The organism is Mucilaginibacter sp. UR6-11 (assembly GCF_020880695.1).
Classification (GTDB): Bacteria; Bacteroidota; Bacteroidia; order Sphingobacteriales; family Sphingobacteriaceae; genus Mucilaginibacter.
On record NZ_JAJIWO010000007.1, the window covers coordinates 1 to 57671 of the forward strand.

Consider the following 57671-nt stretch of genomic DNA (forward strand, 5'->3'; position numbering starts at 1 on the left):
TGTTGGGCAAGCTCCAATATGCCCATCTTGTTTTTGATGATCTTTGCTTGGGTTGTCATAATACTAATCTCTGTTACGTGTTTTAAATTATCGTAACTGTCAGATTAAATTGTGACTATCTCATATTAAAAGTATAGTCGCTATTCTTGACTGAAAAAAGATTGACCGAAGCCTGATCGGTTTCAGTCAGGTATTGCTTAATGATCATACTGCGGACACTTTGTCCGGGTTCGAAAGCGAAATAGCCAAATTTCCAGAGGTTATGGAATGTTTCAGATGACTGGCGCGTTCGATTTTATTTTACGTATTGCAACTCCGGATATGGACGCTTACCACGACTTTTATCGCTATAAACTAGCTATGTTACCAAATATAAAAACGGTTGAAAGTTTCTTGTGCTTTCACAAACTAAAAGCGATACCGCTTACCCGCTGTAACAAGATTAAACGTCAACAAATGGAGAAGTTATGCTTCCTTCCTTTGTTGACGTTCACTCATCGTTGATTTCGATAAGTTTTATTCTTACAGCGCTATTTTACGTTTCCGTCCGTATCCAACTCAACAATATGGTAGCCTAACTTTGACAGGCCCGGCATGATTGACTCCTTGTCACCAACTACCAGTATTACCATTTCCTTGGGGTCCAGGTATTTTTTTGCCAATCCATTGATATCTTCTTCTGTAGCCTGTGAAAGGATCTGGTTCTGTTCTGCGACAAATGACGGCTTTAAGTTATAGCGTTGCATCAGTGATAAAAAACCAGCCTTCTGACCATTAGTTTCATACTTAAGCGCATCACTTTGGCCTATGGATTTTTTTGTAAACTTTAACTCCGCCGGCGAAATACCATTTTTTGAATAATTACCGATCACTTTTATAAATTCGGCGACCGCACTATCGGTAGCAGCCGCACGGACCCCTGAGGCGGCGGTAAAACTGCCACCGTAGTTATTGGAAGCAAAACCAGAATTGGCGCCATAAGTCCATCCTTTTTCTTCACGCAAGTCGGTATTTAATCGACTGTTAAAACCACCGCCTAAAGTGTAATTTGCCAAGCCTAATTTATAATATGTACCGGTAGCATCATAATTAACTCCGGTAAGATAACCTACGCGTATCTCTGACTGTGCAGCGTGTGGTACATCAACAAGGTATAAGGTATTGTTATCAATTGGCTTGATCGAAGTAACAGGTTCTGATATACTAACTTCCTTGTTTTTCCAGTTATTTAAAAACGCCAATTTAGTTTTAGCCACTGCTTCTGAAACGTCGCCTACAACCACTACTGATACCAGGTTAGAACTGAAATAATTTGTATAAAGATCATTGACATCAGCCAGTGTGATAGCAGGGATTGTTTTTTCATTACCTCCAAGGCTATACGTACGTACATTGTCTTTTCCATATAAAATCTTTGAATATACGCTGCCTGCAATACTCGTTGGCTGTGTTTTAGCCGTTTGGAAACCTTGCATGATCTGCTTTTTCACTCGGTCCAAAGCCTCTTGTGTAAACTTAGGGTGATTGAGACGCTCTTGTAACAACGCTAAGGTAGCATCCAGATTTTTAGTCAAAGCCGACACACTAAAGATAATTTCATCGGTATTAGCATACACCTGTATATTGCTACCTAATTTTTGAAGCTTTGCACTAATCTCTTCAGCAGTATGCTGCTCGGTATCATCATTTAATAATTGCGCAGTAACACTGGCGAGGCCTGCTTTTGATGGGTCTTTTAATGAAATATAACCACCGCCTTTGATGGAGATCGTTAACGCTACAGTAGGGATCTCATTAGTAAAGGTCCCTATCATCTTTATACCGTTATCTGTTTTGTACGACCAGAAAGGTGGCACTTTTATTACCGGGTTATTTCCTGCAGGCGGGGCAATATTACGATCGAACTTATCTTTTGCAGGGTGATAGCTCAACCCGGCATAACCATAGTCCGGAGCCTTATAACCATTTTTATTAACAATATAATTATCAGGAGTTACAGGTTTTATGGTGCTGCCCTTAGGTAGAACGCTTAATATAACAGCCGATTTCCCTTTGATATATTGGTTATATACCCGCATCACGTCGGCCTTGGTAACTTTTCTTATGTCAGCAAGTTCCTTGCCGATCATATTTGGGTTACCTGTAAACGTTTGAGCTGCGGCCAAAGAACTCACCTTACCTGAAATACTTGCTAATGAATTGATTGCGCTTGCTTCTGATCCTGCTTTAAACCGCTCCAAATCCTCATCAGTAACTCCTCTTTTTTCAAATTCGGCAAATGATTCATCTACCACTTTCTTCATATCATCCAATGTTTGCCCGGGGAAAGGAATGGCAATAATATTGATTTCACCTGCTAACTCAGAATTAGATGACCCCATCCCCGCCTGTGCAGCTTTTTTACTTTTCACCAGGTTCTTGTACAAAATCGAGTTTTTGCCTTGTCCGATGATCATAGTTAATGCATCCAAAGCGGCCTGATCCGGGGCATAAATTTTCACACCCGGGTAGTCTATATATAGTAATGGTAACTTAGCATAATTATCCGTGTAGGAAATATAACGATCTGACGTTAATACAGGGGCGGGCAATATGGTAGGTTTAACTTCAGGACAACGTGGTATAGTACCAAAATATTTCTCCACCCAGGAAAGTGTTTGTTTAGTGTCTATATCACCGCCAATAGTTAGCGTTGCGTTATTGGGCCCATACCAACGTAAGAAAAAGCGCTTAAGGTCATTAACATCAACCGAATTTAGATCTTCGATATATCCAATAGTTAACCACGAATAAGGGTGTCCGTAAGGATATAAAGCTTTTGAAGCAGCTTCACTAACTAATCCATAAGGACGGTTGTCGTAATTTTGACCGCGCTCGTTCTTAACTGTTGAACGTTGGATCTCAAATTTCTTTTGTGTAACCGCATTCATTAAAAAACCCATCCTGTCAGATTCTAACCAAAGCATTTTTTGCAATTGATTACTCGGTACCGTTTCAAAGTAATTGGTACGATCCTGATTAGTTGAGCCGTTTAGATTCCCTCCTGCTTCAGTAATTGTTTTAAAATGGTCGCCACTTTTTACGTGATCTGATCCCTCAAACATCATATGTTCAAAAAAATGGGCGAAGCCTGACTTACCGATCTCTTCTCGTGCAGAACCAACATGGTAAGTTACGTCTACATGTACGATAGGATCTGAATGATCTTCTGTCATGATCAATGTCAAGCCATTTGACAGTATATATTTTTGATATGGGATAACAACCTCGTTACCTTTTTTTGTTACTGTCTGTACCAATTTAGCTTGTTGGCCCAATACAGGTTGTATGAATGTGGCGCAGCAAAACAGGCCCAGCAGTATAGTGACATTTTTCTTCATGATGATTATCAAAGTATTCGGTAAATATGAGCAATGCGGTTTTTATAAGCAACGTTTTAAAAGAAATCCATATTTTTTATGGGCTTTGGGCTTTAAAACTAATTTATTTTCGAAATAAGATGTCCAACACCAACATTAATAGCTTTTTATTCAGCATTCTCGTAAGCATTAAAAAGTCTGTTGCTCCCACAACAGACTTTTCTTATTTAATTAACTGTCTTCTCATAAACGATATGAAAAACTAAAAGAACGAGGGAGAGTATTTAACAGGTATTAATCAGGAAAAATTTGCGCCAGTTTTTTTGCCAGATCATCTCCTCTTAAATTGATGGCAACAATCTTTCCTTGCGGATCGATCAGGAAATTTTGTGGTATAGAACGTATATCATAAAGTTTAGCTACGTCATTACTCCAATACTTAAGATCAGAAACTTGTGTCCAGGTTAACCCATCAGCCTTAATTGCAGCAAGCCATGCAGCATGTGCATCAGGCCTGTCTAATGAAACGCCAAGCATTTCAAAACCTTTGGCTTTGTATTGTGCATATGCCTTTACATAATTGGGGTTTTCTGCCCGGCAAGGCCCGCACCAGGAGGCCCAAAAGTCAAGCAATACATATTTTCCGCGAAAATCGCTCAGTTTAATGGCCTTGCCAATGGTGTCATTTTGCGTAAACAACGGTGCCGAACTGCCAATCGTTGTTGATCGTGCGCTATTCATTCTGTTTAAAAGATCCTGTGCGGCTTTGGTATTTCGCACTTCAGCAGCAAGGTTTTTATACAAAGGCTCAACCAAGGTGACATCTACCTTTGATCCGGCCCATTCATTTAAAGCAATTACACTGGAAAAAGAATGCGGGTTTGCTTTGATATATGCCAATTGCTTGTTTTTATAAATTTCAACACCTTTTTGATACCGGGTCCTGTAATCTACTTCAACCGCAGGGCTTTTCTTAGCCATCATTGTTGTAATGCCTTCCTTATTCAATTCCATGATGTTGTTTAATGGCCCTGTCATAAAACTTCGGTAGCGGTTATAATCTTCATTATTTTTTGTGCCGGTTACAACCGCATATTTAAGTGAATCTTTGACGTTGATGTTTATTACACCTTTCTCCAGGAAAAAATTCAGTTGATCCGGCAAATGACCGTTTTGATAGCCTGCGGCTGCGTTGTGTCCCCATAGCCGGGCCATTACAGGGTACGGCGGTATGGAGCCTTTAAAGGTAAAAATACCGTTGACCATCCGTGCAGAATCAACAATAGGTTTCCCGTCAATTTCATATAATAACAGTGCCTTTTCTGATACCGGGGCGCTTTTATCTTTAAGTTTTACAACAAATTCAACGCTTTGTGCCCATCCCATAAATGGCAAGATCACTAAAGCTATTATGATTATATTTTTCATGATTATATTTTTCTAAATAGATATTTAATTTTGAGTTTTTAACACTTCATCAAGTTTCTGGATCAGGTCATCCCCACGAAGATTTTTGGCAATGATCACGCCATTGGGATCGATCAAAAAACTTTGAGGTATTGCGCTAACACCGTAGGCACGAGCCACCACATTTTGACGGCCCTTTAGATCACAGACCTCCACCCATGGGAATTTATTATCGGCGATAGAATTGATCCAAAGGTCTTTTTTATCATCAAGCGATACGCCAATGATGTCAAAATTCCTGTCTTTAAACTTATCGTATGCCTTATGCAGAAAGGGATACTCCGTACGGCAAGGGCCACACCAACTTGCCCAAAAATCTATCAGCACATATTTTCCTTTTAAAGAGGATAAGGAAATTGGTTTCCCGTCGACACCTGCTTGCGTAAATTCAATTGCGTGCTGACCAATCGCGAGTAGTTTTACCAATCTAAGGTCCTCTGCTATGACTTTACCCTCGGGGCTATTCCTGAATTTTGGTGACAACCCGTTCAGCATTTCGCCGAAGATTTCAGGCTCGGTAATAACTATTGCATTGTTTCTGACAATATCGAAAGAGACGTAGGAATTTGGGTGGGTTTTGATAAACTCGACATCAAGCTGAGCATATTGTTTATATAGTTCTTCTCTTTTTTTCTTTATCAGCTCAATGCTATCTTTATCTTTTACCGTAAAGATTTTAAAGTTGGTCGCATAAATCTGCGTTAACACCGGTTTTAAAGCTAGCTGTTCTTCTAACCAGTCATCCTCTGCCGGATTATGGATCACCGCTTCAGCCAGGCTATTTGCCTCTATTTTGGTTAGGCCAGCGGTAAGATAAAATTGCCTTGAATCAGTACCGTGTACAACATCACCAATTTTTGGTGGGGGCGGCGGAATCAACGACCCGAGATATAAAGAAACGCGGTAAGGGCGTGCTATCTTCCCCGTAAAATAAAACTTACCATCTTTTACCAAGGTTGAATCTCTAACATATTCGCCCTTTTTTATAGTATAAAAAAGAAAGATCTTCATGGGCTTTTTCAGCCCGGTGATATCCCCTTTGATGACATATTTTTGCTGTGCATTTGCTGTAGAAAACAAGCAAGCAATAGCTGATAGCAGTGTTACATTAAAAATGATCTTTTTCATCTGAAGTGTTTTAATAGAAAATCAAGAAAATAACGGGCAGATTTTGGAAGGCTGCCCGTTATCTATTAATTATACCCAGGGTTTTGTGTCAGACTGGAATTAAGCGTAATCTGTGAAGCCGGGATAGGATATAAAGTCGCGGTTGGTTTCCAGAATGTCGGTTTCAAGGCGCCGATAACCGCATTAACAGTTCCGGCTCGTTTCAAATCGAACCAACGATGCCCCCATTCGCAATTAAACTCAATTCTGCGCTCCTGGGCAATGGCTGCTAATAACGTTGTAGTGGTAGCCGCTGTTGTTGCCGTTAAGCCTGCCCTTTGCCTGATTGTGGTTATATCTGCTTGTGCGCCGGTAATATTATTTTGCTGCGCGCGTGCTTCAGCCCTGATCAGGTATTGCTCAGCGAGCCTTAGCATAGTGTAATACTCCGCGTTACCTCCAGATACTATACTTTTATACTTATAAGGATAGGTATAGGTAATACCATTATATAACAATGTATTTGTCCAATTAGCTTTACGTGTATCACCCGCTTCAAAGGCACTGATCAGTGAGGGCGTTAATACATAAGTAGGAATTCTGGATACAGCACCCGGTAATACGGTATTGGCGTACGCGGTATAGCCGTTGTTATCATTATATAATTGCCATATAGCCTCGGTATTTCCAGGCGTAAACACCTTGGTTAAATCAGTCTGTAAACTAAATAATGTAGTATTGCCAATCACCGCAGTTGCTTGGGCTTCGGCATTTACCCAATCGGAATTGTAGAGATAAACCCTGGCCAGCATAGCGGTAGCTATCCATTTATTGATCCTGGTACGGGTACCACCGGAAATAGAATAATCAGCCGGTAAGGTGCTTTGCGCAAATTTAAGATCGGCAATAATCTGGGTATAAATCTCAGCTGTTGGAGTCCTGCCCAATGTAGAATTTTTGTTGATATCAGTGGTTAATACTAAGGGTACATCACCGTACAAGTTGATCAAATAGAAATAGCAGAAAGCACGAATGAAACGAGCTTCGGCAACTGCCTGATTTTGAAACTTTACCGATATGTTTTTTGAGGCGGCCATTCCTTCAATGATCGCGTTAGCATTATAAATAGCGCTGTAATTATTACCCCAAATACTGCTGATACTACCCTCAGTGGATAATATGGAGTTATTAATAAAAGGGTCGAACGAATTGCCGACATACTGCAACTCGTCGGCGCTAAAACCCGGCAAGGTAGACATGGTAAGGCGGTAAGCACCACTTTGCGGGGCAAATACATTATACATCCCAGCCAATGCAGATTGCGTAGTAACAGAATCTGTAAACACACTAGTGGTAAGTAATTTAGAACCGGATGGCTCTATCGCTATCAGTTTTTTACAACTATTTAAAAAGCTTAATGCAAGCACTACGGTAAATAACATTAACAGCTTAAGAACGCCCCTGTTTACTTTAGGAAAGCGGTATATATTTTTTATATCTTTTTTCATGATCGAACGTTAAAAAGTAGTTTTAATTCCTGCTACCATCATTCTTAAGGTAGGTATAGTGCCCGCCAGTGTTTCGGGGTCAATACCTTTGTATTTGGTAATCGTCAACAAATTTTGTGCATGTACATAAACCTGAAAGGATGCCATCTTTAAATTCTTAGCCCAGACAGCGGGAAAATTATAAGCCAGCGATACATTTTTTAAACGGATAAACGAGGCGTCTTCAAAAACGGCATCCGATCCGACATAATAGCCATAAGCATTTGTAGCCGGTGTGCCGAACGCTGAAGAATATTTTAACGGAACATCTAACCTTGACTCCGGCAAGTTATAGTTCAGGCCGGGGTAAGAAGAAAAGTTAAGATCTCCGCGGGTAGCTTTTCTTTTTACAAACTGGAACAAGAAATCTAACTGTAGTCCTTTATAAGAAAATGTGTTGTCCAAACCACCATAAAATTTCGGGTCGGCATTACCAAGGATAATATAATCGCTTTTTCCTGTTGCCGAATAACCGCTGGTCAATACGCCGTCACCGTTAACATCCTGGGCTGTAGCGATCCCATTTACGACACCTGTGGAATGGTAACCCGTAACTAAGTTAAGCGACTGGCCAACTACGTAGGTATTAGCATAAGTGGAGGTCAAAATACCCGGGAATGAAAGCAATTTATTTTCTGGAAGCGTGAAGTTGAAAGATGTGTTCCAGGTAAATCCTTTGCTCTTTATGTTAACTGTGGACAACTCCAACTCTAAACCCGTGTTTTGCACCACAGCGCCATCAGGTAAGTTGGAGCTATAACTGCCAAAACCGGTTTGTAACGGTATAGCTGTATTGGCCAGTAAATGACTGGTACGATTACGGTAATAAGCTGCAGATAAAAATATTCGGTTATTGATAAAGCCCAGGTCAACAGCAACATCTAATTTGGTGGTCTGCTCCCATTGCAAATATGGATTAAGAATACCTGCCGGTGATAAACTGGATATTGGACCATAAGCTGTACTGGCCTGGTAGGTACTTAAATAAGCATAGTCCTGAAGCGTTTTATCATTACCTACCGAACCGTAACTTGCTTTTAATTTACCAAAACTTAGCCAGGGCGTCTTATTTTTCACCAAATCTTCCCGCGAGAAGATCCAGGCAGCAGCGGCACTGCCAAAGGTACCGAAAGGATGCTCTGAACCGAAACGCGAAGAGCCGTCGCGACGAATATTACCGCTGAAAAGGTATTTTCCGTCCCATTCATACTCCAAGCGGCCAAAGCCTGAATCGTATTTATAATCGGTATAGCCTGATGTTTTAATTAACAGCGTTAAGGCTGCTAAACTGTTAGCTAATTGTATATTGGTAAAACTGCCTAACAGGTAATAAGGCTGTACATATTGCGTTTCCTGCCAGGTACCGCCCACCAATGCTGTTAACTTGCCTTTGCCCCAGGTATGGGTATAATTTATTTGAGGCTCAACAATATAAGTTTTGATATAATTGTTGCCAAGCGTAGATGTTGGCGAAAAATTATTTAACGGATTATTAGCTGAGGCGGGCTGTATAGTGCTGCTATACACATTATCATAATTATAGCCGGCATTAACCTTTAAATCAAGCCCAGGTATAACCATATAATGTAAGCTGATATTGGATATCAGGTTGTTGGATTTAAGATTATAAATGGTGTTAAGGCCTGCCAGCGGGCTGCTAAAGCTGGTTCCGAAATACAAACTACCATCCTTATTATACAACGGGTAATTTGGTGGCAGGTTATAATTCCCAACATTCAACGAATAGCTGGGGAGCGAATTATTATCTATATTATAACTTACCGAAGTGGTTACGCCAAATTTATTATCGTGGCTGCGGTGTTGCGCGCTCAAGTGGAACTGTACCGCATCATCTGCTGTGTTAGTGGGCAATACAGAAGATTCATGGCGATAGTTACCGCCCAAAATGAACTGAGTAAACAGGTCGCCTCCTGATAAGGAAAAAGTAGCTTTGCTTTGATGCTGTTTATTACCAAGCAAAAGTTTAGGAAAGTTTGTATAAGCATGCTGGTCCCATAAAGTAAGTTCCGGTGCATTAACGGTAGTCGGGGTTACATTATCATTGGCGAAAGCCTGGCGCCTGACGGCCAGGTACTGGTCAGTATTTAATAATTTCACCAGGTTAGTCACCTCGCCATAACCACTGCTAACGTCAACAGATACTTTAGTATTTCCCGGTTTACCTTTTTTTGTCGTGATCAATACTACGCCATTAGCTCCCCTTGAGCCATAGATAGCGGTCGCGTCCGCGTCTTTTAACACATCAATACTTTCAATCTGGGTGGGATCAATCGTATTTAGCGGACTAAGCGCCACCAGTACCCCAAAGCCACCTACAGATTGCTCTACCGGCCCGCCGCCAAAAGGCACACCGTCAACAATATATAAAGGCGCTGCAAAGTTGTTGGTAGAACCCGCGAAGCTGTTTTGCCCTCTAACCAATATATTGAACTGGGCACCCGCGTAACCGGCCGTTTGCGTAATAAATGCACCAGGAACCCGGCCCTCCAAACCCAGAATAGGGTTAGATATCGGTTGCTGATCCAGTTCTTCACCTTTAACATGGCTTATGGCCCCGGTACTTAGCCGCTGAGTTGTAGTGCCATAGGCAATGACCATGACCTGGTCTAATTTGGAAATACTTGCTTCCAAAGTAATAATCCCCATATCAGGCTTAACATTCAATTCTTTAGTTAAATACCCAATAGAACTAATGACCACTACAGATTGCACACCCACATTTTGCAAATAAAAATTCCCGTTAACATCGGTGGTCGTTACTTTACCGTCGTCTTTTATACGAACTGTTGCGCCGACTATAGGCGAACCTTTTTCATCAACTACTTTGCCCATTACATTGATCGCTTTTATGGCGGCAATTAGTTTTTCTAATAAAGAAGGCTGTTTGGGTGATATGATTACAGAGCGATTATCGATCTTGTAATCATATTGCTGGTCTTTAAACAACTGTTTTAACACATCGGCTAATTCAGCATTCTTAACCCGGATAGTCACAGGTTTGATATTAGATAACATAGTAGTAGTGACAAGGAAATCATACCCTGTTTGCAGCCTTATATGGTTAAACACATCTACCAATGGCGCGTTTTTTTCAGACAAAGTAATTTTTTGGGCGAATGAAGTTGCACTGACCTGCAGGATAGCTATTAGGAGGATCAACGTCGTTAGCTTCATCGTCAATAGTATTTTACTCATACAGCCAGGAGGATGTATGAAAATTTTAGGATAAAATTTGTACATTTGTGTAGCATGGGTTATGCGTTGCGCCTTGTTGTTTTGCGATAGGGAGGCACATCGCGGTTTACTGATAGTTTAATTGATTATTAGGTCCAGGCATTTGCCATCGCGGGTACGAACCGGGATGGCTTTTTTTTGGACCGTATAGAACACCTTATTATTCCAGTACGGTTACCCTCCTTCCTTCTATTTTAAAATGAACGCCTTCTGTTTGTTGCAGCATGGTCAATACCTCACTGATATTTTTGTCGCGCGATATCGTCCCATAAAATCCTATAGTTGATATCGTTCCATCATATTGCACATCTATATCATACCAACGGGCCAGTTTGGGCATTATACTTTGGATGGTCTCATTTTTAAAGCGGAAATAGCCGTTCTTCCAGGCGATCGCTTCCTCTAGGTCGCCATTGCTTACCTTTAATACATTATTGCTTAACAAAGCCTGTTCCCCAGGAACCAATACCTGCCTATCATTTATTTTGATACTTCCCTCAAAAAGTGTTGTTTTGATAGCCGGGTCATACGCGTTAACATTGAAATGTGTACCAATGTCCTCCACGGTTTGTCTGTCGGTAACTACTTTAAACGGCAAGGCACTATTATGGATCACTTCGAAATAAGCCTCCCCTTTAAGTTCTACACGGCGTTCTTTTAAATTTGTAAATGACGCGGGATATTTTAATGATGAAGCGGAGTTTAGCCAAACTTTGGTACCATCGGGTAGCGTTACCTGGTATTGTCCTCCGTTTGGAGTATTAAGGCTATTAAAACCAGCGCTTGCAGAAGCGTTCGAGTAAGCCAACTGTCCGTCACCTGTCTTAGTAACCTGTTCAGTTAGCTTTCCATTTTTGGCGTTGGTCAATATGATATGCCTGCCGTTCGCTAAGATTAGCACTGCCTTATTAGAACCGGGTAAAATGTCAGGGCCATGATATTGTGCGGTAAATTGCCCGGGAACCGGCTTTAAATAAAAGTATACAGAAACAGATATTAACAACAAGATACTTGCGGCAGCCGCGATGCGCGGCCACAGTTTGACCACACGGGCAGGTCTTATTCCTTTTAGAAGATTAGCAAGACTTTCTTCTTTATCTGATAAAATTTGTTCATCAGCTATTTTACCGGCGTATGGCTCTTTTTTTAGATACCATGTCTCTATCAGCGCTTTTTCTTCCGATGTGGCTGAACCTGCGTGGTAACATTTTAATAGTTGCTCAAGATCTTTTTCCTGCATATAGTTTTAGGACATGTTTATCCTAATTATACTATAGACAATCAACAAAACGGTAGGGAGTAGATTATTAAAAAAAAAATTAAAGCAGCATATAAAAGTAAGCCCCTAATTTTAATCGAAGTATTTTTAAGGAGTTATTGACCTGCTTTCGTACAGTAAACGGACTGATGTTTAGTTGGTCCGCGATCTGGCGGTGACTCAAATACTGATTACGGCTTAATTCAAAAATCAGTCTCATTTGCGGCGGTAAAGCGGCTACTTCTTTCTCTACTAATGCGATAAGTTCTTTTTCACGCAACAGTTCGTCAGCGATGGGCTCATCATGTTTAAGAAATTGTTGAAATGACTCCACATAATCTAACTTTACCTTTTGATGTTTGTAGATATTAAAGATCCGGTTTCTTGTTGCCGTATATAAATAAGCGGCTAAACTGGTATTGAAAACAAGTTTTTCGCGATTGTTCCATACATAAGAGAACAAATCTTGCAACAAGTCCTTTATTTCTTCACGCTGGGGCAACCTTTTACCGGCATGACGATATAAAACGCCATAATAACGGTGATGAATTTCCGTAAAAGCACCGATATCTCCTTTTCTAAGCAGAATCAGCAATTCATTATCCGTTAGCGTGCTTTTATCAGTCAATTTTTTTAAATAAAAACGAATTTAACAAAAAATTTAAAGTAAAATTAAGATTATTTTAACCTATTGACTTGTTATTACATTATTACAGCGTAGATCTTAGACCTGAAAAAAGATTTTATTTATGCTAAAGAAGTTGGAGAGCTATCGGAGGTAAAAGATCCCCAAGAGATTTTTTATTATTTAAACAAAGAGCAGGATAATTTTTATGATGAAATTATTGGGAAGTATTTTGCGGAAGAGGGGCTTTTTAAAGGAGCCATTTACCAACCCTTTAGTTATGAAAAGGAGGTAGAATCAGATAGCCTAGATGAGTTCGGAAACCGTCAATATAATCAACAACGAAACTTATATGAATTTATGCGCCGATTGCTTGCTGGTTAAGCGTTTTGAATCTTCATTTAGTTCATTTTCCAAATCCATCGATAGATGTTTGGCGGTACATGAAATGGTTAAAACCTTTATTGATAAAACGGGTAAATTTATTTTAGATCGGAACTTTATTGATAGAATCAGGGATTTTGAGCTGGATGAAATTGAAGCAAAACTGGAAGAATACGCCACGGGTGATTTAAAAGGAAAGACGCCCAAAAATACAGAGGTATACGATATCGATAAATTTCAACGGCGGGAAGATTTCCTAAACGATATTGAATCGGATATACTTGTTTTTCACGCAACAGCCCGTAGATTAAAGGAGCTTAAATTGGTAGATAATGATACCAAACAAACTGAAATTATTAAACAGGTTAAATCACAACTGGAAAATGAGCCTGATCGTAAAATCATACTTTTTCAGAATATGTTGACACCATCAAGCATTTGGAGATGCAGTTACGTAAGGAATTTGGCAATACCTTACTTGTCTGCGATGGCAGGGTATCCAAAGAATATACTGTTCGGTATACATTCTTAAATTTTTTGACATAACATACTGATAATAATATCTTTATCTCATAAAAACAGAGCCCCAGCGGGATCACAGAAGGCGAACAGAATACCAGAGTTCGCATCCGGTTTTGAAGTAGGAGTCGCTGCCCTGTAATATCATCGTACAGGAAAAAAAGCCTGGTAAAATAGAAGTATCAGCTGTAAATCCGGTAGCATCCATGGAAGCAATCCTAAACAAAGATCTACACAAAATCGCATTTGAAGTGAAGGCTAAGTTGAAAAAAGTCATTGCGCAATTATGAGGTCAAATACGCCAAATATTTCAATTATAACGATGTGAGTAAAGGGGCAGTTAGCATGCTGATCTGTGCGTTAGATCAAATGCTTACCTGATCTCCCGCATTTTTTCCGGTAAGCGAAGTGTTTAATTTTGACGGGGATCAAATATATCCCGGGCAGTGTGCTATTCTGCAAACAAGCCCGGCCTTATAGCGTTGCATAGATATGAAAACAGCACTGGAACAATTGCCGCCGCAGATAACGGGGCGACAGACCGATTTTATCCATGAACATAAATATGACACGCTGGAAGCCGCTCACCAAGCGTTCCAGGCGGCGGCCGGAAGGATGCTTTCGGTGAATAATTGGCATGACTACGCCGGAGCAGGTTCCGCCAGATTTACGCTGTGCAATAACCAGGGCGAGGCACTGGCAGTAATGGCCGAAGAGGGCTTTTTTATCAGCATCGATGTGCCTGGGCCGGGACCGGACGCCGGCAGTGGTGTGGAATGGGTGCTGGTGGAAAAACTCGCCTCCGAAGGCGGCGCGCATACGGCCGAAGAATACGTGCTGATGACGGTGCGGCCGGTAGCAGACCCACGCAAGACAAATGCGGAGATCGCGCATTTTTATACCGATGAATCAACCAGCACGTTTATCGTGCGGCGTGACGGCATGGTGGCCAGCGCAGGCGCCCACGGGCGGAATGAAACACCCAATAACGAGGGTGTCGACCTGCATGACAAGATCCGCAACACCGCCGTTGCGCTGATGGCCAGGATTGGCTTATCCGGTGGTCAGTGGCAAAAACTGGTCAACGGTTTGATCGAATATCAGGAAACAAACATTAAAAGCTTCTAGAATCTATTGTGGGATCGCTGAAAATTCTTTGTTTACTTTGTTGATCCATCATCAGGCTGAAGATCATTTTTTTAGGTATTATGAGTTTAATTAAACTGTAAAAAACAGGGCGTAAGGGTGAGATTCACTTTAAGTAATGGTTGCCGCATACAAGTGCACCAACGGAAATTACTTTGTGTTTTCTATACTTCAAGTACAATTTTAAACTCACTGCCTGCATTTTGTGTGCTCTTCAAGCCTATCCGTCCGCCAAGTGCTTCTACCTGTGTTTTTACCATAAACAATCCCATTCCCTTTCCTTCAATATTATTATGGAAACGCTTATATAAGCCAAAAATATCTTTCCCATTTCTTTCCAGGTCAATACCGGTGCCGTTATCCCTGAAAATCAATTCAAGCTTATTATTTTCAAGTCGGCTCTCTATTTCGATCAGCGTGTTTGTGTCCACCCGACGGTATTTAATACTGTTTAAAATAAGATTGTAAAAAATACTGTATAAATATGGTTTTAACGTTAACACTTTATTGATAGCTTGAAATTCATACTTAATTTCAATAGGATAGTTATTAATTAAATTTTGAATACTGATCTTTATTTCTTCTACCAATTCAGACAAATCAACTATTTCTTTATACTTATTAACATCAGCTTTTACTTCTAAAATATCGTTTAGGTCCTGTACTACATTATCAAGTTTTATTACACATTTACTTATCCCACTGTTAAGCATTTCTTTTTCATCTATAGTTAGGTCTGGATCAGTTAATGCATTTGATGCACCAATTATATTGGCCAGCGGTGCGCGCAGGTTATGCGAAATAATGTAGGCAAATTGCTCAAGGTCGTTATTCCTTAACATCAAGTCATTTAGCATTTTGGTACGCTCTATTTCAGCCAGTTTGCTTTCCGTAACATCCTGTATTATTCCGTAAATACGGGTAAGAACGTTGTTTTTATCTGCTTCAAACCTGGCTTCGGCATAGCCATATCTTAAAACCCCATCCCGGCGGATGAATCTGAAATTGTTTGACCAATTTTCGAATGTCCGGATCGAGTTTTCCATTGATTCGATCATATATGCTAAGTCATCCGGGTGGATAAGCGATAAAAACAACTCCTTCGACGGCACAACTTCTCCCTTGGTTAGGCCATATATCCTATACATTTCATCCGACCAGACTTCGGAGTAATTTTTTGCGTCAATTTCAAAATTACCAATATGGGCGATAGCCTGTGCTTCTTTTAACCGCGATTCGCTATGCGCTAAATTATCTTCAGCTATTTTTGCTGCAGTAACGTCACGTGCTATACCATATATTCCAATCGGTTTTCCGTTCGTATCAAGTTCAAACCTGCTGGTGGATATGAGATGCTTTACAGTGCCGTCCTTTAAAACAATGCGGTGTTTTAATACCTGGTCGCTAAATGATTGGTTGGCTTTAATTGCATCCAAAACATAGTCTGTATCTTCAGGATGTATGTACGACAGCCAATTTTCATAAGTATGCTTATTTTCTTCAATCGGAAATCCGTATATTTTACAAGCCTCCTCTGACCAGGTGGCGATCCCAGTTGTAAAATCTAATATCCAATGACCCAGATTTGCTATTGATTGCGCGTCTTTTAATCTTTTTTCACTTTGTTTCAGTGTTGTCTCGGCAATTTTCCTTTCCGAGATATCGCGGCTAAAAGCGCAGTTAAATTCCGAATCTCCAAACTTTATGTAGTTGGCTCTGATTTCAACAGGTATTAAACGACCGTCTTTTGTACGCTGAACGGTCTCAAAAAAGATCGAACCTTTCCTGCGGAGCTCGGCAAAATGATCAGGCCATTTTTCGACATCATAATGAGGATCAATATCCGGCACAGAAAGTTCAAGCATTTCCTGCTGTGTATAGCCAAGCATTTCAGATGCAGCTTCATTTACTTTAACAATCCGGGCGTTAGGTGTCATCCAAAAAACAGCGTCCCCGGCACTGTCAATTGCAAACTGAGTTAGCAACAACGATTCTTCTGCGAGTTTTTTTTCCGTTACATCCCTGAAATTGTTTATGACACCATTTACATGCGGGTCATTCAGCAAATTGGTTAATGTGCCTTCAAACCAGTGCCAGGTGCCATCTTTATGCATTAAGCGGTATGCATTTACCGCTGTTGACATAGCCGGGTTAAGCAGCACCTGTTCCCATACTTTTGACACACCGGTTAAATCATCCGGATGTAACAACGATAACAGGTCAAAGCCTGTCACTTCTGCCTTTGTATATCCTAATACTTTTTCAACTGTAGGCGACACATAAAAAGGTCGCCCTTCGGTGGTCAGAATAATCACTGCATCAGCTCCATGTTCAACCAGGGCGCGATAACGATTTTCATTAATGATAACTAATTCTTCTGTTTCTTTATGCGCTTTTTCTATTTCAAACTTATCAAGCGCAAACGAGATGTCCCTGGTTACTTCTTCCAGCAGCTTAATTTCTTCATTATAGAAAAAATCATTCTCTTCTGCATACAGGTTGAAGGTGCCAATAATGTTCCCGGCTTTCCTGATGGGCAAGATCATACACGAGCAAACTTTTTGAGAAGCAGCTAATGCTTTCCAGTCTGCAAGCTCAGGCTTATTAACAATATTATTACAGATATAATTCAGCCCTGTTTGCAATACATAAGACTGCGGGCCATCAGCTTTTAACAGGACATTGTAAAATTGATCTAAAATTTCGGCAGGTATGCCCATTTGATTAATGCAGGATATTTTGGTTCCCTCCCTATCAAACAAACCTATCCAGGCTATCCTGAATTTGCCAAATTCAAACGCAATACGGCAGGCGTTTCTAAAAAGAGACTGCTCTTCTTTTTCATGTACGATATCCTGATTAACCTGGCTGATAAAAGAATAAAGCCGGGTAACTTTCTTTAAAGTTTCTTTAAACTCCTTACGGACAGTAATATCTACACTACACGCTATATATTGGTAGGGTTTTCCTTGCTCATTTAAAAATGGGACTATAGTTGTATCAATCCAATACCAAACGCCATCTTTAGCCCTGTTTTTAATTTCTCCACGCCATATTTTTCCGCCAGCAATAGTACTCCATAACGTTGCAAAAAAATCTTTGGAATGAAAACCGCCATTTAGCAGGCGATGGTCCTGCCCAATTAATTCTGTCAGGGTATATTTTGAAATTCTACAAAAATTATCATTGGCATAACTGATAACACCCTGTGCATCGGTTATAGCCACAATACAGGATTGCTCTAGTACATAACTCAGGTCGGCCGGCTCTTTAATCCTGGATCCTGACGCATTTTCAATCTCCTTTAGCTCACCCTTATTTATCATAATTAGTCTGATTTATCTCATTAGTTGATGGCAGGAGTTTTACAAGATTATAAAAATCGCGGTAAATAATCACAATAAAATCTTCGTTCAATAGTCGAAACTATTTTAATGCATTTCTCAGGTCATTAAACAAGTAAGCGTGTTAAATTGGTGTAAGCACATAGAAGGCTTCATTAAAAAACCAATTAATTGCACAATTGTTTTTCTGCACGGCACAGATTATCTTACGCTACAAGAAGTTTTTTAACGGATGGTTAATATACTTATAAATCCAGAGAGGCTTATGAGTCTCAATGATAAGATTTGCGAACTGGTAGCACCAGAAATATTTTGGAGAACGGTGAAGGTTAGTCCCCCGCGACTTTACGGAAGCATCACTAAACCATGAATATTTTATTACATAGTAGAAAATGCAAGCCCGATAGTCTTGTTCGTTGCCTTATTATTTAGTTTCCTTTTTTACTTTTTTATCAAGAATACAGCCTATGGCGATACTTATAACCGGGATGGCCACATACCCCAACCCGATCGACATGAAATAGGCTGCAAAAGTCGACTTCATGATGGGGATCAAGATGATGGTGTCCAGTACGATATTGAATCACAAACCATGATAATCCCACAATAATTCCATTTTTAATAAAATTCTGATCTACAAATTTAAAATACCGGAAAAAGAGATAACAACCGGATATTGTACCAACTATTAAGATCACCGACTTAAACGTTGCGTAAGGTACCATAAGTTCGCCGCCCGGTTTATAAAACAGGAAGGAAACCGCAAATGGAATTAGCCAGGACAAGAAGCCCAGCATAATATTTTTAATAATTAATTTCCTTGTCATGCTTTTTAAGGTTAAATTTTGATATTTGGCTAACTAACTCAAATTGCTGTTAGTAATAATTGATGAGGACGATATGCTCAAACTGCTCAAGTGCCCCATCTTCGGCAAACTCCACATCTCCGCCGTTAATTAATACTTTTTCTATGACATCATCAACTGCATCCCGGATATAAGCAAAATGGTCGTAAGGTTCTGTAGCTGCCTCAATTACATCAGACTCAGGGCCATGCTGCGCGGCAAACCGATAACTTTTTTCTACGATCAGCAGCTTACCTTTACCGTTATGGACATCATGCCATATCTGCCTGATCCCGGTAGAAAGGCGGTGTTGCCCGGCCGCGTCATCGAGGCGCTTCAGCAAATCTTGTTGTTTGCTTATTTTCCAGGCCGCTATATGGGGCTGGATCAATTCTGTCAACTCTACTGCTGTATAGCTTTCATAATTACCTTCTACGTAATCCATCACCTGGCCGGTATGTTTGCTTATTTTTTTAAACTGTCCAAGTATCCTTTCGGCCCCCAGTAACAGCACCGGCAAATGGCGTTCATTAATCAGATTACCCAGTTCTTCATCAATATGATGCAGAAATTTGTCAACGATGGTTTGATTATGTTCGGTCATATCCGAAAAGTTGCTCACCCGTTCCGGCGTATCGGTTACATAAGCATAAACGGATCCCGGGATATTGGATAGCAGCGGAGTCAGGCTGGTGTGATCACCCAGGTATACCTTGCTCTCCAGTGCACTAAGCACCAATAAAATAAATTTTACATCCTGTTTAGCGTTGTAAAGCAGATCCCGTACCTCAAAGGATTCGTCCACTATCAGCCTTTCTGTTACCGGGTAATCAAGATAGAGTACCTTTTCAAACAGCGGTGACACAAACAGCGCCATCCCTTTCTTTTTTACAGGAATATCCGTGCCGGCGATAAGGCTTTGGAGTTTTTTCATAACTACCTCACACTGCTCATCAGGATAATATTCGTGCAGCTCCCTTTCTGCTTTATCGGCGGTAATTTTAAGGGTATGAGCCATTTCTGTTTTTAAACTGATATGAGGCTCAAGCGGCAGGATGATGGATAATGCGGGGCGGTAATGAATGGCATCCATTACTTCGCGGATTTCCGGGTCAATTGCAGTATTCATTTCGATTCTTTTTTTTGATAAATTTAGCCGGATGCCGGGCCATCAGTAATGACGCTGATCATGATTGCGGCTGATCTTATCCCGTCTCAACATGATAGGCCCCTGCTTAGCGTGTTCAACGTCAATTATTTTGATGCCGGCCATCATTCACAGGCTTGTGTTTGTTAAATAACTTTGAAGTATGATCAAGAAGAGCATTACAGAACCGTCATCAGTTCATAAGCATCAGTTGGAAACGGAGTTCCCGCTTTCTGAAAAAGATGAGCAGGGCCGTTGTATGGAACGTATGCGCGAACTGCAAAACGAAGCGTTGAAATTATGGCGATCATTAAAGAAAAAGAAACAAAAATGAAAAAATTACTAGTCCTTACTGATTTTACAGCCAACGCCTCGCATGCCGCTGCCAGCGCAAGGCAGCTCTGCACAAAAATGAATACTGACCTGTTGTTATACCATAGTGTACAATATGTTCCCATTGTGCCTGAATTTACAAACGGAGGTATGGTCGCCGAGACCAATGAATCGCTTTTTAAAGACAGCGGCTTACAACTGGAACAGGTAGCAGGATCTCTGCAGACCCTGGCCCTGCCCGGCGAGGGATACCGTCCACAGATCATCTGTGAAAACGGCGAAGGCAGCCTGGCCGCCAATATCAAGGAACTTACCGCCAGGCAGGACATCCGGCTGGTGATTATGGGCGGCAGGTCTGGAGGCGCGCTGGATCACCTGCTCTCCGGCAGCGAAACATCTGCCGTGATCAACGCCTCCCGAAAACCTGTCCTGATAATTCCTGCTTCGGCCGACATCTCCGTTTTAAAGAAAGTGGTTTTCGCTACTGATTTTCAAGCGGCAGATCTCGTTGCGCTGAATTTTTTGACGGACCTGGGCCAAAGCCTGGATGTTCAGGTAGAGGTAGTGCATGTAACCAAACCAGAAAGCGTCATTACCAACATTGAACCTGAGATCCTTTTCCGCAAACAACTTAACCAGCTGGATGCGAAGGCTGTTTCTTACAAGCAAGTTATGGGAGATGATATTGGTAGCCTGTTGCAACAACAATGTCAGGAAAACGGCCCGGCCTTACTGGCGATGACCCACCAACGGCACGGCATGCTTTCGCAATTGTTCGGGCACAGCGAAAGCAAAAAGATGCTTAAAAAAGGGGACGTAGCCGTCCTGATTTTTCCGCCGGACCTTGATCTTCTATAAAAATTTTTTACAATAGACGATAGTAACGGTCTTTCATCTGATCTTAATTGGATAACAGAATCAAATGACGAACGTCAGCCAGATCTTTTGCGATAGCTTAAGATCGCCCAACTGTTAAAAAAGATGGCGAAACCTATTAAAGCCAGTATCTGGTACTTAATATCGTCCAGCCCGCTCCCTTTGAGCATAACCATGCGCATGACCTCTATAAAGTACGACACCGGGTTAAAACGGGCGATTAACTGCGCCCAGCCAGGCATGCTTTCGATTGGGGTATACAGCCCGCTGAGGAGGTTAAAGATCATGGTAACGAAGAAAGATACCAGCATGGATTGCTGCTGGGTTTGCGCATAGGTAGATAATAATAACCCCAGGCCCAGGATAGCCAGCAGATAAACCGTCGCGAACACGTAGATCGTACTGTAATGGCCGAGCGGCACGATCCCATACACCAGCCGGGCGATCAGCAGGCCGATGGTCAGTACAGTAAGGGCCAGCATCCAGAAAGGGATCAGCTTACCCAAAATGAACTGCATCTTTTTAATTGGGCTTACATTAATCTGTTCAATCGTGCCCATTTCTTTTTCCCGGACGATATTATTAGCCGCAAAAGAAGATCCAATCATGGTCACCAGCATAACCAAAATGCCCGGCACCATAAATACGCGGTAATTCATGTGTGGATTATACCAGTCGGCCGATACAATTTCGATAACGGATTGCGGTTCAAAGCGCTGCTCGGGTATCCATTGGGCCCGGATCTCCTGGTTATAGTTCTGAATAATACCCTGCAGGTAAGCCCCACCGAGCCCCGCCTTAACTCCGTTAACGGCATTTACCGCCACCAGCAGCGAACTCTGGTTGTCTTTGACCAGGTCCCTCCCAAAGTGTGCCGGGATCTCCAACAAAAGGTCTGTCCGGTCAGATTCAATAGCTTTTAACGCTTGCGGAAAGCCGGCGCTGTAATCTTTGAGCCGGAAATAACCGGAGGAAACGATCTTATTGACCAGTTGGCGGGCATATTCACTATGATCGTGGTCGACCACACCCAGATTGATATTTTTGATCTCATAATCCGCGGCCAGCGGTAGTATCAGCAACTGGATCATCGGCATGATGAACAATATCCGGATGATCGCCGGGTCCCGGTAGATCTGGAGCAGTTCCTTCCACAATAAAAATTTCAACATCCTCATATCAGTCTGATCTTAAATTTATAAATACTCACGCCCAGTAAAACGGCAGTCATAGAGACCAGGATCAGAGTTTCACGCCAAACGGCCGTAAATCCGAGCCCCTTGATCATCACATCCTTAACAATGATGAAATACCATTTGGCCGGCACCAGATTAGAAATGACCCGCAGGGGAGCAGGCATATTTTCTATAGGAAACATAAAGCCGCTGAACAATAGCGTTGGCAGGAATAAACTCATCATGGAGGTGAACATGGCCGTCTGCTGTGTTTTAGCGGTGTTGGAGATCAATATCCCTACGGAAAGTGACGTGATCGTAAATACAATACTTTCGGCTATCAGCAAACCCAGGTTACCCGTTATAGGTACGTCCAACGCATACACGCTGAGTAAAAGGATGCTGGCGATGTTAACCATGGAAACCAGCAGATAAGGAATTGTCTTGGCAATAATGATGCGGAACGGTTTTAAAGGCGATACCAGGATAACCTCCATTGTCCCCATCTCCTTTTCTTTAACAATAGCGATAGAGGTCATCATGGCGCAAACCAGCATCAGCACCAGCGCCATCACGCCGGGAACAAAATTGTAAGCGCCTTTAAGCTCGGGGTTGTAAAGCATGCGCACCTGTGTCTTGATAGTATAAGGCAAGGTTGCAGCCGGTTGAAGCGTTTGTTGATAATTATTGATAATGGAAGATGCGTAGTTGGTTAGCGTATTTGCGGTATTAGGGTCAGATGCATCGGCGATAAGCTGTACCTGCGCGTGGTTACCATGCAACAGATCGTAGCGAAAGCCACGTGGAAAAACAACAGCCAGCCTGATTTCTCCTTTGCGAAAAGTAGCTTCAACACCCTGATAAGAGTACACGTTTTTTACCAGGTTGAAATAACGGCTGGCACCAATTTCCCCGGTTATCGCCCGGGTTGCCTCATCGCGTGACTGATCAAATACGGCAATCCTGGAGTTCTTTACTTCGTTTGTCAGGGCAAAGCCATACAGTACGATCTGGATAATAGGCATAAAGAGCAGGATAAACAAAGTCCGGCGGTCACGCCAGATATGTAGCCATTCCTTTTTTACAAAAATCACGAACTGTTTCATTCTATTAAATCCTCCGTCCTGGTAGCTTTTCGTGCCAACTGTAAAAACACGCCGTCCATCGATGCCGAATTATATTGCTGCATCAGGCTGGCCGGCTTGTCCAGCGCGTCTATTCTTCCGTCGACCATGATGGATACCCGGTCGCAATACTCCGCCTCGTCCATATAATGCGTAGTGACAAAAATGGTGATCCCCCTGGCGGCGGCCTCATAGATCAGGCTCCAAAACTCCCGCCTGGTAATAGGGTCAACACCACCGGTGGGTTCATCCAAAAAAACAATGGCCGGGTCATGAACGATGGCGATCGAAAAGGCAAGTTTTTGTTTCCAGCCCAGCGGGAGCGCACGCACCAGCGTACCCTGCTGGTCCTCCATATGTAACTGTTGTAACAACAGGGCCGTCTTCTCCCGAATACGCCTATCTTCCAGGCCATAGATTCCCGCATAAAAGCGGATATTCTCCCGAATCGTCAGGTCTTCATACAACGAAAACTTCTGGCTCATGTAGCCAATGTTTTTTTTTATTTGCTCATTTTGCTTATACACATCAAACCCGGCCACCGTCGCGGTGCCTGAAGTGGGCAGCGATAAGCCGCAAAGCATCCGCATGGCGGTGGTTTTACCTGCGCCATTGGCTCCAATGAAGCCAAATATCTCGCCCTTCTGCACGGCAAAAGATATCTTGTCCACTGCCGTGAAGTAGCCGAACCGTTTGGTTAGTTCATTGGTCACAATTACATTTTCTTTTTCCATTATTCCCGCATTAAGGCCATAAAACAATCCTCAATATTTGGCTTGATCGCTTTTATCGTGACCTGGTTGTAGTTCCCGCGCCCAACAATCTCATCCAACTTCGCCCGGCCATTTTCCCGGCCTTTAAAAACCACATGGTGAACCTGTCCAAAGGGGAAACAACTTTCAACCGCCGGGTCCTTTTTCAGGTCATTCATTAACCCAAACATATTATTGGCGCTGACTGACCATAAAGGCTTGTTAAAGGCGCCGGTAATGCCATTGGGTGTATCAACGGATAACAGCTTTCCTTTTTGGATCAGTGCCACGCGATCGCAGCGGCCTGCCTCATCCATATAGGGCGTAGCTACCATAATTGTTATGCCCTGCGCTTTCAGCCGGTAAAGCATCTCCCAGAATTCTTTCCGGGAGACCGCGTCCACACCCGTAGTGGGCTCATCAAGGAATAATACCGATGGCTTATGGATCAGTGCGCAGCAAAGCGCAAGCTTCTGTTTCATCCCCCCTGACAGTTGCCCGGCCCTTCTTGTCTTAAAAGGCTCAATTTGTTCATATATCTCCTTGATCAATGCGTAGTTCTCCTGAATACTGGTATTAAATATTGTAGCGAAGAATTCAAGGTTCTCCTGTACCGACAGGTCCTGGTACAACGAAAACCGGCCCGGCATATAACCGATGCGGTTTCGGATATTTTGATAATCGTTGATCACATCAAAACCGTCAACAGTGGCTTTACCGGTATCGGCCAGCAACAGCGTGGTCAGAATACGGAACAAGGATGTCTTGCCTGCCCCGTCCGGGCCGATCAGTCCAAATATTTCTCCCTGATCGACAGCAAAGGATACATTGTTCAGTGCATAAACGGCAGTCTTTTTAGCCGGATAGCTTTTGACGATATTTTCAGCGGTAATGGCTTTCATCGTCAGTTAAATTTAATTTCACCATACATCCCTATCTTCAGGTAGCCATCATTTTTCACCCGTACTTTAATTGCATATACCAGGTTGGCCCGTTCATCTTTGGTCTGGATGGTTTTGGGTGTAAACTCAGCTTTATCTGATATCCAGGTAACTACACCTGTATAGTTCCGGTAGCCCCCCGATCCATTATCGACCATCACCTTTACCCGCTGATTTAACTTGACCTTGGCCAGTTGGTCGCCGGTAATATATGCCCTTAGGGTAATCACCGAAAGATCTCCTATTTTGTATAGGGGTTTGCCCGTTGCGGTTACTTCGCCGGACATTGCATATTTGGTCAGCACCGTTCCATTTACGGGGTTAGTAATATGGGTTCGCTTTAACTGATCGTCAATCTGGGCTACCGAGCGGCGCAAGGGTTGGTATTCACTCAACACCGCGCTGTTTTGCGTACCCGTTGACGTTTGCTGTACCCTGATCTGTTGCCGGTTAACGGTGATCTGCTTTTGGATCAGCTCGATCTGGTTATTCCAGTCATCCAGTTGTTTGGTGGTTGCAGCATCCGCTTTGATCAGTTTTTCTGTACGGTTTCTTTCCCGTATTGCATTTGCCAGTTGCGTGTTCAATATCGCCAGCTGGTCTTTAAGCAGTTGTATCTGGGGCCTTACGTCCATGGTCTTTTGATGCAATGCCTGCATGGTAGCCTCCACCTGCGCTTTCTGCAATTCCAACGGAACGGCGTCAATAAAGCCTACTACGCTATCTTTTTTAAGCACGGAACCTTCGTCAATGTTTAAAGCGACGATCTTTCCCGGCACTTCAGCAGAGACTATGACTTCATCTACCTCAAAGGTTCCGGACGCGTCTGATAACTGGTCACTTAAATGGCAGCCGGTTAATCCGGTAAGCAGCAGGGTGGCTAATAGGTATAGTGATGTTTTCATTATGGGTTCGTTTGAAGGGTTCCGGTTGTATTTTGATAACTGTACGCTTCCTGTAAAAGCTGAATCTCATGCAAAATTTGGTTTTGGCGGGCCAGGTCTTCGGCGTTGACCTGGCTTAGGTAATCATGGGCGCTAAGGACGCCGTTCTCCAGTTGGGCCGCCGCCGCTTTTTTGACCGACTCGCGCAGCGCGATGATCGCCTGGTCCGTCCGGAACAGTTCCCGGTATTTACCGATATCTGCCAGCTGTTGTTCCTGGGTAAGCGCTGTATTAAAAAGGAAGGTTTCTTTCTGGATGTCCAATGTCTCGCGGTGGATCTTTAACAGTTCCTTTTGATTTTTAAAGGTATACCAGCCCCCCAGGTTCCAGCTTAGCCTCAGCCCGCCGATGTAGTACCAGGAAAAAGCATTGCTTAACATGTTCAGGCCGGGGCGGCCATAGCCTTCCTGAACGAAGAAGCCCAGCTTGGGCCGTAACTGAACCTTAAGTAATCCTTCCTGCAGCTCGTCCATTTTTTTCTGCACCTCATAATACCGGATCTCAGGCCGGTTGATATCGTCGGAAAGCACCGGCTGGACCGGCCTTTCCAATACCGAATGCTCATCCAAAGGAACATTGATAAGTAAACTCAGCATACCCAGGTAAGCTTTTTGCAAAGCACGCAGGCTAATACGGGCCTGTTCAGCCTGTAATAGCTGCGCACTCAGCTCATCCACGCTACTTCGGTAAGCGGTCCCTCCGGCCACCATGGCCTTTGCCTTATCTATACCGTTCTGGACATCCTTTTTTAACAGGTTGTTTTGGTTCAATTGTTCAGCAATCAGCAATGCGCCAAAATACAGCTGGTTCACCCGGTCATACAAAGCATATATATTTACCTCCAGATTTTGCTGCTGTATTTCTTCATTTGCCCGGGCCGTTTGCCGCTGGTTACTGATCAGGCCGCCGTCATACACCACCTGGTCAAGCTCGGCATAAGCTTTGTATTGATCGCGGCTGTATTTAGGCACGGAAAAACCCGGTATTGGAATGCTAAATGGAAAACTGGTGACGGTGGATTGATAGGTAGCCTGGCCGTTAACTGACACAACCGGCAAGTAGCCCCTGGCGGCGTTGGTTACCGAGTATGAGCCGGACCTGGCGATCAGGTCCCGCTGCCGGATGAGCGGGTAATTTTCGCGCGCCAGCCGATAGGCCTCCGCAATCGTTAGCGGCCTGACTTCCTGGGCGCCGGCACTCTGCCTGCCCGGGAAGATCATCATAGCCATCCACCCCGCCAACATCCGGGCAAATATTCTATTTAACCGAGGTACTTTCATACGCCATAAAAGTGGTATTAAACTAAATCTCCCAAAATGACGATGGTCAGTTTAGCAAATGATCTTCCAGGCCGCTGATCATACTTTTAGATGACCACGGTCATTCCTTAAATCTGGCCTGCAAGTGATTTTTGTCAAGAATAAATCGATAAATTTATGAAGCTGTTAACACACAAGGTGACTCTGGTGACCGGGGCAGGATCAGGGATAGGTAAAACAATTGCAGAGTTTTTTGCCGATCAGGGCGCAAAAGTGATGCTGACCGATATTCACCAGCAAAATATAGAAGCTGTGGTAACTGAGATCACCGCGAAAGGTGGTACTGCTTCATGCATCGCGGCGGATATCGCCGTTAAAGCTGATGTACAGCAGGTGATGAAATATATACAGAAAACCTACCAAACGCTGGATATCCTTGTCAACAACGCCGGCGTAATGGACAGTTTCACACCCGTGGCCGAAGTTAGCGATGAATTATGGGAAAAAGTGATCGGCACCAACCTCAACGGACCGTTTTTTACCTGCCGGGAAGCGGTTCAACTCTTTCTGAAAAAAGGCTCGGGGACCATCATCAATATTGCCTCTATCGGCGGGCTATACGGCGGCCGGGCCGGCGCCGCCTATACGGCATCGAAACATGCCCTCGTTGGTCTGACCAAAAACATCGGCTACCAGTACGCCGAAAAAAATATTCGCTGCAACGCTATAGCGCCGGGCGGGGTCAATACTAATATCTTATACGGCATGGAGCCACAGCCATTTGGCTTTGAACGCATGAACGCCGGGACCGGTAACGCACCGGCCGCAGCCAACCCCGAAGCAATTGCAGAGCTGGCCGTATTCCTGGCATCCGAAAAATCAGCCTTCATCAATGGAACCGTACTGACTGCCGATGGTGGCTGGACCGCCTATTGACACCTGTTTTCTGCGGACTGCAATAGAGCCTGATAGTTGTTACCATAGCTAACAATTATCAGCCGTTTGTCCGCCTGATTAGCTAACTTGCATTTAAGAGCTACTAATCCGATCCTGTATGATTCCCATCGCGACCAACGACCAGACTTACTTCCTTTCCATCGTCCATATCACTAAACAAGCGCCTGACCATTTGATCTATGGCATCCTGATCAATGACAAAAGTTACTACCTAAGTAAAACAGTCGGGCTCAATGATTGCCGGCAACTGGATAACCGTGTTGCGCTGGAGGACGACCTGATGCAGGAGGTCTGCGAGATCATCACCTCGTTCGAGAAAATCTACCAGGAATATCCTTCACTTGACTTTATTAACCGCGAGATCATCAAATCGCTGGTACGCCTGCGCAAGACCGCCGTACATTAAGAGGATATATAAGCTAAGGCCGCCTAAAAGAGCTGTAAACGGCAAGAGAAATCCTCCGGGGTGAAAATGGGAATTGCCATCATAAACAATTATAAAAAATAGCTGAAGATCATCTCTACAACTGATCCCGGACATTATTGCGCTTACGGGAACCGGTACCTTTACAAACGAATAACCATTAAATGATCTTTATGAAAAGTTTAGAAAATAAGGTGGCGCTGGTCACCGGCGGCGGTTCAGGCATAGGTAAAGCCATCGCCATTTTATACGCGTCAGCAGGCGCAAAAGTCGTAGTGTCCGACATCGATGAAAAAGGTGGGAAGGAAACTGTTGCTGCGATTACAGCCAACGGCGACGATGCCATCTTCGTCAAGGCGGATACGGCAATACCGGCCGAACATCAGATGCTGGTTAATCAAACTGTCCGGCAATTTGGCGGATTGCATATTGCTGTTAACAACGCCGGGATCGGCGGCCCCTTAAACACGGTCGGCGAATACCCGCTTGACGGTTGGGACAAAGTGATCGCGGTCAACCTGTCCGGGATATTTTACGGACTACACTACCAGATCCCGGCCATGATATCCTCCGGCGGCGGCAGCATTGTAAATATGGCATCGATATTGGGCAAAGTTGGCACCAAAGGATCACCTGCCTATGTTGCAGCCAAGCATGGTGTTATTGGTTTAACAGAGGCCGCAGCGCTGGAATATGCCGATAAAGGGATACGGATAAACGCCGTAGGTCCGGGCTATATCCTGACCCCGTTGCTAAACGTGCTGGATGAAAATACAATGACCCTGATAAAGGGCCTGCATCCCATGGGCAGGTTGGGCCAGCCCGAAGAAGTGGCAGAACTGGCGCTCTGGCTTAACTCAGATAAAGCGTCTTTTGTTACGGGCTCCTATTATAATGTCGACGGTGGTTATTTGGCGCAGTGATCTGTTTTAAGCGCCGCCATTTAGGGGTCGCTGTTGCTGGTTTAATATACCTGATACAGATCATGTATTCAGGTGACCGGGATCCTTCATACGCCGGCCGGACAGGTTTACTTTAGCCTAAAATTATTCATTTAAAATCAGAAAGCATGAAAACGCAAGCAGTAACCAAACTTACCGACACCGTGCCGGCCTTGTTCGAAGATCTTCTTAAACCGTGGAATGAGTTATTTGAAGGCCGCCTGTTTAGAAAAGAACTGAAAGTACCTGCGGTAAACATTACCGACCACAAGGATCGCTATCTTGTATCCATGTCAGCGCCCGGCTTAAAAAAAGAAGACTTTAAGATCGATGTGGATGAGAATATATTAACAATCAGCAGCGAAAAAGAAGAAAGCAAGGAAGAAAAAGAAGAAAAGTATACCCGCAAGGAATATAACTATTCATCTTTCAGCCGCAGCTTTACTCTTCCCGAAGGAGCTGACAAGGAGAAAATAACAGCCAAATATGAAGATGGGGTGCTGAAGATCACGGTGCCACATAACCACAAGACCAAAAGCCCTTCTGCAAAACATATTGCGGTAAATTAAGTTGATTTATAGATCAGCATAGACTCCCGCTTTACGGGGTCTATGCTGATTTCCTGACAAGCCAGGTCTGCAATACTGATGCATTTGTTATTAAATAGACACCGGATTAAATGGAAGTTCTAAAATCAATACTTCAAATCATTACTGGCTTATCGGGAGTAATGGTAGCTATGTTGAGCATACTGCTATTGGTGCAGTTGCGTTGGCCGGCACCGTTTCTTTGGATCTTAAAGCTGCTCGTCGCTGCATTATCCCCGTTATTTGTTTTGATAGGCGTGCTGGCTGCCATCGTTGGCGTGGCCACAGGATCAAACCTTATTGCCTGGATCGGGATTTATAATATTTTGATCTTTTGCCTGCATCTATTCATGGTGACCCGACCGCCCAGGATTTCTATTAATTTTGAAAGGGCCTTTGGCCGTGATTGGGAAAATGCTATCGACCCCGGCCAAAGGCCTTATTTTCTTTCCAGCCCGGCAATATTAAAGTTACCGGCAGTCCCTGCTCCCCGCCTTATACCAAACATCACATACGCCAGCATTCCGGGCACCGGCCGCAACCTGTTATGTGACATTTGGCAGCCATCAAAAAACATTGCTCCTTCCGGCTTAGCTTTTATTTATCTGCACGGCAGCGCCTGGTACCTTTTAGACAAAGACACAGGTACACGCCCGCTTTTCAAACATCTGGCAGCACAGGGACATGTGATTATGGATGTGGCCTACCGGCTTGCTCCTGAGGCGGACATGATGGAGATGGTGAACGATGTTAAACGGGCAATTGGCTGGTTAAAAGAAAATTGCGAAAAATACGCAGTCCGGCCCGACAGGATCGTTTTGGGCGGGGGTTCGGCAGGCGGGCACCTCGCACTACTGGCAGCTTATACCGCGAATGACCCAATGTTCACCCCTCGTGAATTGGACGAAAAGGATCTCAGTGTGTGCGGGGTAATCTCCCTATATGGCCCGGCCGACTTAAAGGCCATGTATTTTCATACCAACCAGCATCTTACTACCCGCCCGGTTCAGGGCAAGCCGAAGAGAACGGCCCCGGCGCAAATGCCCGGATGGTTAAAAAAAAGAATGGGTAAAAGTTACCATCGCCTCGGGTTTGATAAAGGCCTTAAAGACGCAGGCGCGTTGGCCCCGCTGTTAGGCGGGCACCCGGATGAGTGCCCCGAAACTTATATATTATTTTCTCCGGACAGTCACATACATCAGGGTTGTCCGCCTACCCTGCTGATACAGGGAGGACAGGATATCATGGCGCCGGTAAGCGCAACCCGTTTGCTGTACCGACGGTTAGTCAAGGCAAAAGTGCCGGTCATTCTGCACGTTATACCTCAGGCAGATCATGCTTTTGATCTTATACTGCCTGTTGTCTCCCCCTCAGCGCATACTGCGTTCTATGATATAGAACGTTTTCTGGCCCTGCAAGCCAGCTCATATACTAAAAACCCGGAGGCAAGATCGGGGAACAAAGAGAGCGATCAGTTGAATAAATTAAGAAAGGAAACATTATGAGCAAAATTATTGTCTCAGCCAGATCTTCCGGTAAAACCGGATTTACTAACATACTACTGATTTGCGGTATCGTTTCGTCGCTGCTTTACATAGGATTGAATATAGTTGTGCCCCGTTACTGGCCCGGATATAATTCAGCCACGCAAACGGTCAGCGAACTTTGCGCCGTTGGCGCCCCTACCAGGACGCTATGGATTTGGCTGTGCAGCCCATATACATTACTGGTAACCGCCTTTGCCTGGGGCCTATACAGAGCGGCTAATGGGAACCACCGGCTGCGCATCGCCGGGATTTTGATGATGGCCTATGGCGCGCTTGGCCTGATCTGGCCTTTTGCCCCAATGCACCTGCGCACGACCCTGGCAGCCGGCGGCGCTACTTTCTCAGATACCTTGCATATTGCCCTCGGTGCCGTGACCGAGATACTTTACCTGCTGGCGCTTGGCTTTGCCGCAGCCGCATTGGGCAAGGCTTTCCGCTGGTATTCCATTGCTACTTTTATTGTGCTGATGCTGTTCGGTATACTTACCTTCCTGGAGGCGCCACTTATCGCCAGGAACCAGCACACACCACTCATCGGGGTCTGGGAACGGATTAATATCGGGGTATTCCTTGTTTGGATAATCGTTTTGGCATTGGCCCTGCTATGGGCGAAAAAAAAGACCTGAGCGTCGCCCGGTGTTTATAAATCCAATTGGTGAGGTGCACCGTTCAATGAGATTGAAGTGACCGGTTTATCCTTTATCATATTATATAAACGATCTGCATCAACTTTCCGGCATAGCTCGGCGCCCGGACTGATAGTCGCGGAAGTACCACAGGCCACGCCAAATTTCACAGCATCGGCCAGCGTCATATTCTTTGATAATGCAAGCACCAGCCCCCCAACCAGGCTATCGCCTGCGCCAACTGTACTGAGGGGGGTAACCGCAGGAGGCACTACTTTCACGCATTCATCCTTCGTCACCAGTAAAGCGCCTTTACTGCCCATAGAGACGACGATGACCTGGCAGGCCGAGCCCTGCAATACTTTGCGCGCGGCATCAGCAACGTTTTCGCCGGTAATATTTCTCTCACCGGCCAGGAGCCCCAATTCTTTTAAATTGGGTTTTACTAAATAAGCCCCTGCACGTACGGCCAACTGCAGCGCCTCCCCTGCCGTATCAACAACCAGCTTTGCATGCTTACGGCGGGCAATATCCGCCAGTTCGAAAAATATGTCCGGGCGGACGCCGTTGGGTAAGCTGCCACTGACTACGAGATAGTCAATCCCGGAAATCTGATCGACAGCGTTAAGGCATCCGCGCCACTCTGCTTCACTGACCAGCGGACCCGGCATATCAAAAAGGTACTGCCCGTTTGATGACCTGTCTAAAATGATCAGGTTTTGCCTGGTAACACCCTTGATTGGGATAACCAGTGAGCTGACTGATTCCGCGCTTAATAATGCTGTTATCTTTTTACCTGCGTCGCCGCCTGATAAATAAACCGCAAGCGCTTCTCCGCCTAATTTTTTGATCGCCCTGGCAACATTAATCCCCCCACCTCCCGGTTCATGCACCGGATCTGAACATTTTAATTTCTTTTCGGGCATCATGTCCTGAACAGAGGTATTCACATCCAGCGCGGGGTTAAAAGTTATAGTTACTATAGCAGTCATCGTATTTAGTTATCAGTATATTGAGATCAGACGCCGTACTTTCTTCGATAGTTAACAATCTAGCTTGTACTGGCGTCCTCTTTTTGATTAACCTTTCATCTCCAAACATAACGAAACCTGGGGGCGCCCGGCATGACTATCGTCATGCTTTTAATTGATTGCAGGCATATCATGCTAAATAAGCATCGCCTTAAACCCAATAGAACAGCACAGCCTATTGATATTTTCATTTTTGTTTAATAGCCAATGTGCCCGGAGGTCGCCATATCACCTGTCCGGGTGACGGCAATCATGGCGTAACACCTGCGCCTCAGTAATTTTATATTATGAAAAAACAAGTAGCAATATGGGGCATGTACAGTGCACTGGCAGCTTTTTTGTCGGCAGGCGGTTACGGGATCATCCAGATCCTGCAGGTTGCCGGGGTACTGACTTATCCATTGGACGCCCGTCTTATTTATGGTTTTTCACTCGCCATTGCCCCGGCTTTTTTACTGGCGATGCTGGCATTTCATTACTACGTTCCGGCTGAACAGCGTTTCTGGAGCCACGCGGCGCTTTTGTTTACCGTACTCTACGCAGCCTACGTGATACTGATGTACGGCGTACAATTGGCAACAGTAATCCCGGCTTCACTAAAGGATCCGCAGGAAACGTTGCTCACGGTTAAACCACACTCCTTTTTCTGGACGATCGACGCACTGGGTTATATCTGCATGGACATCGCAACCTTCCTGGCGGCTTTCGCTTTAAAAAAAGATGGCCCGTCCCGTTGGCTGCGGCGTTTCCTGCTGGCTAACGGGTTGGTGGTACCGCTCATCGCGGTCGCTTATTTTTACCCGCATTTCTCAACCGGCATACTGCTTATCGGTGCGCCATGGCTCATTACAGCGCCCGGCTCCATGTTGTTATTGGCGCTGTATTTCAGAAATGAACTCAAAATTAACTGATTATTAACCCTATTACCAAACAGAAATAATGATGAAAACAACAACAATAACCAAACCGCCAATGAAAACAATGCCCGCGGCTATCCAAAATATTTACGCACGCCGTTCGGTGCGACAGTATCAGGACCGTCCCGTTGAGCGTGAACTGATCGAACAGATTATAGACGCAGGACGTATGGCGCCAACGGCTATGATTAAACAACCCTGGAAGTTTTATGTATTGACCAGACGGGAATCGATCCGGGAATTTTCTAAAGCGATCATCAAAACGCTGGCGAAAGAAATGGTACATGAGGGTGCGGTGGGAATAGCCAAACTGGCTATGGGCGCCCTGTATAATCTGTATTATAGCGACTTTTTAAAAGCCCCTGATATATTTTATGGTGCGCCGGTGGTTATTTTTATCACCGCCCCAAAAGACGAGCCCTGGGCCTGTTATGATACCTGTATGTGCGCCCAAAACATGATGCTGGCCGCCAAAGCCCTTGGCTTGGACAGCTGCCCGCTGGGCGCAGGAAAAGCGGTAGAACATACGCCTATCTTTTATAAACTCCGTATCCCTTACCCGGAACAAGTTTTCCTGGCGCTGATCATCGGATATGGTGATGAGACGCCTAAAGCGCATAAACGGATCAAAGATAATGTTGTTTATGTTGATGACCCCGAACCGGGCTGTAACTAACGGTGCTCAAACCGCCCGGTCCGGGTAACCAATACGATCCTGTAAACAATGAGGTCCAGTCGTGTGCCAATGTCGGCTTCGTGCTCCGCCAGCGCATGCGACGGATGGTCAACCGGTTTCTCGGCAAAAGGCATCAAACGGTGAATAATGGTGGTCATGGCTCTTTCTTTCCCTCCAATGTCGGTAATTTCCTCAAACCTACCCCAGGCAACCACACTCTGCCACTTAAAAATGCTATGGATCTCGTCGACCTGGAAACAGACCCTGGGATTCTTCCGCATCATATCTATCTTTTTACCGGGGGTGCTATGGCAGATGATCTCCCTGCCATTGTAGACGTAGTTAACCGGCACAATATAGGGCAGGTCGTGCTCCGTACAGGCAACCCGCCCGATAACCTGCCTTTTAAGCAACGCTTCGATCTGCTCATCGTTCAGTTCCCCTAACATACGGCAGTCTCCTTTAGCGTGGCCCTTACCGCGGCAATGAGTTTATCCAGGTGTCGTCTATCCAGTTCATCAAAACCCTGCTTCATGACCCTTTTCTTTTTCGGATTTTTTTCAAACCAGGCACCAATTTTCAACACCAAACGGTCTTTCCATGATAATTTGGAGATAATGCATCTGCCAGGCAAAAAGAACCACGTGATAGACCTGCTGATCGCGCGGCCGAGGTTGTTATGAATAAGCTGTTGTTGCTGAATGGAATCATCCGACGTTGTTCCGCAAACGATAAAGAGGAAAACTTTTTTCTCGGCCAGTAAACCGGCATTTTGGTCAATCCATTTGGCAATCAGCAGCTTCCCTACATAAACCGAACTGCCCAGGATAATCAGATCATAGCCGGCCAATGTAGCTGGCGTCGCGCTTTCCACCCTGAGCAGGGGCAACCCCAGCGCATCTGCCAGCCAATGAGCGTATTGATCGGTTGCGCCGTACCTGCCCTGGTAAATAATGATCCCCTTCATAACATTTCTAAATGGTTCAACTGCAAAAATAAAGCACCGCCGCGGCCCGCGGAATGACGGCGGTCACCCGGTAACATGACGGGCATCCTTTATCTGCCGGCGTGAGCCGGATATCTTTGGAAGGGCAATTGATATTTGTTGGCCGGCATTACTCTTTAGCCTGATAGCTCCAAACTATGAAAAAGAAGAAGGCGCGTAAATACCTTAAAAAGGAATGGAAGGTGATGGAAAGATACCTGAAAACCTATTTAAAAAAAAAGAACCAGGAGGATTTGCACCAGTTCAGGGTACAGGTCAAAAAATTACAGGCCTTTTTTACCTTATCGGACCATAGCAGCGATGCAGAACTTACCCCCGCCTTCAAGCCCGTTAAAAAAGTTTTCAAACAGGCCGGCGAAGTCCGTAACGCCTATATCAGCGGCAAGCTGACACAAAGGCGCCGGTCTGCGGATGAAGCCGCACGAAATTTCCGGAAACACGCCGAAGAATATCAGGAAAGCATCGTTAAAGTGCGCCGCATGCTGAAAAACAAACTAAGGCCCATGAACAATAAAACGCTACAACAATTTTACGAAAATCAACTCCACCAGATCGCGGCCGGACTGGCAAAGCAGCCATCAGCTGGGCAGTTGCATGAATGCCGCAAGCGGATCAAAGTACTGTTATATAATTACCCGCTGATCCATGATAAACTCTTGTTCAGTCTGGATACCGCTTACCTGGACCACTTGCAGGAGGCGATTGGCAACTGGCACGATCACTGGCTGGCCGGTACACTTACGGCCAATACCATCAGGGTTACCAATGAGTTAACCCGCAACTTTTATGAACGCGCACTTGGACAGCCTGATCAGGATCATGCCTTATCCTGACTGCAATCATGGTGCAGCGTAACCACAATAGTGAAATTCGCTTTAAATAAGCTATCCAAACCATGAAACGGACAACTGTTACCCAGCAACAAAAACGGCAGCTCACCTGGACCAGAAAACATAGTTATCTGACTGCCCTGATCACTATTGTACTAATCATTTTATTGCTACTCGTTTTCTTCCTGTTTCCTAAGCGGGCAATCTGACAGCCATCAAGTAAAAGCTCATGCGTTATCTAATTTTCACGACCGATTATGACGGAACACTAGCGAGCAATGACCATGTAACGCCACTGAGCCTCCAGGCGCTGGCCAGGCTCAAAGCCACCGGACGCAAGCTGATACTGGTAACAGGGCGGCAACTGGAAGAATTAAAATCCGTTTTTCCCGAATATCCTATATTTGACCGCATTGTCGCGGAAAACGGCGCGCTAATTTACCAGCCGGCAACACTGGAGCTGAAATTACTGGGCGAAAGGCCGCCGGAAAACTTCCTGGATTGCCTGCGCCGCAAAAACGTTCCTTTTTCGGCTGGTCACGTCATTGTGGCAACCTGGGAGCCGCACCACCATGCCGTGCTCGAGGCGATCAAAGAAACCGGCGCCGAGTACCAGCTCATTTTTAATAAAGGCGCGGTAATGGTGTTGCCGCCCGCGGTTAATAAGGCTACCGGCCTGCGCGAGGCACTCAAGGAACTGGAACAATGCCTGCACAATGTAGTCGCCATTGGCGATGCCGAAAATGATAATGCAATGCTGCAAGCCGCCGAATGCGCTATCGCCGTTAGCAACGCCCTGCCGGCGGTAAAGGCCGTGGCCGACTGGACAACCGGGCAACCGGCCGGCGAAGGCGTAACCGAGCTGATTAACCGGCTGATTGATGATGACCTGGCGGGACTGGACCAGCAATTGTCACGGCACTATCTGGAGATCGGACTGGAAATGAATACTTCTCCGCTGATGATCAGCCCTTATGGCAGCAAAGTATTACTTGCCGGGCCTTCCGGTTTTGGTAAAACAACCCTGACTGCAGCTTTTATGGAAAAGCTAATTGCCAAACAATACCAATTCTGCCTGATCGACCCGGAAGGTGATTATCAGGATTTTCCGGGGGTAATTAATATTGGCAACAGCATTCAGCCGCCGGCTATCGACCACATTATTGACCTGCTGGCCCAGCCGGAAGAGAATATAGCCGTATGCATCCTGGCCATTGCACTGGAGGAGCGCCCGGATTTTTTCAGGAGACTATTAACAGCGATCATTGACCTGCGAACCAGGACTGGTCATCCCCATTTTTTAATTTTGGACGAGGCGCACCATCTTTTACCCGCGGCCTACGCGGCCTGTTATTATAACATGCCCGATGATTTTACTAATTTCTTTGCCGTTACCACCCAACCCCGCCTGCTGTGCTCTGATTTTTTAAGGCGGGTAAATATTGCATTGCTAATGGGCGAAGCGCCTGACCAGGCAATGCAGGCATTTTCAAGCCTGACTGAGGCGCAGATTGTTCTGCCAGACAACCTTGTGTTCCAGAAAGGCGATATACTGGTTTGGCAGCAAGGCAATACCACCGCACGACTGGCTCGTGGGGATATGCCATCGCGGGTGCTGATGCGCCATAAACGTAAATACGCTTCGGGCGACATGCATGAAAACAGCTTTTTTTTTACCGGGCCATCCCGGCGTTTAAACCTGAAAGCCAATAACCTGATGCTTTTTATCCAAATAGGCCGCGGCATTGATGATGAAACCTGGCTGTTCCATCTCCACCGGCACGATTATTCCAAATGGTTCCGTTATGCTGTAAAGGATGAAAAACTAGCTATGGCTGCGGCACATATTGAAGACCAGGGACTAAATGCTGAAGGCTCAAGACAAGCTATCTTTCATGCCATTCTGGAACGTTATACCGCGCCGGCGTGATTATCAGCCTGTACCAAAACCCGGAATTTAGTACCGGGCACTCCCTTCGCCCCGATATGCTGCCTACCTTACCGGTGTATAAATTCTGTGATTCCCCGGTTTTGAAAAAACCATCTGCCAGAGTTTGTTCTTTTTTGCCCGGAAAGACGCCGCGCTGCAGCACAGGTAATAATCCCACATGCGATAAAAGGTCTCGCTATAAGCAGCTTTGAGCGCCGGCCATGCCGCGTTAAAGCGCCGGCGCCATTCCATCAGGGTCAGGTCGTAATCAGTTCCAAAGTTATGCCAGTCCTCCATCACCCATAAACCTTCCGCAGCGGCTGCGATCTGCCGGAGCGAAGGCATCATACCATTAGGAAAAATGTACCGGTTGATCCAGGGATCGGTGCGGTTGACGGAGGTGTCCGAGCCAATGCAATGCAGGAGGAAAAGGCCGTCCGCTTTTAAGGCCTGATGCACCACCTGCATATACCGGCGATAATTTTTATACCCGACATGTTCCATCATACCCACAGAAACTACGCGGTCAAACTGCCCTGTCAGGTTGCGGTAATCCTGCAGGCAGATCGTCACGGGTAAATGCGCATGGCGTTCGCGTGCCAGCCTGGCCTGTTCTTCAGATAAGGTAATCCCCACAACTTCAACCCCGTACTTTTCTGCCGCATAGCCGGCCAGGCCTCCCCAGCCGCAGCCAATATCCAGCAGCCGTTGCCCCCTTTCCAAATGCAGCTTTCGGCAAATCAGATCCAGCTTTTTTTCCTGAGCCTCTTCCAGCGTCCGCGCGCCCTGCCAGTAAGCACACGAGTAAATCATCCGCTCGTCAAGCATCATCGCAAAAAGATCGTTACCCAGATCATAATGCCGGGGAACGTCACGACGAACCTGTTTAAGGGACTGACCATTAAACAACCGGCCCGCCAGCCGGTATAACATTATCTTTAAACTGCGGCCCACCCGGGTTTCAAGGTCAGCGCTTAGTAGTTTGTATAAAGTTGTATCAGGCGACGGCGAATCCCAGAACCCTGCCATATAAGATTCGCCCAGGCCAAGCGAGCCGTCCCTGAGCACGCTGGAATAAAAACGATGGTCGTTAACCCGGATATCCCAGGGTTCTGTCCCGTTCAGGCGGATGTCGGCTTTGGCCAATAGTTCGCCAATGAATTGCTGTTCATACCCGGGCCTTGGCGAATCCGGCATTAAAGAAAAAGAATAGGTGTCCATGTTGTTTCATTTAAGATGTCCGCTACAGTAAAATAACTTAACAGCCACGCAAGGGTAGAATGATCAAGGTCATAAGCCCGGCTGATCAAACCGGTTGCTCCGGTGATGGGGATCATATTGGGCGCTGACCGGGATCATGGCACATGACATGGCTTTTCAGGTCCTTTGGGGTATTAAATCTACATTCTTTTATTTAATCATTAAAATTATGAAAACAGACAGTCAAATTCAAAAAGACGTGATGGATGAACTGAAATGGCAGCCATTTTTAAATTCATCTGAAATCGGCGTGGCCGTAAAGAACGGTATCGTCACTCTTTCGGGTATGGTAGATTCTTTTTCTAAAAAACTATCGGCTGAGCGTGCCGCGAAAAATGTGGCCGGCGTTAAAGCGATTGCCGAAGATATCCAGATAGGAGTGTCGCCAGTTTATCGTAAAACAGATGCAGAGATTGCCGAAGCGGTACTAAACGCACTTAAATGGCATTCAGCCGTACCTGAAGAAAAAGTCAAAATAAAAGTTGAGAATGGTATCGTAACCATGGAAGGCGAAGTGGAATGGGAATATCAGCGCGTAAGCGCCCGTACAGCGGTCCAAAATCTAACCGGTGTGCGCTCGGTAGCCAACCTGATCACCGTGAAACCAAAAATTTCTCCTATTGAGCTGGAACAAAAAATTAGCGCGGCTTTTCAACGCAGCGCCAGCATTGATGCAGGCAAAGTTAATGTAACCGTTAGCGGCAGTACAGTAACCCTTACCGGTAAAGTAAGATCATTTGCAGAAAGCGAAGATGCCGAAGATGCCGCCTGGGCAGCTCCCGGCGTGTACCATGTTCTTAACAGACTCGAGATCGAAGAACCTGAACTTGTTTATTAACCGCTGGCGCTGTCTTAAAGGGCAGCGCTTGCTATAACTGATAAAACTAAAATCATGAAAAAATTGATATTAATACCCGTTTTCAGTTTGGCATTGCTGGGCTATGCACTGCCATCGCTGGCGCAGATTACCCTGCCCGAAGTGAACGTTGTAGCCACCACTTATAAGTATCTTAATGCAGTAGACAACAAAGAACTACCCCAGCCGGTTAGAATGCTGGAACGCCTGGCTGCCACCTACGATGTTAAAAAAGCCGACTTCTATGAGGATGTTTTCGATACCTACTTTGTATCCTTCTACATCCCTGATGGTACGATACTGGCCACTTATGATAAGGATGGGAAACTTTTACGCACTGCCGAAAATTTCAAAAACACCAAACTGCCCCGGGCGATCAGAGAAGCAGTTGAAAAAAGGTTCCCGCAATGGTCCATCTCTAAAGACGCTTACCTGGTGAACTATTTTAATGATAACGGCGCCAAAAAGAAATACAAGCTGGTCCTGGAAAACGGAGATAAGCGAATCAGGGTCACTACCAATGAACTGGGAGAATTTGACAGGTAATATGGATTCACAACACTCCCCGCTGCTATTGGTTGCCTATGGGTTTTCAAATTTCGTGGGGCTGCTAATCCTTTGGGCCGCTTTCCGGAGACCCGGAGTGGCCAGGCTGGCGCTGGTACTGCTTTTTGGCTGGGCGGCCTGGACAAATTATCATACCTGCCATAAAAACCCAGAAATGTACCTGGGCTACAGCCGGTATGCTGTCTGGTACGGCGCCTTCATCAGGGGTTGGTTCGGCCGGCACATTACCCCGATGGTAAGCACCATCGCGGTGGCCCAGGGGCTCATAGCTTTGGGTTTGTTGTATCGGGGGATTTGGGTAAAAGCTGCTTGTACCGGGGTTATTATCTTCCTGCTGGCTATTGCCCCTTTGGGGTTTGGGGCCGCTTTCCCGTTCCCGCTGATCGTGGCCTTCGCCGCCTGGAAGATCATGCCTAAAGCCGGCGCGCCACTATGGTCGGGGCAGGCTTATCAATTGTTAACGCGTAAAAAATGAGTCATGAGAAAAATATTATTAGCGATCGATGCCACAAAGCTAGATCAGAAAAGCCTTGAATTCGGCTGCTATTTAGCGCAGCTGACCGGGTCGGCACTGACCGGTGTCTTCCTGAAAAACACTCCGGCAGAAGAACCCCCCGGTGTGAAGTTTGCCTATGGTAATGTTTATGTCGAAACCATAGATACCCGCGAGCTACCCGAAACCCGTTTCCGCGAACAGGCCTGCGAAGAAAATATCCGTTCGTTTGAAAGTATCTGCGAAGGGCGCGTGGCTTACAACATCCGGCGGGATGACGACCGGCCGCTGGAAGCACTGATTACCGAAAGCCGCTTTGCGGATATGCTGGTGATCGCTCCTTCCGCTTTTTCAACTTCACCGCTTGAGCAGCCTTCCGCATTCGTCCGGGAAATACTGGCCCGTGCCGAATGCCCGGTAATTATTTCGCCCTATTATTTTGATGAGATTAAAACGCTGTACCTGGCGTATGACGGCCAGCAGTCTTCCGTCTTCGCTATCAAACAATTCACTTATCTTTTTCCTGAACTCAGGGACAAAAAGATCACTGTCCTGCAGGCCAATGAAAACGCTGATTTTAAAGCAGAGGATAAGGAAAAAATATACGAGTATCTTAAAGCCTATTACCCCGAAATCGCATTCCATGACCTGGCCGGCAAACCAGATAACGAACTGTTTGATCTCCTTTTACGGGAAAAAGATGCTTTTGTTGTTATGGGCGCTTATGGTCGCAGCCGGCTGTCTAACTTTTTCAGGCATAGCACGGCCGAGTCGCTCCTCAAGGTTAACGGCCTGCCTTTATTTATAACCCATCATTAGCCATGATCAGAAAGTACAGAAATACTGATCTTAGTTTGTGGATCACAATCGGACTGGTCACCATCCTGGTATTATTGATGGTGCTGGCCAGTCTGAAGGTTTACCGGTAGGGATAAAAGTCCAGCAACCATCATGAAAGATAAACTGAAAAAAATGAACAATCCACAGTCAGCCATTTACGGAATGGCTTTTATAGGCGCCCTTATTTATTACCTTCAGCATGCCCATACGTTTGGCGAAGGATTGTTGGGTTTTGCGAAAGCCCTGGTATGGCCCGCTATACTTATTTATAAACTACTGGAGTTTTTAAACAAGTGAACAGACAGCAATACCAGCCTCACCCGGCTGTTTATTACCTCTAATTAAAATTTATTAAATATTATGCAAAACATGCAAAAATATGAAAATATTTTTTTTAATTTTGATAGTAACAGCCTGATGATGAGCTAACAACCTTAGAATTCCGAACTTTTGGCGGCTTTTACGCTGTATTTCAGTATGCCGTCACCGGGATCACAGCTATTAAATAGTTCGGGCCGTGGTTGACCGGCAAATTGCTGTGTCGAAAACATATTTGCCGTTCCGGAATTGATTTTTTTTATCTACCACAAACCTGAGCCATGAAAAAAATTCTGTTGATCGAAGACAATGAAGATATCCGGGAAAATACCTGTGAATTGCTTGAACTGGAAGGTTACCAGGTGATTACCGCCGATGATGGCGAGATAGGCGTGACCCGGGCAAAAGAAGTAATAGCCGATTTGATCCTTTGCGATGTGCTGATGCCAGGCACCAACGGCTATGAGGTTTTCGAAGCCCTGCGGTCAGACCCGCGAACCGCTGATACACCGTTTGTTTTCCTGACCGCTAATGCCGAGCGGACCGAAATGAAAAAGGGCCTGGACCTTGGCGCGAATGCTTATATTCGAAAACCTTTTGAGCCGGAAGAACTCTTCGCGGTTATTGCGCAATGCCTCCCATCTGAATAATCCGTCGCAGCTTCGGGCAGACGTCACATCAGTTCCAACACTCCCAAGACGGCTTGATTGTACCAATGCTTCCAATTAATCTATAACCTAATGAATGCTTACTGGCCGGATAAGGAACGCAAAACGACGACCATGCAAAGGCGGCCGTAATTAAAGGCATGATTTATGTATGTCATCCGTGGTTTATAATATCAACCTGATGGAAGTAATACGTACTTGTAATTTAGCGGATGAAGGAGTAATAATGACTATCCCGCCCATTTATACAGGCACGAGCGGTTTGCTGGTGCCTATTCCAAAACGCGACTTCCCGCCCGAATTTGCCGGCCATAGCCGGTTGGCTTATTACGCTAAGCTGTTTAACAGTTTAGAAATTAACAGCTCATTTTACAAACTGCCATTACCTAAAACCGTAGGCAAATGGGCGGCAGATGTACCTGAAAATTTCAAATTCACCTTTAAACTTTGGAAGGGCATTACCCATAATAAACAACTTGATTTTAACCCCGATGATGTAACTAAGTTTATGCGTACCATTAATGAAGCCGATGACAGGAAAGGCAGTTTATTGGTCCAGTTTCCGCCAAGTTTGACTATTAGCGCCATGCCGCGCCTGGTGAGTTTATTGGCTACAATAGGTACCGATTGGCCATTGGCTGTTGAGTTTAGGCACCGGTCATGGTATAATGATGAGGTTTATAAAATACTGGAAGAGTTTAATGCCGCGCTGGTTATACAGGATATGCCCGCATCAACCACACCAATGATAAGCACTGCCGATGATTTGATGTATATCCGTTTTCACGGACCCGGCGGCCGCTATAAAGACAGCTACAGCGACCAGTTTTTAGCCGAATATGCAACTTATATCCATGAATGGCAGGCCGAGGGCAAAACTGTATATGTTTACTTTAATAACACTGCCGGCGATGCTTTGAATAACCTGTTTACCTTACAGCAATATTTAAACAATAACTAAATTATCCTGCCCATAAACGGATCTGTATGGCCGGCTTTGCCGGTTTCTACCCTGCCTGCAAATCTTTTTTCGAAGCCATTGGCCCCTTCCGCCCTTAAGGTAAAATCATACCAGCCCAGGCTTTTTGACAGATCAATTATAAAGGCCGAGGGTGTTCCTGCCAGTACATTTTTTGTATGCGGGCCTGTTTTATAGACATTGTCTGTCAGGGTTATTTGATGTGCCTTTTTACTTAAGTTTTTTATATTTAACACAATATTACCGGTCAATAATTTTTTGTTTAGGCGGTTGCGTTGATACGTTAATTCTGTTTCAATGTCCGGGTCGGTTTGGTTACCCTTAAACTCGCGGTAAAAGCCATTTGGTCCATATAACCGTAAATGATAATTACCACCCTCAAACGCATCAACCGGCCATGCATCCGTTAGGCTATCGCCCGGTTTTATGGCGTAGTTCCAGTTCCGTAATGGCTCAAATTGGTCACCGTTTAAGGCTTTATGATTGCCCGGAGCGTAAACTATAAATGGTGATCCGGCGGCGGCCTTACCAAACAGTTCATCGGCCGATCTTAGGTTCAGCTCAAACGCAGTTTTATCCGCATTCAATTTACCATCGGCATAAAGCTGATACGGCAATGCGCATGACGGTTTAATACCGCTTTCCTGCTTTGGCAGCAAGGGTGATTGATGTGGATGTTGATTAATTTGAGCCACTTCATCTTTAGTTAATAACTTAAAGTTTGCAGGCACACGCTTAAACTTCGCCTTGTGGATGCCCTCCAAAAAGCTATCCTTAGCAATAAATTGGGGCAGGCCGGAGGCTTTTGCCTCATAGGGTCTGAAAACCGAGGTCAGGTCGCTGCAAACCGTACGCCGCCAATCTGATATATTAGGTTCTGTTATTTTTTTACCGGTTTTGTGCGACAGGAATTTTTCTAAGAACTGCAGAGTTGAGGTATGATCGCAAACCTCAGAGTTTACCCAGCCGCCCTTGGTCCATGGCGATGCCACGATCATGGGTACTCTGAAGCCTAAGCCAATGGCACATTCCCGGTCATATTTTGCAGGGAAATCATGGCGCGCCAGTTCCTGGTCAAGCGTAACATATTCTGTCCGGGTATCTATCCCCCGCGATACTTTGCCGGTACCCTCTTTATGCGGGTGTGGCGCTGTATAGGGCGGCACGTGGTCAAAGTAACCGTCATTCTCATCATAGGTTACAATAAAAATAGTCTTTTTCCATACCTCCGGATCCTGGGTCAAAATATCCAGCACTTCAGACACATACCAGGCCCCATACCACGGTGCTGATGGGTGATCAGAAAAATTCTCGGGTGCCGAAAGCCATGATACCGTAGGCAACTTACCTGTTTTCACATCTTCCCTAAACTGGTGCAGCACATCGCCTTTAGGCACCTGCATCGTGCGTTTTACACCGTTGTCATCATAGGTAAGTTCGGTAAGTTTACCATGATCGGAGTCGCCGTAGTTAACATCAAACGCTTTTTTATGAATGCTTTGCTCGCGGGCGGTCAAATCATCAAATGTGCGGCTTTCAATTTTATCCAGCCTGGCTTTAATACCTTTTTGTTCCTCCTGCTTTTGCTCTAATTTTTTCTTCAGGCCAAGGCCGCTTTCTGTGGACGGTAGCGCGGCTATTTGTTTTTGCAGATCAGTGATATCGTTATTTAAAACGGGCAGCATCTTTTTTAAATGTTCAACATGTTTTGGATGCAGATGGATATTGTATTGCGAGAAAAACTCCAGCGGGTTATCCTGGTAATTAGATAACCAGGCATCCTCCTCGCCGGTAAAGCCAACATCAATGCTCATTTCATTCTGGTAGCATTTCCAGGCTATATCATGATCTTCCAGCCGCTCGGGGAAAGTAGCCCAGTTCAGGGTACCATAATCCATATCCTCATTCCATACATTCGCTCTTGAGGCTTCATTCTGCTCTTCGCGGATGGTGCCCGTCCAAAAGTAAAGTCTGTTGGGGTTGGTACCTGTTAATGATGAGCAAAAGTGCTGATCGCATATCGTAAAGGCATCAGCCAGCGCATAATAAAACGGTATATCATCGCGGTTATGATAGCCCAGGGTAAGCGGCATATTTTTATAATCTTTATCGCCCGAGTGTTTTTCGTCAAGCCATTTATCATGCCTGCCATCATTACGGGCATTTACCTGGTTGGCCCATGAGTGCGGTAGCGAGTGCATCCAGGTGGCTTTGGTGTTTTTTATGTCTAAATGAAAAGGTGCATAAGTTTCGCCCTTAGCATTGGTTTGCAGCCACACCGGGTTTTTATCGGCCAGTTGTATGGCACGCGGGTCATTATAACCACGTACGCCACGCAGGGTACCAAAAGCATGATCAAATGAGCGGTTTTCCTGCATCAAAATAACCACATGCTCGGCATCAAGGTAAGTACTGCCCTCGGCCGCGTTAATGGTCATCGCCTTTGCTATTGATGCCGGCAAGGTGCCGGCTAGGCTGGTGGCACCGGTTAACAATGCCGCCTTTTTTATAAAATCTCTTCTGCTATCCATTGATGTTAAAGCTAATGCATTTCTTTTAAACGCCATAAACAAAGCGCCCAATATCATTAGTAATTATAAATAGAAGTTAAAAATTTCAAAGTGATTTGATGTTATCTTTAAGTTAAGATTTGCAGCGTTTGATGGTATCCTATTAAAATTAAAGCACCACCCTAAACGTAAGATTCATCCTTGCCTGCATCGGTTTAATTGATTTGGCAACACGGTGTTCCCAGTGCTCCTGTAAACCGGCTTTCATCAATAAGAAAGAACCATGCTCTAATCTCACCGAATATTTTTCAAGATGATTTTTTTTGTTTCTGATATCAAAACTTCGTACCTGCCCAAAACTTATAGAAGCAATAACAGGATTTTTTCCAAGCACATCCTCCCTATCGCTGTGCCAGGCTACAGAATCATTACCATCGCGGTAATAGTTAAGTAAAACGCTGTTAAATTTTATCCCGGCCACCGGCTCAATTCTTTCCTTAATCATTAATAGTTCCGGCGTCCAAAAATTTGGCCTGGTCTGTGTTAATGAAGCATAATCATAAACGTCAGTATCCCCGTACCAGGCAGTTAAACGCGGCGTAATAACATCCTTATCATATAGCCTTTGTATCCGTTGTTCCCATGGTATGTCCTTAATAAATTTATCAAGCAATGCATTACCTTCCTCTTCACCAATAAAGCCGGGTTCGTAGGTTAACAGTTCTTTTGGTAATCCCCTGCTCTGCCCCGCTTCAGCAAAAAAACTTAATTGTTCCATCCTTTTAAAAAGTCTCTGCGTAGTTAATAATGAATTTAGCCAGCTGCTCTTGTTCGGTAATGGTCAATGTATCGCCGTCATAGATCCAGTAGCCTTGCATATCAAATAATATACGCCCCAGGTAATCCGGATTTTCGTCATAAGCGGTATACAGTTCATAGCTTATCACCTGCTCATAATCTTTACTATCGCGCGTTATACGTACAACTTCGTCAGGCTTGTTTTTGCGCCTTATCCATGCTTTAGCCTCGTTAGTCAAATCCATGTTGTTACTCATCATACTACAAATGTGAAAAATTTTTTATTAATTTTTATATAAATTGCTAAAAATATTAGCATAACTTTACAGCGTTAATTACAGCCATGCAGCATGCTAAAAAGGATATTATCAGTCAATTGCAAAAGAATATTTTGCTATGGCAGGGCTTTGCCCCGCCTGTGGCAGATAAAGCCAAAGGCATAGGCCTTGGCCCTATTGAGGAGGCTTTCCCAAACGGGATCTTCCCAACCGGTGCCATCCATGAAATGCTTTGCCCAACGCCCGAGCAAGCTGCCGCCACCGGCGGGTTAATGGCAGGCTTAATTGCCGCCTTAATGAAGCCCGGCGGCGCTTGTTTATGGATCAGCACATCGCGCAAGCTTTTTCCGCCGGCACTGATGGGTTTTGATGTAAGCCCTGACCGGGTGATATTTATTGATGTACAGCGCGATAAAGATGTGCTTTGGGCCATGGAAGAGGCCTTAAAATGCGAGGGCCTGGCAGCCGTCATAGCCGAGACGCGGGAAATCAGTTTCGCGCAGTCGCGCAGGCTGCAACTGGCGGTTGAAAACAGTAAGGTAACCGGTTTTTTGCTGCGTAATGACCCGCGTAAATTGGGCACCACAACCTGTGTGGCCCGCTGGCAAATTACCCCGCTGCCCAGTGAACCAGAACCGGGCTTGCCGGGCGTAGGTTGGCCGCGCTGGCGGGTTGAGTTGTTAAGGGTACGTAACGGTAACCCCGGCAGCTGGAAACTTGAATGGGCCGACGGCCGTTTTGAGCCGGTTACAGAAGTGAATGAAGAATTAAATGTACAAGAAAGGCGAATAGCCGGTTAAATGAGCTATAATGAACAGGCGCTTTGTTTCTTTATGGTTCCGTCATTTGACGACGGACTGGCTGACCCTCCGCCGGCCGGAGCTGAAAGACGTGCCCTTTGTTTTGGTTACCCCGGCCCGCGGGCGCGTTATTATTACTGCCGCTAACGCACTGGCCGAAGCCCAGGGCATAACCGCTGGCATGGCCGCTGCTGATGCTAAGGCCGTAATCCCTGACCTGCAGGTGATTGATGATATACCCGATCAGGCTGCCAGACTGCTTAAAGCATTGGGCGAATGGTGTATCCGGTACTCCCCGCTTATAGCTGTTGATCTGCCTGACGGCCTGCTACTAGAGGTTACCGGCTGCACGCATTTATGGGGTACAGAAAAAGATTATTTAAAAGAGATAATTACCCGCCTGATCAGCAAAGGCTATGATGTGCGCGGCGCCATGGCCGATACCATTGGGGCCGCCTGGGCCAATGCGCACTATGGCCGTGTAAAACCTATTATTGCCCCCGGGCAGCAAACTAATGTTTTGCTAAACCTACCCCCTGCTGCCCTGCGGCTGGATGCCATTATACTCGATCGCCTGCAAAAGCTGGGCTTTTATACCATAAAAAGTTTTGTTGGCCTGGGCCGGTCAGTTTTGCGGCGGCGCTTTGGGTCCGACTTTTTATTAAGGCTTGACCAGGCTTTAGGTACAGAGAATGAACCACTGCAACTGCTGCGCCCTGCCGAACCTTATACCGAGCGCCTGCCTTGTTTAGAAGCTATCCGCACCGCTACAGGTATTGAGATAGCTATAAAAACGCTGCTTGAAAAACTTTGCCACCGCTTACAGGGCGAAGGCAAAGGCATCCGCACCGCTGTTTTAAAGGGTTACCGGGTAGATGGGCAGGTTATACAAGCCGGCATTGGCACCAACCGGGCAACGCACCAGGTTAACCATCTATTTAAATTATTTGAGCTAAAGATCTCATCAATTGAGCCTGCAATGGGTATTGAGCTTTTTACCCTGGAAGCCCCCAAGGTTGAAGATGCAGAACCGGAGCAGGAAATACTATGGTCTGCAGAAAGTTGCGGGCTGGAAAACAACAGCCTGGCCGAATTACTTGACCGCCTGGCTAATAAGGTAGGTGCAAACAACATTCACCGTTACCTGCCGCAGGAACGTTACTGGCCCGAGCAATCAATCAAACCGGCGCCATCGCTTAAAGATAAACCCGCCACTGTTTGGCGCACAGACAAGCCCCGCCCATCATTGCTGCTAGCCCGGCCCGAGCGTATTGAAGTTACCGCGCCACTGCCCGATAACCCACCCATGCTGTTTATCTATAAAGGCGAGCGCCATATTATTAAGCGTGCCGACGATGCCGAACGTATTGAACGCGAATGGTGGCTGGATGAGGGCCCGCACCGTGATTATTATGTGGTGGAGGATGAGCAGGGCCGGCGGTATTGGCTGTTCAGGTCAGGGCATTACCTGGCCGAAGAGCGGCCGCAATGGTATTTACATGGTTTTTTTGCATAGTTGGCTATGAAATACGCGGAGTTACAGGTTACCAGTAATTTTACCTTCATGCGGGGCGGGTCGCACCCTGATGAGTTGGTTGAACGCGCCGCCGAATTGGGCTATACCAAAATTGCCATAACCGATCGAAACAGCGTAGCGGGTGTGGTACGTGCGCATCAGGCAGCCAAAGTGATTAAAACCATTGGTATTATCCCCGCCTGCCGGCTTGATTTGACAGACGGCCCCAGCCTGCTGGCCTATCCTACCGATATTGCTGCCTGGGGGCGGCTTTGCGCACTGCTAACCAGGGGCAACCTGCGCACCGAAAAGGGCAAATGTATCATTTACAAGCAGGATGTATTTGAGCATAAAGAGGGCATCTTATTTATCGTCATCCCGCCGCCGGTGCTAGATAAACGCTTTGATTTTGATGACACGTTTAAAGCTGATCTGCAACAATACCGGGCAGCGTTTGGCACAAGCCTTTATATTGCAGCAACCCGCTCCTACAGCGGCGATGATGCCAAACGCTTTTATCGATTATCGCAATCAGGGGTTCCAATGGTGGCAACCAATGATGTGCATTATCATAATGCTGCCCGCCGCGAATTACAGGACGTACAAACCTGCGTACGCGAAAAATGCACCATCACCACCGCCGGTTTCAGGCTGCACGCCAATGCCGAACGCTATTTAAAGCCGGTTGATGAACTGGAACGTTTGTTTCGCCAGTACCCGGATGCCATTGCCCGCACGCAGGAAATCGCCGCGGCCTGCCGGTTCTCCCTGGATACTTTAAAATATTTAGAACCCGAATGGAAAAGCCCCGATGGCCGCACTGCTGACGAACATTTGGCCGAATTGACCTGGACCGGTGCCGGGAAAATGTTTCATGGCAAAATGGAGGAAAAAACGCGTACGCAAATAGCGTTTGAGCTGGCCTTTTTTAAACGACGTAAACTGGCACCGTATTTTCTGCGGATCTATGAATACACCAACAAGGCCGAAGAGCTGGGCATACTGCACCAGGGACGCGGCTCGGCGGCTAACTGTACTGTTTGTTTCTGTTTGGGGATAACCCCCGTTAATCCTGAGAAATCACGCTTGCTTTTTTCGCGCTTCATGTCAGACGCGCGCGACGAATGGCCTGATGTGGATGTTGATTTTGAACACGAGCGACGCGAAGAGATCATCCAATGGATCTATGAAACCTACGGCCGCGAACATGCCGCCATTGTTGCCACCGTAACGCAGGAACGGCATAAAGGAGCCATAAGGGATGTAGGCAAAGCCATGGGGCTATCAGAAGATACCATTAAGCGGCTGGCCGGCGCTATCTGGGATTTCTCGGACGAGGCATTTGACCGTGAGCGTATTATCGCCCAGGGATTAAATCCCGATGATAAACAGCTGCATAAAATATTACAGTTGACCGAAGAGCTGATGGGTTTCCCCCGGCAACTGGGGCAGCATACAGGCGGGTTTGTTATTACCCAGTGCAAGCTTTCAGATCTATGCCCGGTAATGAATGCCCGCATGGAAAACCGCACCCAGCTGGAATGGAACAAAGACGACCTGGAAGCGCTGGGCATTTTAAAGGTTGATGTGTTAGCCTTAGGCATGCTTACCTGTATCCGCAAAGGATTTGACCTGATCAAACGACATTACGGAGAAACTTATACGCTTGCAAATGTTCCGGAAGATGACCCGGCTGTTTATGATATGATCTGCGAGGCAGATACGCTGGGCGTTTTCCAGATCGAAAGCCGCGCGCAGATGTCCATGCTGCCGCGGTTAAAACCCCGCAAGTTTTATGACCTCGTCATCGAGGTAGCCATTGTGCGCCCCGGCCCCATCCAGGGGGATATGGTGCATCCCTACCTGCGGCGGCGTGATGAAATAGACCCCATAGATTATCCGACACCAGAACTTGAAGAAGTATTAAAGCGGACACTGGGTGTGCCGCTGTTTCAGGAGCAGGCTATGGAAATAGCCATGGTTGCAGCAGACTTTACCGCTGCCGAAGCCGACCAGCTGCGGCGCAGCATGGCCACCTTTAAAGCAAAAGGATTAGTAAGTCAGTTTCAAAAAAAACTGGTTGACGGGATGACAAAAAAGGGATATACTGAAGATTTTGCCCGGCGGATATTTAAACAGCTGGAAGGTTTTGGCAGCTATGGGTTCCCAGAAAGCCATGCTACCAGCTTTGCCCATTTGGTATATATCTCGTCATGGCTTAAATGCCATTACCCGGATGTTTTTGCGGCTGCTTTATTAAACAGCCAGCCCATGGGTTTTTACCAGCCCGCGCAAATAGTTATCGATGCCGAAAGGCATGGCGTAATTATGCGCCCGGTGGATATCAACTACTCCATGTGGGATAATACACTGGAAGAAAAAGACGGTAAATATTGCACCCTACGCCTGGGCTTCAGGCAGGTAAAAGGTTTAAATAAAGATGACATGGAAGCTTTAATTGCCGGCCGCGGCACGGGCTATACCAGTATGAACCAATTAAGCGATGCCGGGGTGCCGCAAGCTGCTATTGAAAGGCTGACCGATGCCGACGCCTTCAGATCAATAGGCTTTGATCGCCGCGAGGCGTTATGGGAAGTACCCGCGCTTAAAGATAAACCTGTCGGCCTGTTTGCCGGGCAACCCTCAGAAAGTGCTGCCGAAACCCAGATAAGTTTACCCTTTATAACCCGGGCCGAGCATGTGCTGCAGGATTATGCTGCCACAGGCCTGTCGCTTAAGGCCCATCCCGTTAGCTTTGTGCGCCAACAGCTAAATATGCTCCAGGTAACTACCAATGCCAGCCTGCCAGCGCTTAAAGATGGCGATTGGGTAAAAGTATCGGGCCTGGTTACCGTGCGGCAACGGCCGGGTACCGCCAAGGGCGTTATATTTATTACGATTGAGGACGAAACCGGTTTTTCAAATCTGGTGGTTTGGGAAAAAGTTTTTGAAACCCACCGCAAAGAAATACTGCAGGCCCGCCTGTTAATGGCCGAAGGTAAAGTGCAGATTGAAGGCAAAGTGATCCATATCGTAGTAAAGCGCTGCTTTAATTTATCAAAACTATTGGGCACACTCACCGCTGCACAAATTGATGACAGACCGGTGCTTACCCTGCCCGGCAGCAACGGGACTACCCCATCCGCCAGCCAAAAACAGACTAAAAAGGAGGTATTTCATAAAGGCCGTAATTTTAAGTAAGTTCCTGTTACCAGCTAAAAAGCAATTTGTTACACAATTCCCTGCAATACCTAAGGCGCTACACAGTTCGTATCATATCCATAAATATTTACTAAAAAATACTTTTAAGTCATTTTTTCAGGATAATTAGCGCCCGGCTATTGCATTCAATGTAATATTTTCTTTACATTAGTTCAACCAAGTAAACATCATATCCCCCAGGCTATGAAACCAGTTTTTTTACAGGTATATATCTGTTTTAAATAAACCAGGCTAACAATACCCCGCTTAGAGTTGCCCTTTGTTTTTAACCTAACCTGATACCTGAATATGAAAACAATTATCACTTTTCCTGTCAAACTGGGCCTGCTCTGCTCGCTCCTGTTTCTGCTAGCTTTCATCCCGCGTGGTGATGACCCGGTTGATAAACTGGTAACTATCCTGCAAAAATGGACAGACAGCATCCCGCAGGAAAAGGTTTATTTACAAATGGATAAGCCCTACTATGCCCTGGGCGATACAATCTGGTTTAAAGGTTATATAACCATTGGCAGCCGGCACCAGCTTTCGGCGCTAAGCGGCTCCTTATATGTAGATCTGATCACTGACAAAGATTCTGTCGCCCGATCCTTAAAACTCCCGATAACATCAGGCATGGTTATGGGCGATTTTATTTTGGGCGATGACTTTAAAGAGGGCAGCTACCGCATACGGGCCTACACCCAATGGATGCGCAACGCCGGTGAAGATTATTTTTTTGACCATACTTTTACCGTGGGCGACCTGGTAAGCCACAATATCATTACCAAAGCTGATTATCAATATAAAGACATTGATCAAAAACCCGTTTTAACCGCGATGCTTAATTATAGCACTGATGACGGCGCGCCGCTTGCCGGCAGGGATGTGCATTACCAGATCATCGTTAATAAAAAGGTGGTATGGTCCAAATCGGTTAAAACAGATGCGCAGGGCAATATCCCGGTATCAATCCTGAATGATAAGCATGTTGATTTAAGAGGATCCTACATTCATACCACGCTTGATGGGCCAGACAAATACACCATTGTACGTGATTTCCCTATCAAAGCCGGTTTAGCACAAACCGACGTTCAGTTTTTTCCTGAAAGCGGCAACCTGGTAAACGGCATTTTATCGCGTGTTGCCTTTAAAGCTGTGGGGGTTGACGGATCGGGGATCGCCATAAAAGGAAAAATAACTGATAATGAAAATAATGAAGTTGGTACCATTGAAACCTTGCATGCCGGCATGGGCAGTTTTTTATTGCGGCCTGTCTCAGGTAAAACCTATACAGCAAAAATCAGCTTTGCTGATGGTACCGTTAAAACCGTAGCCCTGCCTGTTGCTGTTAATGAGGGTTATGTACTGGGTGTTTATCAACCCAATAAAGATAGTTTGCTGGCAAGGATTTATGCATCAAAAACTGCACAAAACACATCGGTAAATTTGATAGCGCACACCAATGGCGAAACCATTTTTGCCTCACCGGTAAAAATTGCGGGCGCGGTTACTTCTATCTGGCTGGAAAAAAAATTGTTCCCTACCGGGATAGCGCAGTTTACCATCTTTAACAATACCGGCGAACCTTTGAATGAACGGATAGCTTTTGTCCGCGGGAATGACCAGATGCAACTGGATTTAAAAACAGCCAAAAACACCTACAACAGTAAAGAACATGTACAGGTAAGTATGGCCGCCACCAACAGCAACGGCAAACCAACCTTTGGCAATTTTAGCGTAACGGTAATTGACGAAAGTAAAGTACCGGTTGATGAAAGCGATGAAAGCACCATTTTTTCTAATCTGCTGCTTACGTCTGACCTGAAGGGCTACGTTGAAAAACCCAATTACTATTTTACCAGGGAAACCGCCGAGGTAAATAAAGCTTTGGATAACCTGATGCTTACGCAGGGTTACCGGCGGTTTACCTGGAAAGAATTAAACAATACGGTAAATACCAGGCCGCTGTTCGCGGCAGAAGGATTGGGTGTGGCCATAACGGGTAAGGTAACAACACTGGGTAATAAAATATTACCAAACGCCAAAGTGACGCTGGTGTCTGTCAGCGCCGGTGTGATGAAAGGCACTACTACCGATGCCAACGGCCGCTTTAAGTTTGACGGTATATTTATGACCGACAGCATCAAGTTTGCGGTACAGGCACGGTCGGCTAAAAATAGTGACAAGGTGATGATCGTGCTGGATACTTTACCAAAACTGCGGCTCAATAAAAACCCAAATTTGGGCGATGTGAGCACCAACATTACCGGCACACTAAAAACCTATATCGAAAGCGTAAAAAAAGAGGACGATATTTATGAAAAAAGCGGCCAGCTGGATAAGGTGCACCGCCTGCGTGAAGTAAGGATAAGGGCCCGAAAGCCAGAGCCACCGCCTTATAAGCAGCAGGGCATGTATCGCATTCCTGAGGGCCATGCCGACCAAACCTATGTAATTGAGCATCCCGAAAACTGCGCGGCGTTAGGTATTTGCTTACAGGGCATGTTACGCCATGTGGTTTTTGAAATGGTTAATGGCCAATGGGTTCCAAAAGGATGCCTTGTTATTCTGGACGGCCGTGTGCTTAAAGATTGGGAAATTGGTGATCTTTTTACCAATAATTCGCCCGAACCAGAAGCCATCGCCAAGATAGACGTGGTATTTGCGTCCAATCCGCTGGCGATGACCTTTAGCGGTCCGGGAGCTCCAAAAGGTGGACCGGCAATCTTAATTTACACCAAAAAAGATTACATCAGAAAAAGCTACAACCCCAGCATGGCCAACGTATCGCCTAAGGGCTTTAACCGGGTACGCGAGTTTTATTCGCCGCGTTATGACCGGCCGGGCAGCGCCGCTAAACTGCCCGATCTGCGCACCACGGTTTACTGGAATCCTTATTTAAAAACAGATATATCGGGCAAAACCACTTTTAATTTCTTCAATGCTGATGGCCCGGGAACCTATAAAGTTATTGTGGAAGGCATTAACGCCGACGGCGAACTGGGCAGGCAGGTATACAGGTATACGGTTGATGCCGACCAGGCCAAAGCATCGTCATATACCCCGCCGCCCGCTGATAAAAGCATGGCGCTGATAACTGCCCCGCTGGATAGTTTTAACAGGAAACTACCCATTGAAAAAGTGTACCTCCATACCGACAAACCCTATTATAATATCGGCGATACCCTTTGGTTTAAAAGCTATGTGGTAGATCACAACAATCAGCCGTCAAAAATCAGCGGCCTGCTGTATGTTGAACTGGCCAATGACACCTCCGAGGCGGTAAAGCGCATAAGCATCACTGTTAAAGACGGCGTAGGTTCAGGACAGATCCCGTTAACAAAAACCATCTTCCGCGAAGGCGGCTATACGTTAAGGGCCTACACTAACTGGATGCAAAACTTTGGTCAGGATTATATTTTTAACCAGCGCTTTTACCTTGGGCAAACCACTGCTGATTCGTGGCTGGTTAAATCATCAGCCGGTATAGACCAGGTGGCCGGTAAGGATCAGTTACAGGTGGAGCTAAAGCTGAATAAAGCTGACAAATCAGGCTCGCCGGTGGCGCTCAAAAAGTTGCAGGTTAAAATTTATGATGAATGGCACTACCTGTTTAAAGAAGAGCTGCAAACGGATATCGACGGATCGCTAAAATTCGGCACTGCTTTAAAAGACAAAATGGATGGCCGGCGAATACGGGCCGAGATC

49 protein-coding genes (1 of these 49 running past the window's edge) are annotated in these 57671 nt (G+C 45.5%); 27 read left to right on the forward strand and 22 right to left on the reverse strand.

What is annotated here, in order from left to right:
• Positions 1–321: 321 nt before the first annotated feature.
• Positions 322–504: a hypothetical protein gene (locus LJ658_RS20575; RefSeq protein WP_370633086.1), complete on the forward strand. Its 183-nt coding sequence runs from the start codon at positions 322–324 to the stop codon at positions 502–504.
• A 26-nt stretch (positions 505–530) separates the two neighbouring features.
• Here LJ658_RS20575 and LJ658_RS15605 read toward each other — a convergent pair whose 3' ends face one another.
• The 7 genes from LJ658_RS15605 to LJ658_RS15635 form a co-directional block, all read right to left on the reverse strand.
• Positions 531–3380: a pitrilysin family protein gene (locus tag LJ658_RS15605; protein WP_230547463.1), complete on the reverse strand. Its 2850-nt coding sequence runs from the start codon at positions 3378–3380 to the stop codon at positions 531–533.
• 273 nt (positions 3381–3653) lie between these two features.
• Positions 3654–4787, reverse strand: a complete 1134-nt coding sequence (locus tag LJ658_RS15610; RefSeq protein ID WP_230547464.1) for a TlpA disulfide reductase family protein — start codon at positions 4785–4787, stop codon at positions 3654–3656.
• A 24-nt stretch (positions 4788–4811) separates the two neighbouring features.
• Complete coding sequence (locus LJ658_RS15615) at positions 4812–5954, reverse strand: TlpA disulfide reductase family protein (RefSeq protein WP_230547465.1); 1143 nt, start codon at positions 5952–5954, stop codon at positions 4812–4814.
• Positions 5955–6019: 65 nt separating this feature from the next.
• A complete protein-coding gene (locus tag LJ658_RS15620) occupies positions 6020–7441 on the reverse strand; it encodes a RagB/SusD family nutrient uptake outer membrane protein (protein ID WP_230547466.1) in 1422 nt (473 codons plus the stop codon).
• Between the two features lie 9 nt (positions 7442–7450).
• A complete protein-coding gene (locus LJ658_RS15625) occupies positions 7451–10696 on the reverse strand; it encodes a SusC/RagA family TonB-linked outer membrane protein (protein WP_230547467.1) in 3246 nt (1081 codons plus the stop codon).
• A 199-nt stretch (positions 10697–10895) separates the two neighbouring features.
• Positions 10896–11975, reverse strand: coding sequence for a FecR family protein (locus tag LJ658_RS15630; RefSeq protein ID WP_230547468.1), 1080 nt, complete (start codon positions 11973–11975; stop codon positions 10896–10898).
• 79 nt (positions 11976–12054) lie between these two features.
• The gene (locus tag LJ658_RS15635; protein WP_230547469.1) at positions 12055–12621 is read right to left on the reverse strand and encodes an RNA polymerase sigma-70 factor; all 567 of its coding nucleotides are present in this window, start codon (positions 12619–12621) and stop codon (positions 12055–12057) included.
• 307 nt (positions 12622–12928) lie between these two features.
• On the opposite strand from LJ658_RS15635, the gene LJ658_RS15640 reads away from it, so the two are divergent.
• From LJ658_RS15640 to LJ658_RS15645, 3 genes are all read left to right on the forward strand, one after another.
• Entirely contained in the window at positions 12929–13534 is a 606-nt protein-coding gene (locus LJ658_RS15640) for a hypothetical protein (protein ID WP_230547470.1), read from the forward strand.
• 118 nt (positions 13535–13652) lie between these two features.
• A complete protein-coding gene (locus tag LJ658_RS20580) occupies positions 13653–13811 on the forward strand; it encodes a hypothetical protein (protein WP_370633087.1) in 159 nt (52 codons plus the stop codon).
• Positions 13812–14013: 202 nt separating this feature from the next.
• Positions 14014–14649 carry a hypothetical protein gene (locus LJ658_RS15645; RefSeq protein ID WP_230547471.1) on the forward strand — a complete coding sequence of 212 codons (636 nt, stop codon included), beginning with the start codon at positions 14014–14016 and terminating at the stop codon, positions 14647–14649.
• Between the two features lie 182 nt (positions 14650–14831).
• Here the strand turns inward: LJ658_RS15645 and LJ658_RS15650 are convergent, their stop codons facing one another.
• Positions 14832–17993: a PAS domain-containing protein gene (locus tag LJ658_RS15650; RefSeq protein WP_230547472.1), complete on the reverse strand. Its 3162-nt coding sequence runs from the start codon at positions 17991–17993 to the stop codon at positions 14832–14834.
• An 894-nt stretch (positions 17994–18887) separates the two neighbouring features.
• The gene (locus LJ658_RS15655) at positions 18888–19985 is read right to left on the reverse strand and encodes a hypothetical protein (RefSeq protein WP_230547473.1); all 1098 of its coding nucleotides are present in this window, start codon (positions 19983–19985) and stop codon (positions 18888–18890) included.
• Between the two features lie 181 nt (positions 19986–20166).
• Between LJ658_RS15655 and LJ658_RS15660 the strand changes: the two genes are divergently transcribed.
• Complete coding sequence (locus LJ658_RS15660; protein ID WP_230547474.1) at positions 20167–20337, forward strand: hypothetical protein; 171 nt, start codon at positions 20167–20169, stop codon at positions 20335–20337.
• Positions 20304–21194, forward strand: a complete 891-nt coding sequence (locus LJ658_RS15665; RefSeq protein WP_230547475.1) for a universal stress protein — start codon at positions 20304–20306, stop codon at positions 21192–21194. The genes LJ658_RS15660 and LJ658_RS15665 overlap by 34 nt, the downstream gene beginning before the upstream one ends.
• Positions 21195–21268: 74 nt before the next feature.
• On the opposite strand, the gene LJ658_RS15670 is transcribed toward LJ658_RS15665, so the two are convergent.
• The 6 genes from LJ658_RS15670 to LJ658_RS15695 are packed head-to-tail and all read right to left on the reverse strand — an operon-like array spanning position 21269 to position 27428.
• Entirely contained in the window at positions 21269–22390 is a 1122-nt protein-coding gene (locus LJ658_RS15670) for an ABC transporter permease (protein WP_230547476.1), read from the reverse strand.
• Positions 22387–23493 carry an ABC transporter permease gene (locus LJ658_RS15675; RefSeq protein ID WP_230547477.1) on the reverse strand — a complete coding sequence of 369 codons (1107 nt, stop codon included), beginning with the start codon at positions 23491–23493 and terminating at the stop codon, positions 22387–22389. The genes LJ658_RS15670 and LJ658_RS15675 overlap by 4 nt, the downstream gene beginning before the upstream one ends.
• Positions 23490–24245 (reverse strand): ABC transporter ATP-binding protein, encoded by a 756-nt coding sequence (locus LJ658_RS15680; protein WP_230547478.1) that lies wholly within the window; start codon positions 24243–24245, stop codon positions 23490–23492. Before LJ658_RS15680 ends, LJ658_RS15675 begins: the two co-directional genes overlap by 4 nt.
• Positions 24245–25165: an ABC transporter ATP-binding protein gene (locus LJ658_RS15685; RefSeq protein ID WP_230547479.1), complete on the reverse strand. Its 921-nt coding sequence runs from the start codon at positions 25163–25165 to the stop codon at positions 24245–24247. The genes LJ658_RS15680 and LJ658_RS15685 overlap by 1 nt, the downstream gene beginning before the upstream one ends.
• 2 nt (positions 25166–25167) lie before the next feature.
• On the reverse strand, positions 25168–26109 hold the full coding sequence (locus tag LJ658_RS15690) for an HlyD family secretion protein (RefSeq protein WP_230547480.1): 942 nt from the start codon (positions 26107–26109) through the stop codon (positions 25168–25170).
• Entirely contained in the window at positions 26109–27428 is a 1320-nt protein-coding gene (locus tag LJ658_RS15695; protein WP_230547481.1) for a TolC family protein, read from the reverse strand. Before LJ658_RS15695 ends, LJ658_RS15690 begins: the two co-directional genes overlap by 1 nt.
• A gap of 156 nt (positions 27429–27584) precedes the next feature.
• Between LJ658_RS15695 and LJ658_RS15700 the strand changes: the two genes are divergently transcribed.
• The 6 genes from LJ658_RS15700 (at position 27585) to LJ658_RS15725 (ending at position 32489) form a co-directional block, all read left to right on the forward strand.
• Positions 27585–28343 carry an SDR family oxidoreductase gene (locus LJ658_RS15700; RefSeq protein ID WP_230547482.1) on the forward strand — a complete coding sequence of 253 codons (759 nt, stop codon included), beginning with the start codon at positions 27585–27587 and terminating at the stop codon, positions 28341–28343.
• 118 nt (positions 28344–28461) lie between these two features.
• Positions 28462–28770 (forward strand): hypothetical protein, encoded by a 309-nt coding sequence (locus LJ658_RS15705; protein ID WP_230547483.1) that lies wholly within the window; start codon positions 28462–28464, stop codon positions 28768–28770.
• Positions 28771–28961: 191 nt separating this feature from the next.
• Positions 28962–29711 (forward strand): SDR family NAD(P)-dependent oxidoreductase, encoded by a 750-nt coding sequence (locus LJ658_RS15710; RefSeq protein WP_230547484.1) that lies wholly within the window; start codon positions 28962–28964, stop codon positions 29709–29711.
• Positions 29712–29857: 146 nt separating this feature from the next.
• Positions 29858–30298: an Hsp20/alpha crystallin family protein gene (locus LJ658_RS15715; protein WP_230547485.1), complete on the forward strand. Its 441-nt coding sequence runs from the start codon at positions 29858–29860 to the stop codon at positions 30296–30298.
• A gap of 110 nt (positions 30299–30408) precedes the next feature.
• Positions 30409–31821, forward strand: coding sequence for an alpha/beta fold hydrolase (locus tag LJ658_RS15720; protein ID WP_230547486.1), 1413 nt, complete (start codon positions 30409–30411; stop codon positions 31819–31821).
• Complete coding sequence (locus tag LJ658_RS15725) at positions 31818–32489, forward strand: DUF998 domain-containing protein (protein WP_230547487.1); 672 nt, start codon at positions 31818–31820, stop codon at positions 32487–32489. The genes LJ658_RS15720 and LJ658_RS15725 overlap by 4 nt, the downstream gene beginning before the upstream one ends.
• Before the next feature lie 14 nt (positions 32490–32503).
• On the opposite strand, the gene LJ658_RS15730 is transcribed toward LJ658_RS15725, so the two are convergent.
• Positions 32504–33481: a 1-phosphofructokinase family hexose kinase gene (locus LJ658_RS15730; protein WP_230547488.1), complete on the reverse strand. Its 978-nt coding sequence runs from the start codon at positions 33479–33481 to the stop codon at positions 32504–32506.
• 326 nt (positions 33482–33807) lie between these two features.
• Here LJ658_RS15730 and LJ658_RS15735 point away from each other — a divergent pair, with 326 nt between their 5' ends.
• Both LJ658_RS15735 and LJ658_RS15740 read left to right on the forward strand, forming a co-directional pair.
• Positions 33808–34431, forward strand: coding sequence for a hypothetical protein (locus LJ658_RS15735; RefSeq protein WP_230547489.1), 624 nt, complete (start codon positions 33808–33810; stop codon positions 34429–34431).
• A 28-nt stretch (positions 34432–34459) separates the two neighbouring features.
• Positions 34460–35113, forward strand: a complete 654-nt coding sequence (locus tag LJ658_RS15740; protein ID WP_230547490.1) for a nitroreductase — start codon at positions 34460–34462, stop codon at positions 35111–35113.
• On the opposite strand, the gene LJ658_RS15745 is transcribed toward LJ658_RS15740, so the two are convergent.
• Positions 35110–35562: a pyridoxamine 5'-phosphate oxidase family protein gene (locus tag LJ658_RS15745; protein WP_230547491.1), complete on the reverse strand. Its 453-nt coding sequence runs from the start codon at positions 35560–35562 to the stop codon at positions 35110–35112. The genes LJ658_RS15740 and LJ658_RS15745 overlap by 4 nt on opposite strands.
• Positions 35556–36080, reverse strand: coding sequence for a flavodoxin domain-containing protein (locus tag LJ658_RS15750; protein WP_230547492.1), 525 nt, complete (start codon positions 36078–36080; stop codon positions 35556–35558). Before LJ658_RS15750 ends, LJ658_RS15745 begins: the two co-directional genes overlap by 7 nt.
• A 176-nt stretch (positions 36081–36256) precedes the next feature.
• Between LJ658_RS15750 and LJ658_RS15755 the strand changes: the two genes are divergently transcribed.
• On the forward strand, positions 36257–36952 hold the full coding sequence (locus tag LJ658_RS15755) for a CHAD domain-containing protein (RefSeq protein WP_230547493.1): 696 nt from the start codon (positions 36257–36259) through the stop codon (positions 36950–36952).
• A 226-nt stretch (positions 36953–37178) separates the two neighbouring features.
• Positions 37179–38879 (forward strand): HAD-IIB family hydrolase, encoded by a 1701-nt coding sequence (locus LJ658_RS15760; RefSeq protein WP_230547494.1) that lies wholly within the window; start codon positions 37179–37181, stop codon positions 38877–38879.
• 63 nt (positions 38880–38942) lie between these two features.
• On the opposite strand, the gene cfa is transcribed toward LJ658_RS15760, so the two are convergent.
• A complete protein-coding gene (gene cfa / locus LJ658_RS15765) occupies positions 38943–40100 on the reverse strand; it encodes a cyclopropane fatty acyl phospholipid synthase (protein ID WP_230547495.1) in 1158 nt (385 codons plus the stop codon).
• A gap of 208 nt (positions 40101–40308) precedes the next feature.
• On the opposite strand from cfa, the gene LJ658_RS15770 reads away from it, so the two are divergent.
• The 7 genes from LJ658_RS15770 to LJ658_RS15800 all read left to right on the forward strand — a co-directional run bounded on the left by LJ658_RS15770 (position 40309) and on the right by LJ658_RS15800 (position 44842).
• Positions 40309–40977, forward strand: coding sequence for a BON domain-containing protein (locus LJ658_RS15770; protein WP_230547496.1), 669 nt, complete (start codon positions 40309–40311; stop codon positions 40975–40977).
• A 54-nt stretch (positions 40978–41031) separates the two neighbouring features.
• The gene (locus LJ658_RS15775) at positions 41032–41541 is read left to right on the forward strand and encodes a hypothetical protein (protein ID WP_230547497.1); all 510 of its coding nucleotides are present in this window, start codon (positions 41032–41034) and stop codon (positions 41539–41541) included.
• The gene (locus LJ658_RS15780) at positions 41516–42037 is read left to right on the forward strand and encodes a hypothetical protein (RefSeq protein WP_230547498.1); all 522 of its coding nucleotides are present in this window, start codon (positions 41516–41518) and stop codon (positions 42035–42037) included. The genes LJ658_RS15775 and LJ658_RS15780 overlap by 26 nt, the downstream gene beginning before the upstream one ends.
• 3 nt (positions 42038–42040) lie before the next feature.
• Complete coding sequence (locus tag LJ658_RS15785) at positions 42041–42874, forward strand: universal stress protein (protein ID WP_230547499.1); 834 nt, start codon at positions 42041–42043, stop codon at positions 42872–42874.
• Between the two features lie 132 nt (positions 42875–43006).
• The gene (locus LJ658_RS15790) at positions 43007–43192 is read left to right on the forward strand and encodes a hypothetical protein (RefSeq protein WP_230547500.1); all 186 of its coding nucleotides are present in this window, start codon (positions 43007–43009) and stop codon (positions 43190–43192) included.
• Positions 43193–43494: 302 nt separating this feature from the next.
• Positions 43495–43863, forward strand: a complete 369-nt coding sequence (locus tag LJ658_RS15795; RefSeq protein ID WP_230547501.1) for a response regulator — start codon at positions 43495–43497, stop codon at positions 43861–43863.
• Between the two features lie 169 nt (positions 43864–44032).
• Complete coding sequence (locus LJ658_RS15800; RefSeq protein WP_230547502.1) at positions 44033–44842, forward strand: DUF72 domain-containing protein; 810 nt, start codon at positions 44033–44035, stop codon at positions 44840–44842.
• On the opposite strand, the gene LJ658_RS15805 is transcribed toward LJ658_RS15800, so the two are convergent.
• The 3 genes from LJ658_RS15805 to LJ658_RS15815 form a co-directional block, all read right to left on the reverse strand.
• Positions 44839–47391 (reverse strand): phosphocholine-specific phospholipase C, encoded by a 2553-nt coding sequence (locus LJ658_RS15805; protein WP_230547503.1) that lies wholly within the window; start codon positions 47389–47391, stop codon positions 44839–44841. The two genes, LJ658_RS15800 and LJ658_RS15805, sit on opposite strands and share 4 nt — an antisense overlap.
• Before the next feature lie 148 nt (positions 47392–47539).
• Entirely contained in the window at positions 47540–48148 is a 609-nt protein-coding gene (locus LJ658_RS15810; RefSeq protein ID WP_230547504.1) for an alpha-ketoglutarate-dependent dioxygenase AlkB, read from the reverse strand.
• A 4-nt stretch (positions 48149–48152) separates the two neighbouring features.
• Complete coding sequence (locus LJ658_RS15815) at positions 48153–48428, reverse strand: hypothetical protein (protein WP_230547505.1); 276 nt, start codon at positions 48426–48428, stop codon at positions 48153–48155.
• Between the two features lie 83 nt (positions 48429–48511).
• Here LJ658_RS15815 and LJ658_RS15820 point away from each other — a divergent pair, with 83 nt between their 5' ends.
• The 4 genes from LJ658_RS15820 to LJ658_RS15835 all read left to right on the forward strand — a co-directional run.
• The gene (locus LJ658_RS15820) at positions 48512–49246 is read left to right on the forward strand and encodes an ImuA family protein (protein WP_230547506.1); all 735 of its coding nucleotides are present in this window, start codon (positions 48512–48514) and stop codon (positions 49244–49246) included.
• A 10-nt stretch (positions 49247–49256) separates the two neighbouring features.
• Complete coding sequence (locus LJ658_RS15825; protein WP_230547507.1) at positions 49257–50762, forward strand: DNA polymerase Y family protein; 1506 nt, start codon at positions 49257–49259, stop codon at positions 50760–50762.
• 6 nt (positions 50763–50768) lie between these two features.
• Positions 50769–53963: an error-prone DNA polymerase gene (locus LJ658_RS15830; RefSeq protein WP_230547508.1), complete on the forward strand. Its 3195-nt coding sequence runs from the start codon at positions 50769–50771 to the stop codon at positions 53961–53963.
• Between the two features lie 309 nt (positions 53964–54272).
• Positions 54273–57671 carry the 5' portion of a carboxypeptidase-like regulatory domain-containing protein gene (locus LJ658_RS15835; RefSeq protein WP_230547509.1) on the forward strand. Its footprint extends 2142 nt past the window's final position, so the window shows 3399 of its 5541 coding nt (coding positions 1–3399); it begins with the start codon at positions 54273–54275; the stop codon falls past the right edge of the window.

Coding starts and splice junctions, on each gene's coding strand:
- LJ658_RS15725 (WP_230547487.1), top strand. CDS start 31,818: ATGAGCAAAATTATTGTCTCAGCCAGATCTTCCGGTAAAACCGGATTT.
- LJ658_RS15715 (WP_230547485.1), top strand. CDS start 29,858: ATGAAAACGCAAGCAGTAACCAAACTTACCGACACCGTGCCGGCCTTG.
- LJ658_RS15700 (WP_230547482.1), top strand. CDS start 27,585: ATGAAGCTGTTAACACACAAGGTGACTCTGGTGACCGGGGCAGGATCA.
- LJ658_RS15620 (WP_230547466.1), bottom strand. CDS start 7,441: ATGAAAAAAGATATAAAAAATATATACCGCTTTCCTAAAGTAAACAGG.
- LJ658_RS15745 (WP_230547491.1), bottom strand. CDS start 35,562: ATGTTAGGGGAACTGAACGATGAGCAGATCGAAGCGTTGCTTAAAAGG.
- LJ658_RS15640 (WP_230547470.1), top strand. CDS start 12,929: ATGAGTTCGGAAACCGTCAATATAATCAACAACGAAACTTATATGAAT.
- cfa (WP_230547495.1), bottom strand. CDS start 40,100: ATGGACACCTATTCTTTTTCTTTAATGCCGGATTCGCCAAGGCCCGGG.
- LJ658_RS15645 (WP_230547471.1), top strand. CDS start 14,014: ATGAAAACAGCACTGGAACAATTGCCGCCGCAGATAACGGGGCGACAG.
- LJ658_RS15720 (WP_230547486.1), top strand. CDS start 30,409: ATGGAAGTTCTAAAATCAATACTTCAAATCATTACTGGCTTATCGGGA.
- LJ658_RS15630 (WP_230547468.1), bottom strand. CDS start 11,975: ATGCAGGAAAAAGATCTTGAGCAACTATTAAAATGTTACCACGCAGGT.
- LJ658_RS15625 (WP_230547467.1), bottom strand. CDS start 10,696: ATGAGTAAAATACTATTGACGATGAAGCTAACGACGTTGATCCTCCTA.
- LJ658_RS20575 (WP_370633086.1), top strand. CDS start 322: ATGGACGCTTACCACGACTTTTATCGCTATAAACTAGCTATGTTACCA.
- LJ658_RS15665 (WP_230547475.1), top strand. CDS start 20,304: ATGGCGATCATTAAAGAAAAAGAAACAAAAATGAAAAAATTACTAGTC.
- LJ658_RS15775 (WP_230547497.1), top strand. CDS start 41,032: ATGAAAAAATTGATATTAATACCCGTTTTCAGTTTGGCATTGCTGGGC.
- LJ658_RS15735 (WP_230547489.1), top strand. CDS start 33,808: ATGAAAAAACAAGTAGCAATATGGGGCATGTACAGTGCACTGGCAGCT.
- LJ658_RS15770 (WP_230547496.1), top strand. CDS start 40,309: ATGAAAACAGACAGTCAAATTCAAAAAGACGTGATGGATGAACTGAAA.
- LJ658_RS15810 (WP_230547504.1), bottom strand. CDS start 48,148: ATGGAACAATTAAGTTTTTTTGCTGAAGCGGGGCAGAGCAGGGGATTA.
- LJ658_RS15615 (WP_230547465.1), bottom strand. CDS start 5,954: ATGAAAAAGATCATTTTTAATGTAACACTGCTATCAGCTATTGCTTGC.
- LJ658_RS15695 (WP_230547481.1), bottom strand. CDS start 27,428: ATGAAAGTACCTCGGTTAAATAGAATATTTGCCCGGATGTTGGCGGGG.
- LJ658_RS15660 (WP_230547474.1), top strand. CDS start 20,167: ATGATCAAGAAGAGCATTACAGAACCGTCATCAGTTCATAAGCATCAG.
- LJ658_RS15655 (WP_230547473.1), bottom strand. CDS start 19,985: ATGAATACTGCAATTGACCCGGAAATCCGCGAAGTAATGGATGCCATT.
- LJ658_RS15675 (WP_230547477.1), bottom strand. CDS start 23,493: ATGAAACAGTTCGTGATTTTTGTAAAAAAGGAATGGCTACATATCTGG.
- LJ658_RS15685 (WP_230547479.1), bottom strand. CDS start 25,165: ATGAAAGCCATTACCGCTGAAAATATCGTCAAAAGCTATCCGGCTAAA.
- LJ658_RS15830 (WP_230547508.1), top strand. CDS start 50,769: ATGAAATACGCGGAGTTACAGGTTACCAGTAATTTTACCTTCATGCGG.
- LJ658_RS15755 (WP_230547493.1), top strand. CDS start 36,257: ATGAAAAAGAAGAAGGCGCGTAAATACCTTAAAAAGGAATGGAAGGTG.
- LJ658_RS15730 (WP_230547488.1), bottom strand. CDS start 33,481: ATGACTGCTATAGTAACTATAACTTTTAACCCCGCGCTGGATGTGAAT.
- LJ658_RS15710 (WP_230547484.1), top strand. CDS start 28,962: ATGAAAAGTTTAGAAAATAAGGTGGCGCTGGTCACCGGCGGCGGTTCA.
- LJ658_RS15705 (WP_230547483.1), top strand. CDS start 28,462: ATGATTCCCATCGCGACCAACGACCAGACTTACTTCCTTTCCATCGTC.
- LJ658_RS15805 (WP_230547503.1), bottom strand. CDS start 47,391: ATGGATAGCAGAAGAGATTTTATAAAAAAGGCGGCATTGTTAACCGGT.
- LJ658_RS15670 (WP_230547476.1), bottom strand. CDS start 22,390: ATGAGGATGTTGAAATTTTTATTGTGGAAGGAACTGCTCCAGATCTAC.
- LJ658_RS15795 (WP_230547501.1), top strand. CDS start 43,495: ATGAAAAAAATTCTGTTGATCGAAGACAATGAAGATATCCGGGAAAAT.
- LJ658_RS15740 (WP_230547490.1), top strand. CDS start 34,460: ATGATGAAAACAACAACAATAACCAAACCGCCAATGAAAACAATGCCC.
- LJ658_RS15610 (WP_230547464.1), bottom strand. CDS start 4,787: ATGAAAAATATAATCATAATAGCTTTAGTGATCTTGCCATTTATGGGA.
- LJ658_RS15750 (WP_230547492.1), bottom strand. CDS start 36,080: ATGAAGGGGATCATTATTTACCAGGGCAGGTACGGCGCAACCGATCAA.
- LJ658_RS15785 (WP_230547499.1), top strand. CDS start 42,041: ATGAGAAAAATATTATTAGCGATCGATGCCACAAAGCTAGATCAGAAA.
- LJ658_RS15820 (WP_230547506.1), top strand. CDS start 48,512: ATGCAGCATGCTAAAAAGGATATTATCAGTCAATTGCAAAAGAATATT.
- LJ658_RS15780 (WP_230547498.1), top strand. CDS start 41,516: ATGAACTGGGAGAATTTGACAGGTAATATGGATTCACAACACTCCCCG.
- LJ658_RS15680 (WP_230547478.1), bottom strand. CDS start 24,245: ATGGAAAAAGAAAATGTAATTGTGACCAATGAACTAACCAAACGGTTC.
- LJ658_RS15690 (WP_230547480.1), bottom strand. CDS start 26,109: ATGAAAACATCACTATACCTATTAGCCACCCTGCTGCTTACCGGATTA.
- LJ658_RS15815 (WP_230547505.1), bottom strand. CDS start 48,428: ATGATGAGTAACAACATGGATTTGACTAACGAGGCTAAAGCATGGATA.
- LJ658_RS15605 (WP_230547463.1), bottom strand. CDS start 3,380: ATGAAGAAAAATGTCACTATACTGCTGGGCCTGTTTTGCTGCGCCACA.
- LJ658_RS15800 (WP_230547502.1), top strand. CDS start 44,033: ATGTCATCCGTGGTTTATAATATCAACCTGATGGAAGTAATACGTACT.
- LJ658_RS15790 (WP_230547500.1), top strand. CDS start 43,007: ATGAAAGATAAACTGAAAAAAATGAACAATCCACAGTCAGCCATTTAC.
- LJ658_RS15825 (WP_230547507.1), top strand. CDS start 49,257: ATGAACAGGCGCTTTGTTTCTTTATGGTTCCGTCATTTGACGACGGAC.
- LJ658_RS15760 (WP_230547494.1), top strand. CDS start 37,179: ATGCGTTATCTAATTTTCACGACCGATTATGACGGAACACTAGCGAGC.
- LJ658_RS15650 (WP_230547472.1), bottom strand. CDS start 17,993: ATGATAAATAAGGGTGAGCTAAAGGAGATTGAAAATGCGTCAGGATCC.